General features: G+C 54.3%; 36 protein-coding genes, 1 tRNA gene, 3 rRNA genes and 15 pseudogenes (1 of these 55 running past the window's edge). 24 read left to right on the forward strand and 31 right to left on the reverse strand.

What is annotated here, in order from left to right; genetic code table 11:
* The first annotated feature begins 333 nt into the window (after window positions 1–333).
* From JNO11_RS00005 to rrf, 4 genes are all read left to right on the forward strand, one after another.
* Window positions 334–1,876 (forward strand): 16S ribosomal RNA (locus tag JNO11_RS00005).
* Window positions 1,877–1,964: 88 nt separating this feature from the next.
* Window positions 1,965–2,039: transfer RNA gene (locus JNO11_RS00010), tRNA-Glu, on the forward strand.
* Between the two features lie 230 nt (window positions 2,040–2,269).
* A 23S ribosomal RNA gene (locus tag JNO11_RS00015) occupies window positions 2,270–5,183 on the forward strand.
* A 198-nt stretch (window positions 5,184–5,381) separates the two neighbouring features.
* Window positions 5,382–5,497 (forward strand): 5S ribosomal RNA (gene rrf, locus JNO11_RS00020).
* The 16S, 23S and 5S rRNA genes sit together here with 1 tRNA gene alongside, the layout of an rRNA operon.
* Before the next feature lie 86 nt (window positions 5,498–5,583).
* Here rrf and mobB read toward each other — a convergent pair.
* Both mobB and mobA read right to left on the reverse strand, forming a co-directional pair.
* The gene (gene mobB / locus JNO11_RS00025; protein ID WP_033759293.1) at window positions 5,584–6,090 is read right to left on the reverse strand and encodes a molybdopterin-guanine dinucleotide biosynthesis protein MobB; all 507 of its coding nucleotides are present in this window, start codon (window positions 6,088–6,090) and stop codon (window positions 5,584–5,586) included.
* 1 nt (window position 6,091) lies between these two features.
* A complete protein-coding gene (gene mobA / locus JNO11_RS00030; protein ID WP_325176810.1) occupies window positions 6,092–6,658 on the reverse strand; it encodes a molybdenum cofactor guanylyltransferase MobA in 567 nt (188 codons plus the stop codon).
* A 44-nt stretch (window positions 6,659–6,702) separates the two neighbouring features.
* Here mobA and JNO11_RS00035 point away from each other — a divergent pair.
* The 4 genes and pseudogenes from JNO11_RS00035 to polA all read left to right on the forward strand — a co-directional run bounded on the left by JNO11_RS00035 (window position 6,703) and on the right by polA (window position 11,834).
* Window positions 6,703–6,979 (forward strand): annotated as a pseudogene (locus tag JNO11_RS00035) (YihD family protein).
* A gap of 45 nt (window positions 6,980–7,024) precedes the next feature.
* On the forward strand, window positions 7,025–8,011 hold the full coding sequence (locus tag JNO11_RS00040; RefSeq protein ID WP_010258460.1) for a serine/threonine protein kinase: 987 nt from the start codon (window positions 7,025–7,027) through the stop codon (window positions 8,009–8,011).
* 26 nt (window positions 8,012–8,037) lie between these two features.
* Window positions 8,038–8,667: a thiol:disulfide interchange protein DsbA gene (gene dsbA / locus JNO11_RS00045; RefSeq protein WP_010672112.1), complete on the forward strand. Its 630-nt coding sequence runs from the start codon at window positions 8,038–8,040 to the stop codon at window positions 8,665–8,667.
* A 378-nt stretch (window positions 8,668–9,045) separates the two neighbouring features.
* Window positions 9,046–11,834: pseudogene (polA, locus tag JNO11_RS00050) on the forward strand (DNA polymerase I).
* 419 nt (window positions 11,835–12,253) lie between these two features.
* On the opposite strand, the gene yihA reads toward polA, so the two are convergent.
* On the reverse strand, window positions 12,254–12,889 hold the full coding sequence (yihA, locus tag JNO11_RS00055) for a ribosome biogenesis GTP-binding protein YihA/YsxC (protein ID WP_010258448.1): 636 nt from the start codon (window positions 12,887–12,889) through the stop codon (window positions 12,254–12,256).
* Window positions 12,890–13,441: 552 nt separating this feature from the next.
* Here yihA and yihI point away from each other — a divergent pair.
* Window positions 13,442–13,967: pseudogene (gene yihI / locus JNO11_RS00060) on the forward strand (Der GTPase-activating protein YihI).
* 233 nt (window positions 13,968–14,200) lie between these two features.
* A pseudogene (gene hemN / locus JNO11_RS00065) lies at window positions 14,201–15,575 on the forward strand (oxygen-independent coproporphyrinogen III oxidase).
* Between the two features lie 41 nt (window positions 15,576–15,616).
* On the opposite strand, the gene glnG reads toward hemN, so the two are convergent.
* The 3 genes and pseudogenes from glnG to glnA form a co-directional block, all read right to left on the reverse strand.
* A complete protein-coding gene (gene glnG / locus JNO11_RS00070) occupies window positions 15,617–17,026 on the reverse strand; it encodes a nitrogen regulation protein NR(I) (protein ID WP_010258440.1) in 1,410 nt (469 codons plus the stop codon).
* A 7-nt stretch (window positions 17,027–17,033) separates the two neighbouring features.
* Window positions 17,034–18,083, reverse strand: a complete 1,050-nt coding sequence (glnL, locus tag JNO11_RS00075; RefSeq protein WP_008926971.1) for a nitrogen regulation protein NR(II) — start codon at window positions 18,081–18,083, stop codon at window positions 17,034–17,036.
* Between the two features lie 139 nt (window positions 18,084–18,222).
* Window positions 18,223–19,633, reverse strand: a pseudogene (gene glnA, locus JNO11_RS00080) (glutamate--ammonia ligase).
* A 438-nt stretch (window positions 19,634–20,071) separates the two neighbouring features.
* Here glnA and typA point away from each other — a divergent pair.
* The 5 genes and pseudogenes from typA (at window position 20,072) to fabY (ending at window position 25,019) form a co-directional block, all read left to right on the forward strand.
* Window positions 20,072–21,896: pseudogene (gene typA / locus JNO11_RS00085) on the forward strand (ribosome-dependent GTPase TypA).
* A gap of 212 nt (window positions 21,897–22,108) precedes the next feature.
* Window positions 22,109–22,705 (forward strand): glucose-1-phosphatase, encoded by a 597-nt coding sequence (yihX, locus tag JNO11_RS00090; protein ID WP_311973549.1) that lies wholly within the window; start codon window positions 22,109–22,111, stop codon window positions 22,703–22,705.
* A 3-nt stretch (window positions 22,706–22,708) separates the two neighbouring features.
* Window positions 22,709–23,579: pseudogene (locus JNO11_RS00095) on the forward strand (virulence factor BrkB family protein).
* A pseudogene (gene dtd, locus JNO11_RS00100) lies at window positions 23,576–24,014 on the forward strand (D-aminoacyl-tRNA deacylase). Before JNO11_RS00095 ends, dtd begins: the two co-directional pseudogenes overlap by 4 nt.
* A 56-nt stretch (window positions 24,015–24,070) precedes the next feature.
* Window positions 24,071–25,019: pseudogene (fabY, locus tag JNO11_RS00105) on the forward strand (fatty acid biosynthesis protein FabY).
* 34 nt (window positions 25,020–25,053) lie between these two features.
* Here the strand turns inward: fabY and JNO11_RS00110 are convergent.
* Both JNO11_RS00110 and JNO11_RS00115 read right to left on the reverse strand, forming a co-directional pair.
* The gene (locus JNO11_RS00110; RefSeq protein ID WP_284671900.1) at window positions 25,054–26,733 is read right to left on the reverse strand and encodes an AsmA family protein; all 1,680 of its coding nucleotides are present in this window, start codon (window positions 26,731–26,733) and stop codon (window positions 25,054–25,056) included.
* 118 nt (window positions 26,734–26,851) lie between these two features.
* A pseudogene (locus JNO11_RS00115) lies at window positions 26,852–28,226 on the reverse strand (uracil-xanthine permease family protein).
* Here JNO11_RS00115 and JNO11_RS00120 point away from each other — a divergent pair.
* Window positions 28,116–28,346, forward strand: coding sequence for a hypothetical protein (locus tag JNO11_RS00120; protein ID WP_325177685.1), 231 nt, complete (start codon window positions 28,116–28,118; stop codon window positions 28,344–28,346). The pseudogene JNO11_RS00115 and the gene JNO11_RS00120 overlap by 111 nt on opposite strands.
* Here the strand turns inward: JNO11_RS00120 and recG are convergent.
* From recG to gmk, 5 genes and pseudogenes are all read right to left on the reverse strand, one after another.
* Window positions 28,331–30,410 (reverse strand): annotated as a pseudogene (gene recG, locus JNO11_RS00125) (ATP-dependent DNA helicase RecG). The gene JNO11_RS00120 and the pseudogene recG overlap by 16 nt on opposite strands.
* A pseudogene (trmH, locus tag JNO11_RS00130) lies at window positions 30,407–31,106 on the reverse strand (tRNA (guanosine(18)-2'-O)-methyltransferase TrmH). The pseudogenes recG and trmH overlap by 4 nt, the downstream one beginning before the upstream one ends.
* A 2-nt stretch (window positions 31,107–31,108) precedes the next feature.
* Window positions 31,109–33,217, reverse strand: coding sequence for a bifunctional GTP diphosphokinase/guanosine-3',5'-bis pyrophosphate 3'-pyrophosphohydrolase (spoT, locus tag JNO11_RS00135; protein ID WP_089415153.1), 2,109 nt, complete (start codon window positions 33,215–33,217; stop codon window positions 31,109–31,111).
* Window positions 33,218–33,237: 20 nt separating this feature from the next.
* On the reverse strand, window positions 33,238–33,513 hold the full coding sequence (rpoZ, locus tag JNO11_RS00140; RefSeq protein ID WP_003851346.1) for a DNA-directed RNA polymerase subunit omega: 276 nt from the start codon (window positions 33,511–33,513) through the stop codon (window positions 33,238–33,240).
* A 54-nt stretch (window positions 33,514–33,567) separates the two neighbouring features.
* Window positions 33,568–34,191, reverse strand: coding sequence for a guanylate kinase (gene gmk, locus JNO11_RS00145; protein WP_031292628.1), 624 nt, complete (start codon window positions 34,189–34,191; stop codon window positions 33,568–33,570).
* A gap of 239 nt (window positions 34,192–34,430) precedes the next feature.
* On the opposite strand from gmk, the pseudogene ligB reads away from it, so the two are divergent.
* Window positions 34,431–36,183: pseudogene (gene ligB / locus JNO11_RS00150) on the forward strand (NAD-dependent DNA ligase LigB).
* On the opposite strand, the gene JNO11_RS00155 reads toward ligB, so the two are convergent.
* From JNO11_RS00155 to JNO11_RS00185, 7 genes are all read right to left on the reverse strand, one after another.
* Window positions 36,121–36,738, reverse strand: coding sequence for a trimeric intracellular cation channel family protein (locus JNO11_RS00155; protein WP_010258398.1), 618 nt, complete (start codon window positions 36,736–36,738; stop codon window positions 36,121–36,123). The pseudogene ligB and the gene JNO11_RS00155 sit on opposite strands and share 63 nt — an antisense overlap.
* A gap of 433 nt (window positions 36,739–37,171) precedes the next feature.
* Window positions 37,172–37,816, reverse strand: a complete 645-nt coding sequence (locus tag JNO11_RS00160; protein ID WP_010258395.1) for an oligosaccharide flippase family protein — start codon at window positions 37,814–37,816, stop codon at window positions 37,172–37,174.
* A 146-nt stretch (window positions 37,817–37,962) separates the two neighbouring features.
* On the reverse strand, window positions 37,963–38,163 hold the full coding sequence (locus JNO11_RS00165; RefSeq protein ID WP_033766533.1) for a hypothetical protein: 201 nt from the start codon (window positions 38,161–38,163) through the stop codon (window positions 37,963–37,965).
* Between the two features lie 435 nt (window positions 38,164–38,598).
* Window positions 38,599–38,994 (reverse strand): hypothetical protein, encoded by a 396-nt coding sequence (locus JNO11_RS00170; protein WP_010258391.1) that lies wholly within the window; start codon window positions 38,992–38,994, stop codon window positions 38,599–38,601.
* Between the two features lie 137 nt (window positions 38,995–39,131).
* Window positions 39,132–40,274, reverse strand: a complete 1,143-nt coding sequence (locus JNO11_RS00175; protein ID WP_325177629.1) for an alanine racemase — start codon at window positions 40,272–40,274, stop codon at window positions 39,132–39,134.
* 234 nt (window positions 40,275–40,508) lie between these two features.
* Complete coding sequence (gene lpxP, locus JNO11_RS00180) at window positions 40,509–41,432, reverse strand: kdo(2)-lipid IV(A) palmitoleoyltransferase (protein ID WP_033773166.1); 924 nt, start codon at window positions 41,430–41,432, stop codon at window positions 40,509–40,511.
* A gap of 424 nt (window positions 41,433–41,856) precedes the next feature.
* Complete coding sequence (locus JNO11_RS00185) at window positions 41,857–42,720, reverse strand: YicC/YloC family endoribonuclease (RefSeq protein ID WP_325176811.1); 864 nt, start codon at window positions 42,718–42,720, stop codon at window positions 41,857–41,859.
* Between the two features lie 155 nt (window positions 42,721–42,875).
* Between JNO11_RS00185 and JNO11_RS00190 the strand changes: the two genes are divergently transcribed.
* On the forward strand, window positions 42,876–43,301 hold the full coding sequence (locus JNO11_RS00190; protein WP_111535055.1) for a DUF3574 domain-containing protein: 426 nt from the start codon (window positions 42,876–42,878) through the stop codon (window positions 43,299–43,301).
* A gap of 38 nt (window positions 43,302–43,339) precedes the next feature.
* Here JNO11_RS00190 and JNO11_RS00195 read toward each other — a convergent pair whose 3' ends face one another.
* Window positions 43,340–44,524, reverse strand: a complete 1,185-nt coding sequence (locus JNO11_RS00195; RefSeq protein WP_010672098.1) for a nucleoside transporter C-terminal domain-containing protein — start codon at window positions 44,522–44,524, stop codon at window positions 43,340–43,342.
* A 151-nt stretch (window positions 44,525–44,675) separates the two neighbouring features.
* Between JNO11_RS00195 and rph the strand changes: the two genes are divergently transcribed.
* A complete protein-coding gene (rph, locus tag JNO11_RS00200) occupies window positions 44,676–45,392 on the forward strand; it encodes a ribonuclease PH (protein WP_010258378.1) in 717 nt (238 codons plus the stop codon).
* Window positions 45,393–45,441: 49 nt separating this feature from the next.
* The gene (pyrE, locus tag JNO11_RS00205) at window positions 45,442–46,083 is read left to right on the forward strand and encodes an orotate phosphoribosyltransferase (protein WP_031591887.1); all 642 of its coding nucleotides are present in this window, start codon (window positions 45,442–45,444) and stop codon (window positions 46,081–46,083) included.
* 35 nt (window positions 46,084–46,118) lie between these two features.
* Here the strand turns inward: pyrE and slmA are convergent, their stop codons facing one another.
* The 3 genes from slmA to coaBC all read right to left on the reverse strand — a co-directional run bounded on the left by slmA (window position 46,119) and on the right by coaBC (window position 48,490).
* Window positions 46,119–46,673, reverse strand: coding sequence for a nucleoid occlusion factor SlmA (gene slmA / locus JNO11_RS00210; RefSeq protein ID WP_050498596.1), 555 nt, complete (start codon window positions 46,671–46,673; stop codon window positions 46,119–46,121).
* Between the two features lie 160 nt (window positions 46,674–46,833).
* Entirely contained in the window at window positions 46,834–47,292 is a 459-nt protein-coding gene (gene dut, locus JNO11_RS00215) for a dUTP diphosphatase (protein ID WP_022624903.1), read from the reverse strand.
* The gene (gene coaBC / locus JNO11_RS00220; RefSeq protein WP_022624904.1) at window positions 47,270–48,490 is read right to left on the reverse strand and encodes a bifunctional phosphopantothenoylcysteine decarboxylase/phosphopantothenate--cysteine ligase CoaBC; all 1,221 of its coding nucleotides are present in this window, start codon (window positions 48,488–48,490) and stop codon (window positions 47,270–47,272) included. The genes dut and coaBC overlap by 23 nt, the downstream gene beginning before the upstream one ends.
* A gap of 180 nt (window positions 48,491–48,670) precedes the next feature.
* Between coaBC and radC the strand changes: the two are divergent.
* The 4 genes and pseudogenes from radC (at window position 48,671) to mutM (ending at window position 50,875) form a co-directional block, all read left to right on the forward strand.
* Window positions 48,671–49,328, forward strand: a pseudogene (gene radC, locus JNO11_RS00225) (DNA repair protein RadC).
* 242 nt (window positions 49,329–49,570) lie between these two features.
* Window positions 49,571–49,808 (forward strand): annotated as a pseudogene (gene rpmB, locus JNO11_RS00230) (50S ribosomal protein L28).
* A 19-nt stretch (window positions 49,809–49,827) separates the two neighbouring features.
* Window positions 49,828–49,995, forward strand: a complete 168-nt coding sequence (rpmG, locus tag JNO11_RS00235) for a 50S ribosomal protein L33 (protein ID WP_003024094.1) — start codon at window positions 49,828–49,830, stop codon at window positions 49,993–49,995.
* A gap of 70 nt (window positions 49,996–50,065) precedes the next feature.
* Window positions 50,066–50,875 carry a bifunctional DNA-formamidopyrimidine glycosylase/DNA-(apurinic or apyrimidinic site) lyase gene (gene mutM, locus JNO11_RS00240; protein WP_010672095.1) on the forward strand — a complete coding sequence of 270 codons (810 nt, stop codon included), beginning with the start codon at window positions 50,066–50,068 and terminating at the stop codon, window positions 50,873–50,875.
* Here mutM and coaD read toward each other — a convergent pair.
* The 7 genes from coaD to JNO11_RS00275 all read right to left on the reverse strand — a co-directional run.
* Window positions 50,872–51,351 carry a pantetheine-phosphate adenylyltransferase gene (gene coaD / locus JNO11_RS00245; protein ID WP_010258279.1) on the reverse strand — a complete coding sequence of 160 codons (480 nt, stop codon included), beginning with the start codon at window positions 51,349–51,351 and terminating at the stop codon, window positions 50,872–50,874. The two genes, mutM and coaD, sit on opposite strands and share 4 nt — an antisense overlap.
* Entirely contained in the window at window positions 51,348–52,124 is a 777-nt protein-coding gene (locus JNO11_RS00250; protein WP_045139504.1) for a glycosyltransferase family 2 protein, read from the reverse strand. Before JNO11_RS00250 ends, coaD begins: the two co-directional genes overlap by 4 nt.
* The gene (gene waaA, locus JNO11_RS00255; protein ID WP_010258275.1) at window positions 52,124–53,398 is read right to left on the reverse strand and encodes a lipid IV(A) 3-deoxy-D-manno-octulosonic acid transferase; all 1,275 of its coding nucleotides are present in this window, start codon (window positions 53,396–53,398) and stop codon (window positions 52,124–52,126) included. The genes JNO11_RS00250 and waaA overlap by 1 nt, the downstream gene beginning before the upstream one ends.
* 92 nt (window positions 53,399–53,490) lie before the next feature.
* Window positions 53,491–54,624, reverse strand: a complete 1,134-nt coding sequence (locus JNO11_RS00260) for a glycosyltransferase family 4 protein (protein ID WP_033759235.1) — start codon at window positions 54,622–54,624, stop codon at window positions 53,491–53,493.
* Window positions 54,617–55,693, reverse strand: coding sequence for a putative lipopolysaccharide heptosyltransferase III (gene rfaQ, locus JNO11_RS00265; protein ID WP_010672090.1), 1,077 nt, complete (start codon window positions 55,691–55,693; stop codon window positions 54,617–54,619). The genes JNO11_RS00260 and rfaQ overlap by 8 nt, the downstream gene beginning before the upstream one ends.
* 74 nt (window positions 55,694–55,767) lie before the next feature.
* Window positions 55,768–56,754, reverse strand: a complete 987-nt coding sequence (locus JNO11_RS00270) for a glycosyltransferase (protein WP_191914759.1) — start codon at window positions 56,752–56,754, stop codon at window positions 55,768–55,770.
* 327 nt (window positions 56,755–57,081) lie between these two features.
* Window positions 57,082–57,671 carry the 3' portion of a glycosyltransferase gene (locus JNO11_RS00275; protein ID WP_325176812.1) on the reverse strand. Its footprint extends 415 nt past the window's final position, so the window shows 590 of its 1,005 coding nt (coding positions 416–1,005); its start codon lies off the right edge, out of view — the gene reads right to left on this strand; its stop codon occupies window positions 57,082–57,084.

The following is a 57,671-nucleotide window of genomic DNA, read 5'->3' on the forward strand; positions in this document are numbered from 1 at the left end:
TCCCTATAATGCGCCTCCATCAACACGGAACACCGGCAACGGAAAACGGGTTGAGAGGCACAGGAGACTGCGCCGCCGGAGAAAAACTTCTGAGAAAGAGGTTGACTCTGCAGGAGGAAAGCGTAATATACGCCACCTCGCGACAGGACGCTAACGCACTGTTCGCACTGCTCTTTAACAATTTATCAGACAATCTGTGTGGGCACTCGCAGGATTGATATCAGCGTCTCCGGACGTAAAAAAATATCAAGCCTCACGAGTGAACACATAATGAAATTCATTATGACGTTTTACAGATGAGCACCGCTTAACTTGTTTAAGCAAATCAAACTTAAATTGAAGAGTTTGATCATGGCTCAGATTGAACGCTGGCGGCAGGCCTAACACATGCAAGTCGGACGGTAGCACAGAGGAGCTTGCTCCTTGGGTGACGAGTGGCGGACGGGTGAGTAATGTCTGGGGATCTGCCCGATAGAGGGGGATAACCACTGGAAACGGTGGCTAATACCGCATAACGTCGCAAGACCAAAGAGGGGGACCTTCGGGCCTCTCACTATCGGATGAACCCAGATGGGATTAGCTAGTAGGCGGGGTAATGGCCCACCTAGGCGACGATCCCTAGCTGGTCTGAGAGGATGACCAGCCACACTGGAACTGAGACACGGTCCAGACTCCTACGGGAGGCAGCAGTGGGGAATATTGCACAATGGGCGCAAGCCTGATGCAGCCATGCCGCGTGTATGAAGAAGGCCTTCGGGTTGTAAAGTACTTTCAGCGGGGAGGAAGGCGACGGGGTTAATAACCCTGTCGATTGACGTTACCCGCAGAAGAAGCACCGGCTAACTCCGTGCCAGCAGCCGCGGTAATACGGAGGGTGCAAGCGTTAATCGGAATTACTGGGCGTAAAGCGCACGCAGGCGGTCTGTTAAGTCAGATGTGAAATCCCCGGGCTTAACCTGGGAACTGCATTTGAAACTGGCAGGCTTGAGTCTTGTAGAGGGGGGTAGAATTCCAGGTGTAGCGGTGAAATGCGTAGAGATCTGGAGGAATACCGGTGGCGAAGGCGGCCCCCCTGGACAAAGACTGACGCTCAGGTGCGAAAGCGTGGGGAGCAAACAGGATTAGATACCCTGGTAGTCCACGCCGTAAACGATGTCGACTTGGAGGTTGTTCCCTTGAGGAGTGGCTTCCGGAGCTAACGCGTTAAGTCGACCGCCTGGGGAGTACGGCCGCAAGGTTAAAACTCAAATGAATTGACGGGGGCCCGCACAAGCGGTGGAGCATGTGGTTTAATTCGATGCAACGCGAAGAACCTTACCTACTCTTGACATCCAGCGAACTTAGCAGAGATGCTTTGGTGCCTTCGGGAACGCTGAGACAGGTGCTGCATGGCTGTCGTCAGCTCGTGTTGTGAAATGTTGGGTTAAGTCCCGCAACGAGCGCAACCCTTATCCTTTGTTGCCAGCGATTCGGTCGGGAACTCAAAGGAGACTGCCGGTGATAAACCGGAGGAAGGTGGGGATGACGTCAAGTCATCATGGCCCTTACGAGTAGGGCTACACACGTGCTACAATGGCGCATACAAAGAGAAGCGACCTCGCGAGAGCAAGCGGACCTCACAAAGTGCGTCGTAGTCCGGATCGGAGTCTGCAACTCGACTCCGTGAAGTCGGAATCGCTAGTAATCGTGGATCAGAATGCCACGGTGAATACGTTCCCGGGCCTTGTACACACCGCCCGTCACACCATGGGAGTGGGTTGCAAAAGAAGTAGGTAGCTTAACCTTCGGGAGGGCGCTTACCACTTTGTGATTCATGACTGGGGTGAAGTCGTAACAAGGTAACCGTAGGGGAACCTGCGGTTGGATCACCTCCTTACCTGAAGATACCTTCCCGCGCAGTGTCCACACAGATTGTCTGATAAAAAGTAATGAGCAGGACGGCTGCGAAGTCGTGACACTTTTGTGTCCCCTTCGTCTAGCGGTTAGGACTCCGCCCTTTCACGGCGGCAACAGGGGTTCGAATCCCCTAGGGGACGCCACCTGCTTGGTGACAGGTGAAAGGTGTCTCCATACAGTATCTCAAAACCGATTTGGTTGCGTAAGCAGCCGGGCCGCGTTTGAGATATTTGCTCTTTAACAATCCGGAACAAGCTGAAAATTGAAACGACGCAGCGCGTCATTCCTCCGTAATAAGGAATGACAATGCGATGCGTTCGAGTCTCTCAAATGCTTGCAACACGCAGCGTTGAAAAACGCCTGTGGGTTGTGAGGTTAAGCGACTAAGCGTACACGGTGGATGCCCAGGCAGTCAGAGGCGATGAAGGACGTGCTAATCTGCGTAAAGCGACGGTAAGGTGATATGAACCGCTACAGCCGTCGATGTCCGAATGGGGAAACCCGGTGCACTCTGTGCATCATTGCAGCATGAATACATAGTGCTGCAAGGCGAACCGGGGGGAACTGAAACATCTAAGTACCCCGAGGAAAAGAAATCAACCGAGATTCCCCCCAGTAGCGGCGAGCGAACGGGGAGCAGCCCAGAGCCTGAATCAGTTTGTGTGTTAGTGGAAGCGTCTGGAAAGTCGCAGGGTACAGGGTGATACTCCCGTACACAAAAACACACATGCTGTGAGCTCGATGAGTAAGGCGGGACACGTGGTATCCTGTCTGAATATGGGGGGGACCATCCTCCAAGGCTAAATACTCCTGACTGACCGATAGTGAACCAGTACCGTGAGGGAAAGGCGAAAAGAACCCCGGCGAGGGGAGTGAAACAGAACCTGAAACCGTGTACGTACAAGCAGTGGGAGCCTTCTTTATGGGGGGTGACTGCGTACCTTTTGTATAATGGGTCAGCGACTTATATTCTGTAGCAAGGTTAACCGTATAGGGGAGCCGCAGGGAAACCGAGTCTTAACTGGGCGTTAAGTTGCAGGGTATAGACCCGAAACCCGGTGATCTAGCCATGGGCAGGTTGAAGGTTGGGTAACACTAACTGGAGGACCGAACCGACTAATGTTGAAAAATTAGCGGATGACCTGTGGCTGGGGGTGAAAGGCCAATCAAACCGGGAGATAGCTGGTTCTCCCCGAAAGCTATTTAGGTAGCGCCTCGTGAACTCATCTTCGGGGGTAGAGCACTGTTTCGGCTAGGGGGGCCATCCCGGCTTACCAACCCGATGCAAACTGCGAATACCGAAGAATGTTATCACGGGAGACACACGGCGGGTGCTAACGTCCGTCGTGAAGAGGGAAACAACCCAGACCGCCAGCTAAGGTCCCAAAGTCATGGTTAAGTGGGAAACGATGTGGGAAGGCACAGACAGCCAGGATGTTGGCTTAGAAGCAGCCATCATTTAAAGAAAGCGTAATAGCTCACTGGTCGAGTCGGCCTGCGCGGAAGATGTAACGGGGCTAAACCATGCACCGAAGCTGCGGCAGCGACACTATGTGTTGTTGGGTAGGGGAGCGTTCTGTAAGCCGTCGAAGGTGTGCTGTGAGGCATGCTGGAGGTATCAGAAGTGCGAATGCTGACATAAGTAACGATAAAGCGGGTGAAAAGCCCGCTCGCCGGAAGACCAAGGGTTCCTGTTCAACGTTAATCGGAGCAGGGTGAGTCGACCCCTAAGGCGAGGCCGAAAGGCGTAGTCGATGGGAAACAGGTTAATATTCCTGTACTCGGTGTTACTGCGAAGGGGGGACGGAGAAGGCTATATCAGCCGGGCGACGGTTGTCCCGGTTTAAGCGTGTAGGCGGAGTGTCCAGGTAAATCCGGACGCTTGTTAACGCTGAGGCGTGACGACGAGGCACTACGGTGCTGAAGTGATAAATGCCCAGCTTCCAGGAAAAGCCTCTAAGCATCAGGTAACACAGAATCGTACCCCAAACCGACACAGGTGGTCAGGTAGAGAATACCAAGGCGCTTGAGAGAACTCGGGTGAAGGAACTAGGCAAAATGGTGCCGTAACTTCGGGAGAAGGCACGCTGGCGCGTAGGTGGAGGGACTTGCTCCCCGAGCCGAAGCCAGTCGAAGATACCAGCTGGCTGCAACTGTTTATTAAAAACACAGCACTGTGCAAACACGAAAGTGGACGTATACGGTGTGACGCCTGCCCGGTGCCGGAAGGTTAATTGATGGGGTTATCCGCAAGGAGAAGCTCTTGATCGAAGCCCCGGTAAACGGCGGCCGTAACTATAACGGTCCTAAGGTAGCGAAATTCCTTGTCGGGTAAGTTCCGACCTGCACGAATGGCGTAATGATGGCCAGGCTGTCTCCACCCGAGACTCAGTGAAATTGAACTCGCTGTGAAGATGCAGTGTACCCGCGGCAAGACGGAAAGACCCCGTGAACCTTTACTACAGCTTGACACTGAACATTGAGCCTTGATGTGTAGGATAGGTGGGAGGCTTTGAAGCGCGGACGCCAGTCTGCGTGGAGCCAACCTTGAAATACCACCCTTTAATGTTTGATGTTCTAACGTAGGCCCGTAATCCGGGCTGCGGACAGTGTCTGGTGGGTAGTTTGACTGGGGCGGTCTCCTCCTAAAGAGTAACGGAGGAGCACGAAGGTCAGCTAATCACGGTCGGACATCGTGAGGTTAGTGCAATGGCATAAGCTGGCTTGACTGCGAGAGTGACGGCTCGAGCAGGTGCGAAAGCAGGTCATAGTGATCCGGTGGTTCTGAATGGAAGGGCCATCGCTCAACGGATAAAAGGTACTCCGGGGATAACAGGCTGATACCGCCCAAGAGTTCATATCGACGGCGGTGTTTGGCACCTCGATGTCGGCTCATCACATCCTGGGGCTGAAGTAGGTCCCAAGGGTACGGCTGTTCGCCGTTTAAAGTGGTACGCGAGCTGGGTTTAGAACGTCGTGAGACAGTTCGGTCCCTATCTGCCGTGGGCGCTGGAGAATTGAGGGGGGGTTGCTCCTAGTACGAGAGGACCGGAGTGAACGCACCACTGGTGTTCGGGTTGTCATGCCAATGGCATTGCCCGGTAGCTAAGTGCGGAAAAGATAAGTGCTGAAAGCATCTAAGCACGAAACTTGCCCCGAGATGAGTTCTCCCTGACTCCTTGAGAGTCCTGAAGGGACGTTGAAGACTACGACGTTGATAGGCCGGGTGTGTAAGCGCAGCGATGCGTTGAGCTAACCGGTACTAATGACCCGTGAGGCTTAACCTTACAACGCCAGAGGCGTTTTTGAGAGACACAATTTTCAGCCTGTACCGGATAAAAATTAGCGGAAACGAAAGATTTTGCGGCGTGACAAGGCGCAGAGCGAGGACGTCAGCGGGAGCATACTGAAGTATGTGACCGGTGTGGCTGAGCGATGGCAACACGGTCATGGCGTAAAAGATTCGTTTCGTGCACCAAGATTTGCCTGGCGGCTTTAGCGCGGTGGTCCCACCTGACCCCATGCCGAACTCAGAAGTGAAACGCCGTAGCGCCGATGGTAGTGTGGGGTCTCCCCATGCGAGAGTAGGGAACTGCCAGGCATTAAATAAGTGAAGAAGCCCCGCACGGAAGTGCGGGGCTTTTTTTACGTCTGCAGATCGTGAAAAACTGCATCACAACATCCATTTCAGCGTTTCTCAAGCCAGTCGGCAATGAAGTCTGCAACGCTGTCCGGACGATTTATATCCAGAACTGGCACGTTCAGCGTTAATTTCTGGTCGCTGGCGACAGCGATTACCTGCTCATCAAGCAGTTCCTCGATCCCACCCTTGATCCCGGCCCGCCATAAAACAATTTTAGGTACGGGTTCATCTTTGAAGCCTTCGACCAGCACGACCTCAAGCGTAGCGTGATCCATGCGGCTGAGTAGATAAGGCAGATTAATCGACTGCTTTTCCGGCGTCTCACACATCAATGCCCATCGCTCTGAACTGGCCAATATTACCTGACTGGCACCCGCTTTTCTGAGCAGATAGCTATCTTTGCCTGGCGTATCCACATCCATCTGATGATGGGTATGTTTAATCAATCCTGCGCGGATACCTTTATCGCCGAGAATCGGTATCACCTGCTGCAATAGCGTCGTTTTCCCGGTTCCACTCCAGCCCACAATGGCAAGTATAGGTAATGACATGTCAGCCTCTGTTGTTCAGGTCATCAGGCGTATTGATATTGCGGAAGGCAGCCTCATCCTCATCCATCCGGACAGCATGGCCACCGTGGTCGCGCAGAAAATGCATAAGACGTCGTTCTCCAGCCTGAAGATAGTCATAAAGAGGTGCAGCCATTTCCCGATGAATCAGCGCCAGCGTAGGATGATCGCGCGACTGTGAACGTACCCAGACTGCCGGCGCCTCACCGCGTTGATCGACCAGTTTTTCGACGAAGTAGAGAGGTATTGCAGGCGTATCGCAGGAGCAAAAAGCGGCCCATTCACCGTCGATGGCGAGCAACCCACTGTAGATCCCGGCCAGCGGACCGGGATAATCCTCAAAGACGTCCTGCACCACGCGGCATCCGCTTAACTGATAGCGATCAATATTACGATTCGCGTTAATCATGACAATGTCGACTTGTGGCCTGAGCCGTTCAAGGACATGCTGATAAAGCGGCCTGCCATCCAGCTGTACTAACCCTTTGTCCTGACCACCCATACGGCGGCCCTGACCACCGGCCAGAATGATGCCGGTTAATATTGTCATGACTGTGCCCTCGCTGATGACGCACTGTGAAAGGAGAAATCTGAATGAAATGCCATCGTTTAAACGAGTTAATCGCGTTGCTGCAACCCGCCTGGCAAAAAAGAGCCTGATCTTAATCTGGTCACATTTTTGCAGAAACTGGCTCAGGAATCTGGTTTCCGTGGCCCGTTAAGTGAATTAACCGATGATGTATTAATTTACCATCTCAAGATGCGTGACTCAGCCAGCGATGATGAGATCCCAGGCCTGAAAAAAGACTATGAAGTTGATTTCAAAACAGCACTGCTCCGCGCACGGGGTGTCATTAAACAGGACGAGTAGTGTTATCCTTGGCTGCTATTTGCAAGGGCAACTACAGGTAACATGATGAGCGACGCTGCTTTTAACTTCCAGACATTGAATCCCGACGTGTTGCTTGATGCGCTCTGGGAAACAGGAATTCGCGTCGAATCGGGTCTGACAGCCCTGAACAGCTACGAGAACAGGGTTTATCAATTCAGCGACGACGAAAAACGCCGCTATGTTGCGAAGTTTTATCGCCCACAGCGCTGGCGTGCCGAACAGATTGCTGAAGAACATCAGTACGCACTTGATCTGCTGGCTGACGAAGTGCCCATCGCGGCGCCACTGCGGTTAAAGGGTGAGACACTGCATAGTCACGCTGGCTTCTTCTTTGCCGTATTCCCCAGCCTGGGCGGACGACAATATGAGACAGACAACGAAGATCAGATGGAGTGGGTAGGCCGCTTCCTGGGCCGCATTCATCAGACCGGGCGTAAAGCGCTGTTCAGGCATCGGCCTGCCATCGGTCTGGATGAATATCTGCATGAACCCCGGCAGGTGCTGGAGCACTCTCTGTTAGTGCCTGCATCGCTTAAAGTCGCACTGCTACAGGCTATCGATAAGCTGGGAAACACGCTGCAACAACAGTGGCACACCACGTGGCAGCCGCTACGATTACATGGCGACTGCCATCCGGGTAATATCCTGTGGCGTGACGGACCGCTGTTTGTCGATCTGGATGATGCCCGTAATGGCCCGGCCGTGCAGGATCTCTGGATGCTGATCAGCGGCGATCGTCAGGAACAGCGTATTCAATGGGATATACTGCTGGAGGCGTACAGTGAGTTCAGTGATTTTGATATTAATGAATTGTCACTGATTGAACCTTTACGCGCCATGCGCATGGTTTATTATCTGGCCTGGGTTGTCCGACGCTGGCAGGATCCCGCTTTTCCGCGCGCTTTCCCCTGGATGACAGATGAAGATTTCTGGCGCAGGCAAATTTCACTCTTTACCGAGCAGGAGAAGCTGTTGCAGGAACCTCCTCTGCAGCTGACACCGCAATATTAATGACGTAGTCAGGAGAATTTTTCACGATGAAAAAAATTTGGTTTGCACTGATGGGTTTAGTGCTGGCATTCAGCGCATCTGCTGCCCAGTTCACTGAAGGTAAACAATATGTGAGTCTGCCTAAACCTGTGGCCGGCGAACCTCAGGTGATGGAGTTCTTCTCCTTCTTCTGCCCGCACTGCTATCAGTTTGAACGTATTTACCACGTCAATGACGCGGTGAAAAAGAATCTGCCTGCTGACACTAAGATGGTGAAATACCACGTCGATTTTCTCGGTGGAGAGCTGGGGCCGGTCGTGACCCAGGCCTGGGCTGTCGCGATGGCGCTGGGCGTTGAAGATAAAGTGACAGCACCGATCTTCGATGGCATTCAGAAAACGCAGACCATCACCGATCCTGCCAGTCTGAAAGAGACCTTTGTCAAAGCGGCCGGTATCTCTGCGGCGGACTATGATGCAGCCTGGAACAGCTTCGCCGTAAAAGCGCTGGTTGCGCAGCAGCAAAAAGCCGCTGCTGATGTTGATCTGCGTGGTGTGCCTGCTATTTTCGTGAATGGCAAATACATGGTTAACAACGGCGGTCTTGATACCAGCTCTATGGATAATTTCGTCGCAGACTATGCGAACGTGGTTAAATTCCTGGTAAGCCAGAAGTAATCAGCCTCACACCCCCGTTAAACGCCAGCTCTGCTGGCGTTTTTTTTATGCCTTTGAACAACGGGCCAATTTTTGTCCATCTCCAGGGCATAAATTTAATATCCACACAAGGGATCGCGCTATTAAAAATAGCGATCGGGTCACGGAAATTAAATAAGCCAATGAAATTTATGGTTTTTATTCAAGTGTCGATTATTTATTTTCCTGAAAAACAGCGCGTTATAATTTTTACGCACAAAGTTATCCACAGAACGATCGTTGCGATCCTGTCCCCAAAAGCGTGAAAAACTCCAGACGTGGCACGCCTTAGTTCACCATTTCTGCCTGGTTGTGGCATCCTTATAGCCCAACTCATAGCAACGAAGACTACACAGACTTATGGCGCAAATAGCAGAAAATCCCCTGATTCTGGTCGATGGCTCATCCTATCTTTATCGCGCGTATCACGCGTTTCCGCCGCTGACCAACAGTGCAGGTGAACCCACTGGTGCCATGTACGGCGTGCTCAACATGCTGAAAAGCCTGCTGGCGCAATACAATCCGAGTCACGTTGCTGTGGTGTTCGATGCCAAAGGCAAAACCTTCAGGGACGAGCTGTTTGAGCATTACAAATCTCACCGTCCCCCGATGCCTGACGAGCTCCGTGCACAAATTGAGCCGCTGCATGAGATGGTGCGGGCAATGGGGCTGCCGTTGCTGGCTGTGAGCGGCGTCGAGGCTGATGATGTCATCGGTACGCTGGCGCTGGAAGCGGAGAAAAAGGGTCTCTCAGTGCTGATCAGCACTGGCGACAAAGATATGGCGCAGCTGGTCACGCCCGCCATCACGCTGATTAACACCATGAGCAACACCATTCTGGGACCAGAAGAGGTTGAGCAGAAATATGGTGTTCCACCCGCATTGATCATCGACTTCCTTGCCATGATGGGTGATAGCTCCGACAACATTCCTGGCGTGCCAGGCGTCGGTGAGAAAACGGCACAGGCGTTGCTGCAGGGGCTGGGCAGCATGCAGACGATCTATGACAATCTGGACAAAGTGGCCGATCTCGGCTTTCGTGGTGCCAAAACCATGGCGACCAAACTTGAGCAGAATCGTGATGTGGCGTTTCTCTCTTATCAGCTGGCGACCATTAAGACAGACGTTGAGCTGGCGCTGCCCTGTGAAGAGCTCACAGTCACTGAACCCGATACAGAGGCATTGCAGGCCCTGTTCAGTCGTTACGAGTTCAAACGCTGGCTGAGTGACCTGCAGGACGGTAAATGGCTGCAGGGTAAAAAAGAGCACTACGCAGGCGCAAAAAGCGCAGGCCGATGAACCGGCCCCGGTGGCTGAAACCAGCAGCGTGTTACCGACCGAGGGTTATGCCACCATTCTGGATCAGGATCTCTTTGATAGCTGGCTGGAGAAGCTGAAAAACAGCGAGGTCTTTGCGTTTGATCTGGAGACCGACGCGCTGGATACCCTGAGCGCTAACATCGTCGGCATCAGCTTCGCGGTGGCGCCCGGTGAAGCCGCCTATCTGCCGGTTGCCCATGACTATCTTGATGCGCCTGATCAACTGGATCGCGCTACCGTTCTGGCACAGCTCAAGCCCTTGCTGGAAGATGAGAGCGCATGGAAAGTTGGCCAGAACCTGAAATACGATCGCGGCGTGCTGAAAAACTACGACATTGAACTGGCCGGTATCAAATTCGACACCATGCTTGAGTCCTATATCCTCAACAGCGTGGTGGGCAAACATGACATGGATAGCCTGGCCGCTCGCTGGCTTAACCATAAAACCGTGACCTTCCAGGAGATCGCCGGTAAAGGCAAAAATCAGCTGACGTTCAATCAAATCGCATTAGAGCAGGCATCTCATTACGCTGCCGAAGATGCAGATGTGACCCTGCAGCTGCATCTGAAGATGTGGCCAGAGCTGGAGAAAGAAGCGGGCCCGAAAAAAGTCTTCGAACAGATTGAGATGCCGTTACTGACAGTGATTTCGCGCATAGAGCGCAACGGTGTGTTGATCGATCAGTCTATTCTGGCGCAGCATTCGAAAGAGCTGACGGCCCGACTGGCTGAGCTTGAGTTGAAAGCGCATGAGCTGGCGGGGGGAACCCTTCAACCTCTCATCCACCAAGCAGCTTCAGGTGATCCTGTTTGAAAAACAGGGCATCAAGCCCACAAAGAAAACACCAGGCGGCGCGCCGTCAACCAGCGAAGAGGTGTTAGCCGAGCTGGCACTTGATTATCCGTTACCCAAAGTGATTCTGGAGCATCGCGGCTTATCCAAACTTAAGTCTACTTATACGGATAAATTACCGCTGATGATCAATCCGATCAGTGGCAGGGTACATACCTCTTATCATCAGGCCGTCACCGCAACCGGACGCTTATCCTCTGCCGATCCGAATCTGCAAAACATTCCGGTGCGTAATGATGAAGGACGCCGAATCCGTCAGGCATTTGTAGCGGCCAAAGGCCATCGCATTGTGGCGGCAGACTATTCACAAATCGAACTGCGTATCATGGCGCATCTCTCTCAGGACAAAGGATTGCTGGACGCTTTTGCCCAGGGCGAAGATATCCACCGCGCGACGGCATCCGAAGTGTTTGGCGTGGCGCTGGATAAGGTCAGCGGCGAACAGCGTCGCAGCGCCAAAGCGATCAACTTTGGTCTGATTTATGGCATGAGCGCCTTTGGTCTGTCACGTCAGTTGAATATCGGTGCGGGTGAAGCGAAAAAGTATATGGATCTCTACTTTGAACGCTATCCGGGCGTCCTGCGCTATATGGAGAACACACGCCAGCTGGCGGCGAGTAAAGGCTATGTCGAAACGCTGGAAGGCCGTCGGCTGTGGCTGCCCGATATTAAATCCGGTAACGCCATTCGCCGGAAAGCCGCTGAACGTGCCGCGATCAATGCGCCGATGCAGGGAACGGCAGCGGATATCATTAAGCGGGCAATGATTGCCGTGGATAACTGGCTGGAACAGCAAAACGACAATGCCGTCAGAATGATCATGCAGGTTCACGATGAACTGGTGTTCGAAGTCAAAGCCGAGGCGGTTGAAGAGGCGAGCCAGAAAATCCGTGCGTTGATGGAAGGTAGCGTACAGCTCGACGTACCTTTACTGGTTGAAGTCGGTGTGGGTGACAACTGGGATGAAGCCCACTGATTCGATGCGTGTGGTCGGTTCTGAAGAACAGAACCGGCCCTGAATCAGGTATAAGAAAATCGTTTAGTTGACCGGTTTAGCGTGGTTAACGCTGGCACTGAGAGAAAACGCTTTTCTAACTGCTTATGGTCTAAACACTTTTTTCGTCATTAAACTACATCGCAACGCTATTTTTGTGACGTGCATGGTAAAAAAAGTCCTGTTTCATGTAAGTAAGCAACAAAAAAAGCCTTTGTCACGCACAGAAAATCAGGTAAAGTTCGTCGCGTAGGGTACAGAGGTAAGATGTTCTATCTTTCAGACCTTTTACTTCACGTAATCGGATTTGGCTGAATTTAGCCGCCCCAGTCATTCTGTGACTGGGGCGTTTTTTTATTGGGCTTTTTGTACCGTCAGCATCACCGGCACAAGGTTGCCACTCACTCTTCCGCGTCCTGATCTTCAACCGCAGGTTCAAGCGTATTAAACCAGCTGTCCAGCTTCTGACGAACCTTATCCACGCCGATTTTCTTCAGCGATGAGAAGAGCTCTACCTGCACATCACCAACAAATTCGAGTGCGGCTTCACGCACGACATTGAGCTGCGCTTTACGGGCACCTGAGGCCAGTTTGTCTGCTTTAGTGAGAAGCAACAGCACCGGAATGCCACTTTCCACTGACCACTGAATCATCTGCCGGTCGAGATCTTTCAGCGGATGACGGATATCCATCAGGATAACCAGTCCTTTCAGCGCCTGACGTTTTTGCAGGTATTCACCTAACGCGCGCTGCCACTTCAGCTTCATCTCTTCCGGGACTTCGGCATAACCGTAACCGGGCAGGTCGACCAGACGCTTACCTTCTTTCACTTCAAACAGGTTAATCAGCTGCGTACGTCCCGGCGTTTTACTGGTACGCGCCAGACCCTTCTGATTGGTTAACGTATTCAGCGCACTCGATTTTCCCGCGTTCGAGCGGCCAGCGAAAGCCACCTCAATTCCGGTATCGGCAGGCAGATGGCGGATATCCGGCGCGCTCATGACAAAGTGGGTAACGTGGTAATTCAATTCAGACAAGGTGACACTCCAGAAAACGCATTAAGGCAATGCGGGCGATTATACGCGTTATGACGCGAAAGTGCTCAATCGCATCTCGGTAACAAACTTTGTAAGAGATTTGCCATTCACGGTGCGGGTTATTTCGCTTTTTACTTTAATTACTAAAAATAAAAAAATATGTAATTCAAACCCTTATCTTAAAACGTTCTTTTTTTTGAACTAACTATTTTTGACACTGACTTGAGGCTTTTACCAGTTGGTCTACATTAGTGTGCAGTGCACGGCAGCACACATCAGGATGATGCGCTCAGGGATACCAGGAGGGTTATGAGCGATGGAATGGAACAGGGTCAGGGATGCGGCCAGACAGGGATAAGGAATAGCTCAGGAGTTGAGCAGGCGCGGGATTAACCGGGATGTTACGAGCCGAAAAGGATTTAAAACATGATTCCTTCTTATGAAGGTATGAAATAAGGCGACAGCTTGAGCTGTCGCCTTTTTTCTTTGTCTACTTTCTGCTAGATTTCGCCGCAATTCTATACTGAATAAAAAAAGCCGGGACCGAATACTATGAAGCAACCTGCACGAGCTGCTAACGGCAAACCTGCCGTCAAAGCCAAACGCAAATCGCGTGACGATATCAACCATGAAGCACGCGATCGCAAACGTGATAAAAAAGCATCGCGGACATGCATCTGGCAGCCGTGCTAATCCGGCTGCGTCCGAAAACAATGGCGGACGTCAGGCGGACAGCGTGAAAGATCCGCGCATCGGGAGTAAAAAACCGGTGGCCCTGATCGCTGAAGGAAAAACCGCCGCCGTTAAACCAAAGAAAAGCGCAGAAAAACCGGCAGCAGAGAAGAAAGTGCGTCTGACACCAGAAGAAGAGCTGGCGAAGCTGGAAAATGACGAACGTCTGGATGCGCTGCTGGATCGGCTGGAAAATGGCGAAACGCTGTCGGCTGAAGATCAGGGCTGGCTGGATGCCTCGCTGGATCGTATCGACGAACTGATGGAGCAGTTAGGCATTGTGATGGATGATGCCGAAGATGAGCAGGCTGAAGAAGATATGTACCGTCTGCTGAAAGGCAACTAAGCAAATTTGATCGGCATGCGTTACCCGCATGCCGCGCTTAACAGGTAAACGACAATGTTTTGGCCTGGATCAATTTTCGCGCTGCTGGCGACATGTTATCTGCTGTGGTTATTGTTTAAACTACGACGCCTGTCGCGTCTGAAGCAACGTTTACGTCGGGTCTCATCCCGCTCACCTTTTATCTCCTCTTCTTCGCGACCTTCTCTCAGACGACGTCACCGGAAGGAGTGAGCATGCCATCGCAGCAGATTGAGTGGGATCAGGCGTTAATTGAAAAGTACAATTATGCCGGCCCGCGTTACACCTCCTATCCCACTGCGCTGGAGTTCAGCGAGCAGTACGCGGAAAACGACTTCCAGCGTGCCGTGGCGCGTTACCCTGATCGTCCGCTGTCGCTCTATGTCCATATTCCCTTCTGCCATCGTCTCTGCTACTTCTGCGGCTGCAATAAGATAGTGACGCGTCAGCGCCACAAAGCGGACCGCTATCTGGATGTGCTTGAGCAGGAGATTATTCAGCGTGCGCCGCTGTTTCGTCAGCGTCAGGTCACGCAGCTTCACTGGGGCGGCGGCACGCCAACCTTCCTCGACAATGCGCAGATTTCCCGGCTGGTGGGTTTACTGAAGCAGCATTTCAGTGTGGCCGATGATGCCGAAATGTCGATCGAAGTAGATCCCCGGGAAATTGCGCTGGATGTGATTGATCATCTGCGATCGCTGGGATTCAACCGGCTGAGCATGGGGGGTGCAGGACTTCAACAAATCGGTGCAGGAGCGGGTTAACCGGGTACAGGATGAAGAGATGATTTTCGGGCTGATGGCGCGTGCCCGTGAACAGGGGTTCAGCTCGACCAGCATTGACCTGATCTATGGTTTACCCCTGCAGACGCCCGCCAGCTTCGCCTGGACGCTGGAGCGGGTACTGGCGCTGAGCCCGGATCGTCTTAGCGTCTTTAACTATGCGCATTTGCCGGCGATGTTCGCGGCACAGCGTAAAATCAAAGAGGGTGAACTGCCATCGGCTCAGCAAAAGCTGGATATTTTACAGCAGACCATCGCAACTCTGACTCAGCAGGGCTACCAGTTCATTGGAATGGATCACTTTGCGAAGCCGCAGGATGAACTGGCTATCGCGCAGCGCAAAGGCCAGCTGCATCGCAATTTCCAGGGATACACGACGCAGGGCGACAGCGATTTGCTGGGGCTTGGCGTCTCTGCCATCAGCATGATTGGCGACAGTTATGCGCAGAACCAGAAAGACCTTAATACCTGGTACAATTGTGTGGAACAGCAGGGAAATGGCCTGTGGCGTGGCATCGCCTTAACCGACGATGATTGCCTGCGTCGGGACGTGATAAAAACGCTGATTTGTAACTTCTCGCTGAATTTTGCCGCGACAGAAGCGCAATGGGGCATTTGCTTCAGCGACTATTTTGCTGAGGACCTGGCGCTGCTGAAGCCGTTGATAGCTGATGGGCTGGTGGAACAAACCGCTACGGGGCTGGAGGTGACGGGAATTGGCCGGTTACTGATCCGCAATATCTGCATGTGCTTTGATCGCTATCTGCGTCAGAAAGCGCGTCAGCAGCAGTTCTCCCGCGTTATCTGAAGAAACGGGCTGGCAGACTTCACCAGCCCGTACTGAACCGCTTATTCCATGCCCAGCTCTTTGAGCTTGCGCGTCAGCGTGTTTCGTCCCCAGCCCAGCAAACGTGCCGCTTCCTGTTTGTGGCCCTGCGTATGACGCAGCGCAGTAGTGAGCAGCGTGCGCTCCATCTCTGGCTGGGCTTCTGACAGCAGATTCTGATGACCGGAACGCAGAGCGCGATCGGCCCACTGTGCCAGCAGCGTTGCCCAGCTGTCAGGCAGCGACTGTACCGGATTCTCCGGCGTACTGGATTCAAACAGTTCTCCGGGCAGGTCCTGAATCAGGACTTCCTGACCCGCAGCCATCACGGTCAGCCAGCGACAGGTGTTCTCCAGCTGACGCACGTTACCTGACCAGTGCAGTCGGGTTAACGCTGTCTCGGTTTCCGGATGCAGAATCTTCGCTTCCACACCCAGCTCACGCGCCGCCACCTGCAGGAAATAACGCGCCAGACGCGGGATATCCTCACGACGCTCACGCAGTGGTGGCAGATGCACACGAATCACGTTCAGGCGGTGAAACAGATCCTCACGGAACTTGCCTTCCTGTACGCGTAATTCCAGATTCTGGTGGGTCGCCGCGATAATACGCACATCCACTTTGACCGGCGCATAGCCACCAACGCGATAGAACTGGCCATCGGCCAGCACGCGCAGCAGACGGGTCTGCACATCCAGCGGCATATCACCGATCTCATCCAGAAACAGCGTGCCGCCATCCGCCTGCTCAAAACGGCCCTGACGGATCTGGTTCGCCCCGGTAAAGGCGCCTTTTTCGTGACCAAACAGTTCTGATTCAATTAAATCTTTGGGGATCGCCGCCATGTTGAGCGCGATAAAGGGCGCTTTGGTGCGCGGGCTATGGCGATGCAGCGCATGGGCCACCAGCTCTTTACCGGTACCGGACTCGCCGTTGATCAGCACACTGATCGACGAGCGCGATAATCGTCCGATGATGCGGAACACATCCTGCATCGCGGGCGCTTCACCGATGATATCGGTGGTGGGTCCGCTGACCGGCTGATTACGTGGCTGCTGCTGCTCCTGATAGTGGCTGATAGCACGCTCGACCAGCGCAACCGCTTCATCGATATCGAACGGCTTAGGCAGGTAATCAAAGGCACCCTGCTGATAGGCGCTGACGGCAGCGTCCAGATCTGAATGCGCCGTCATTATGATGACCGGAAGCATCGGATGACGCTGTTTAATCTGTTTCAGCAGCGCCAGGCCATCCATACCGGGCATGCGAATGTCTGACAGTAAAACGTCCGGGGTCTTGGTTGAGAGGGCATCCAGCACCTCGCTTGCGCTGTCAAAAGTCGCACAGCTCAAACCGGCTCCAGTGAGCGCGCGTTCAAGCACCCAGCGGATGGAGCTATCGTCATCGACGATCCAGACTATCCCTCGTTGCATAGAAACCTCACTGGCGAATAGGCAGGTAAACCGAGAATTCGGTGTGTCCCGGCCAACTGTTAAATTCTATTTTTCCTGAATGTTGATCAATCAGGCTACGGGCGATGGAGAGGCCTAAACCGGTACCGCCTTCGCGTCCGCTGACCATCGGATAAAACAGCGTATCCTGCAGCTGGGCCGGAATGCCGGGGCCATCATCTTCAATATCAATACGTGCCACCAGCCGATAACGCGTGCCGTGCAGCGTCAGCTGGAAAGCCGTGCGGGTGCGGATAATAATGGTGCCGCCATCGTCGCCCAGCGCCTGAAGCGCATTGCGCACCACGTTAAGCAGCACCTGTTCAATCTGATCGGGATCGTGCGGCAGTTCCGGCAGGCTGGGATCATAATCCCGTACCAGCGAAACATTCTCCGGCAGCTCCATCGACACCAGATTGACCACCCGTTCGGCCACCTGATGAATGCTCTGCGTGATGTGCATGCCCGGCTGCTGCGGCCCCAGCAGACGATCAACCAGATTCCGCAACCGGTCGGCCTGTTCAATAATCACTTTGGTATATTCATTCAGCGAGGGATCGGGCAGGGCGCGGGATAAAAGCTGTGCCGCGCCGCGCAATCCTCCCAGCGGATTTTTAATCTCATGGGCCAGGCCGCGAACCAGATCGCGAGCGGCCACCTGCTGGGCGTGCTGTAACTGCTCCTGACTGAGACGACGCTGATTATCCATCGGCGCCATTTCCATCAGGATTAAGCCATCGGGTAACCGCTGGGCGGTCAGCGACATAATGTGCGCGCGACCATCTACCACCAGCGTGACCTCACTGTCAGTAAATCCCTGGCCAGCCTCAAGACTCTCGCGCATCACCTCGATATTCAGCGAAAAGTAGCCGGTTAATTCCGGTAACGGCGTGCCGAACAATTTGCGTGAGCTTTGCGCCAGTAATTGCTGCGCCGCCGGGTTGGCGTAATGAATAACCAGATCGTTATCCACCAACAAAATACTGTTGATTAACGCGTTGAGAATCTGCCCTGCATCGGGCAGAGAGCCAGTTGCCATACAACGTTCCTCTGCACTAAAGAGGTGCATTTTAGTCTTTAAGCCGAAAAGAGGGCGAATGAACGGTGAATTCGCGGAGAAAAAAGCCCATCCGAAGATGGGCTAAAAGTTTCCACGGCAACAAAAAACGTCTGACCAGTTAAACGCTGTAGTAGAGCTCGAACTCAACCGGGTGTGGCGTCATGCGAACGCGATCCATCTCTGCTTTACGCAGTTCGATGTAAGCATCGATCGATTCGTCAGTGAATACTCCGCCGCGGGTCAGGAACTCGCGGTCTTCGTTCAGTGCATTCAGCGCTTCTTCCAGAGAGCCTGCAACTTTTGGAATCTCAGCTTCTTCTTCCGGTGGCAGGTCATACAGGTTTTTGTCCATCGCATCGCCAGGATGGATTTTGTTGATGATGCCATCCAGGCCAGCCATCAGCAGTGCGGTGAACGCCAGGTATGGGTTAGCCGCTGGATCCGGGAAGCGCGCTTCGATACGACGCGCTTTCGGGCTGGCAACAACCGGAATACGGATTGAGGCTGAACGGTTACGGGCAGAGTAAGCCAGCATAACCGGTGCTTCGTAACCCGGGACCAGACGCTTGTAAGAGTTGGTGGTCGGGTTCGCCAAGGCGTTGATCGCTTTAGCGTGCTTGATGATACCGCCGATGTAGAACAGCGCCATTTCAGACAGGCCGCCGTACTTATCGCCGGCAAACAGGTTCTGGCCACCTTTGGAGAGTGACATATGGCAGTGCATGCCTGAACCGTTGTCGCCAAACATAGGCTTCGGCATAAAGGTCGCGGTTTTGCCGTAAGCGTGCGCAACGTTGTGAACCACATATTTGTAGATCTGAATTTCGTCCGCTTTTTTTGGTCATGGTATTGAAGCGGGTTGCCACTTCGTTCTGACCCGCGGTCGCCACTTCGTGGTGATGCGCTTCAACAACCAGGCCCATCTGCTCCATGGTCAGACACATGGCAGAACGAATGTCCTGTGATGAGTCAACCGGTGGAACCGGGAAGTAGCCGCCTTTCAGACCTGGACGGTGACCTTTGTTACCGCCTTCGTACTCTTTACCGGTGTTCCATGCCGCTTCGATATCGTCGATAGCAACGTGTGAACCGGACGTCGATGAGCCGAAACGGATGTCATCGAACAGGAAGAATTCTGGTTCTGGTCCAAACAGTACGGTATCAGCGATGCCGGAAGAGCGCAGGAAATCTTCAGCGCGCTTAGCGATAGAGCGTGGATCGCGGTCGTAGCCCTGCATGGTGCCTGGCTCGAGGATGTCACAACGGATGATCAGCGTAGAATCTTCGAAGAAAGGATCCATGACCGCCGTGGTGGCGTCAGGCATCAGCACCATGTCTGATTCGTTAATGCCTTTCCAGCCGCCGATAGACGAACCATCGAACATTTTGCCTTCTTCGAAGAAGTCAGCGTTAACCTGGTGAGCAGGGATCGTAACGTGCTGTTCTTTACCTTTGGTATCGGTAAAACGCAGGTCAACAAACTTAACTTCATGCTCGTTCATCATCGAGAGAACGTGTTCAGCGGACATACTCAACTCTCCTGGAAATGGTCTTTCATTATCTACATGGCGAGGAAACGTCGTTTCCGGAATACGTTGCGGGAAAACAACTCCCTGACCAACCTCTTCCGGCACGCTCTTCAACCGACATCTGTCTGGCGTTTACGCTTGATTTAGATAAAGCGAATTCTGTGCCAACTTTTTTGATGATGCTTAAATCGCCTTGTGGTGCACCTTTTTGTCATAAAGCGGCTGCACCACGATCGTTTTATTGCACCAGTGTGGTGCTTAACGGTCGTCTGATGGCACTATTTTGGTGCATCAGACCAACTTAGTGCATTTTCTGCACCGGTAACAGGGCAAATTGGCCTCCATGCAATAAACTTTCAGTGAAAAGTGTGATCGTGTTCAGTCTTCCGCTTAATCAGTGTACAATAACGCGCTATTTCTAATGCCTGAGGCAAAGCTGTGATCGAAAATTTGCGTAACATCGCCATCATCGCGCACGTTGACCATGGAAAGACCACCCTGGTTGACAAACTGCTGCAACAATCCGGTACTTTTGATGCCCGTACCGAAGCAACAGAGCGCGTGATGGACTCCAATGATTTGGAGAAAGAGCGTGGGATTACCATCCTCGCAAAAAACACCGCCATTAAGTGGAATGACTACCGTATCAACATCGTTGATACCCCGGGACACGCCGACTTCGGTGGTGAAGTTGAGCGCGTCATGTCCATGGTGGACTCGGTGCTGCTGGTTGTAGATGCGATGGATGGCCCTATGCCGCAAACCCGCTTCGTGACCAAAAAAAGCGTTCGCGCATGGTCTGAAGCCGATTGTGGTTATCAACAAAGTAGACCGCCCTGGTGCGCGTCCGGATTGGGTTGTTGATCAGGTCTTTGACCTGTTCGTTAACCTGGATGCTACTGATGAGCAGCTCGACTTCCCTATCATTTTCGCCTCTGCGCTGAATGGTATTGCTGGTCTTGAGCACACCGACATGGCTGACGATATGACCCCGCTGTATCAGGCGATCGTCGACCACGTTGCACCTCCGCAGGTTGAGGCTGACGCCCCACTGCAGATGCAAATCTCTCAGCTGGACTACAACAACTACCTGGGCGTGATCGGCATCGGCCGTATCAAGCGCGGTAAAGTTAAGCCTAACCAGCAAGTCACTATCATCGATAGCGAAGGCAAAACCCGTAACGGTAAAGTCGGTAAAGTCCTGACTCACCTGGGTCTTGAGCGTATCGACAGCGACCTGGCAGAAGCGGGCGATATCATTGCTATCACCGGTCTGGGCGAGCTGAACATCTCTGACACCATCTGTGATCCACAGAACGTGCAGGCGCTGCCAGCACTGAGTGTCGATGAGCCAACAGTTACCATGTTCTTTAACGTCAACACCTCACCGTTCTGCGGTAAAGAAGGTAAGTACGTGACGTCACGTCAGATCCTTGAGCGTCTGAACAAAGAACTGGTTCACAACGTGGCACTGCGCGTTGAAGAAACCGAAGATGCTGACGCGTTCCGCGTATCAGGTCGTGGTGAGCTTCACCTGTCAGTTCTGATCGAAAACATGCGTCGTGAAGGTTTCGAACTGGCGGTATCCCGTCCGAAAGTTATCTTCCGCGAAATCGATGGCCGTAAACAGGAGCCATTCGAGAACGTTACGCTGGATATCGAAGAGAACAACCAGGGTTCAGTCATGCAAGCCATGGGTGAGCGTAAGGGCGATCTGAAAAACATGGATCCGGATGGCAAAGGCCGCGTACGTCTCGACTACGTGATCCCAAGCCGTGGCCTGATCGGCTTCCGTAACGAATTCATGACCATGACTTCCGGTACCGGTCTGCTCTACTCTACCTTCAGCCACTACGATGACATTCGTGCGGGCGAAGTGGGCCAGCGTCAGAACGGCGTACTGATCTCCAACGGTCAGGGTAAAGCAGTTGCGTTTGCACTGTTCAGCCTGCAGGACCGCGGTAAGCTGTTCCTGGGTCACGGTGCAGAAGTCTATGAAGGCCAGATCATCGGTATTCACAGCCGTTCTAACGACCTGACAGTTAACTGCCTGACCGGTAAGAAACTGACCAACATGCGTGCTTCAGGTACTGATGAAGCCACGACGCTGGTTCCGCCAATCAAGATGACCCTTGAGCAGGCGATCGAGTTCATCGATGATGACGAACTGGTAGAAGTTACACCACAGTCAGTGCGTATCCGTAAACGTCACCTGACTGAAAATGACCGTAAACGTGCATCACGTGGTCCTAAAGACGCATAATTGCGCCTTTAACTGATAAAGAGCCCCGCCTGCGGGGGCTTTTTTTTTGCCTGAAATTCCTGCCTCTTCAGCCGGGCCAGCGATTATTTGTGGGATAGGTCGCGCTTTTTTAGCTGCCCGCTGCCGTTTACGCTTTTCTCTCCGCGAGTGCCTGTTCAGCCTGCCCTTTTGCCGCTAGAGTGAATACTCCAGGGAACAGAAGGAGACACACCATGCTGTATATCTTTGATTTGGGCAATGTGATTATCGATATCGACTTTAACCGCGTGCTGGGTGTCTGGAGTGACCTTAGTCGTGTGCCGCTGGCCTCGCTGCAAAGCCATTTCCAGATGGATGAGGCGTTTGAACAACACGAACGTGGCGAGATCAGCGATGAAGATTTCGCGCTGGCGCTGTGTGAAAAGCTGGAAATCGCGCTGAGCTATGAACAGTTTGCCGCTGGCTGGCAGGCGGTATTCGTTGACGTGCGTCCGGAAATCCTGGCGCTGATGAACCGGCTGCGGCTGGAGGGCCATCGGGTGGTGATCCTCTCTAACACCAACAAACTGCATTGCGAATTCTGGCCAACGCAGTATCCGGACGTGCAGCAGGCAGCCGACAAGCTCTATCTCTCCCAGGAGCTGGGCATGCGTAAACCGGAAGCCCGGATATACCAGCATGTGCTGAACGCAGAAGGTGTGGCTGCCGATCAGGCGGTATTTTTTGACGATAATCCACAAAACATTGAGGCGGCCCGCGCCCTGGGTATTGAAAGTGTACTGGTTACTGACAGTAAAACGGTACCCAACTGGTTTGCAGGTCAACAGTAATTCATGATGTCACGTAAATTTCGTCCCGGGCTGCATGCGTTCTGGTTGTGGCTCAAACTGTTGTGGAAACGCATTGACGAGGATGGCATGACGACCCAGGCCGGTAATCTGGCTTATGTCTCATTGCTGGCGCTGGTGCCGCTGATTGCGGTGGTGTTTGCCCTGTTTGCGGCGTTTCCGGTCTTTTCAGATATCAGCGTGCAGTTGAAGCACTTTGTCTTTACCAATCTGATGCCGGCTGCAGGTAACACGCTGCAACGCTATCTTGAGCAGTTTGTGGCTAACGTAAACCGGATGACGGCGGTCGGAGCGGTCGGCCTGATTGTTACCGCCTTACTGCTGATGCATTCCGTCGATACCGCGTTAAACACCATCTGGCGCAGCAACAAGAAGCGGCCGATGGTCTATTCCTTTGCGGTCTACTGGATGATCCTGACACTTGGCCCGTTACTGGCCGGTGCCAGTCTGGCGATAAGCTCCTATCTGTTGTCGCTGCGCTGGATTAACGCGACAGGCGTCACCAGCCTGGTCGATCAGATGCTGCGTATTTTCCCGCTCCTGCTGTCGTGGCTCGCCTTCTGGTTGCTCTACAGCATCGTTCCTACCCAGCGAGTGCCGCCGCGCGATGCGCTGATTGGCGCGCTGGTTGCCGGTGCGCTGTTTGAGCTGGGCAAAAAAGGGCTTTGCGCTCTATGTTACTATGTTCCCCTCTTATCAGCTGATCTACGGCGTACTGGCCGTGATCCCCATTCTGTTTCTCTGGGTCTACTGGACCTGGTGTATTGTGTTGTTAGGCGCTGAAATCACCGTTGCGTTAGCCGATTATCGGCAGTTAAAGCAGCAACACAAAGAGGAGCAACGCGAGGAAACATGATTGCATTGATTCAACGCGTACAGCGCGCCAGCGTCAGCGTCAATCAGGAAGTGGTCGGTGAAATCGATGCCGGTTTACTGGTTTTGCTGGGCGTGGAAAAGGGCGATGACAACGCGCGTGCGGAACGTCTCGCAGAACGCGTATTGGGCTATCGCATCTTTAGTGATGAGCAGGGCAAAATGAACCTGAGTGTTCGCCAGGCGGGCGGAAGCGTGCTGGTGGTGTCACAGTTTACGCTGGCCGCAGATACCCAAAAAAGGGATGCGTCCCTCCTTTTCGGGTGGCGCCGAGCCCGCTGAGGCCGAGCGGCTGTATGAATATTTCAGCGACTGCTGTCGCAAGCAGGGCATCACCACGGCTAATGGCCGTTTTGCTGCGGATATGCAGGTCTCGCTGGTGAATGATGGTCCTGTGACGTTCTGGTTACAGGTGTGAGAGCGTCAGCTGAGCGGCAGGGAACTGGCCACACATCCGAGCGGGAGAAACATTACATGTATCACCTTCGCGTGCCACAGACGGCGGAAGAGCTGGATATCTATTATCAGTTCCGCTGGGAGATGTTGCGTAAACCTCTGCGTCAGCCGCAGGGGTCGGAACGTGACGCCTGGGATGCGCTGGCGCATCATCAGATGGTGGTTGATGAGCAGGGAAATCCGGTCGCCATCGGCCGTCTCTATATTAATGCCGACAATGAGGCCGCTATCCGCTTCATGGCCGTTCATCCTTCGGTTCAGGGCAAGGGACTGGGTACTCTGGTGGCGATGACGCTGGAATCCGTGGCGCGTCAGGAAGGGGCTAAGCGGGTAACCTGCAGCGCCCGCGAAGATGCTGTCGCTTTCTTCGCTAAACTCGGCTACATCAATCAGGGCGAGATTACCGCGCCGCAGACGACGCCGGTGCGTCACTTTTTTGATGATCAAACCGGTCGTCACGCTTGACGATATCCTGCATCGCGCCGACTGGTGCGGTCAGCTGCAACAGGCCTGGTATGATCATATCCCGCTCAGCGAAAAGATGGGCGTCCGTATTCTGCAGTTTACCGGGCAAAAATTTATCACCACCATGCCTGAAGCGGGCAACCAGAATCCACACCAGACGCTGTTCGCTGGCAGCCTGTTTTCGCTGGCAACGCTGACCGGCTGGGGGTTGATTTGGTTGCTGCTGCGCGAGCGTCATCTGGGTGGCACCATTATTCTGGCGGATGCGCACATTCGCTACAGCCACCCTATCAGCGGTCGGCCTGGCGCGATTGCCGATCTGGGCTCATTAAGCGGCGATCTCGACCGCCTGGCGCGCGGACGTAAAGCGCGTGTGCAGCTCGAAGTTGAGCTTTTTGGCAATGATGAGTGTGGCGCGGTGTTTGAAGGGGTCTATATCGTCCTGCCCGCCGATCCTGACGGGCCGCTGGAAGAGGGGGGGTCCGGCGCGCGTATCAACTAATCATCAGGGCCGCTTCAGCGGCCCTGATCTGTTATTAACGTACCTCGCCAGCCTGCATGGTCTGCTGCAGTTGCTGACTGTCGGTTGTCACCGACAAACTGCCATTAATCGTCGGGCGAAGCGGCTGATTTGCGGTTAATGCACCGTTCAGCTGCAGCTGCATATTACTGTCACCGGTTAACGGCAACGCGGGCCATCCCCAGTTCTGCAACACATTCACCGGTACAGCACGACCTGTCAGTTGCAGCGTCAGCGGACGGGCTGGCTGCTGGCCTACGGTGGCCGTCCCTTCGAGCAGACCCTTATTACTGAACGCACTCAGCTCCGTAACCTGAATCTGCTGCTGGTCAGCGCTCAGCGCAATCGACGGATGACGCAGGTCGGTGCGATTAAAGGTTGATTCTGCCGCGTTCAGGCTGAGCTTACCCGACCAGATCCCCCACTGGTGCTGCTGCGCCAGCAGCAGGTTTTCACCGGATCCATCCAGTGAGGTCAGCTGGAAGGGAAAAGCCGGATTGATGTCGATAATCAGGTTTCGGTTAGAGGTGAAGCGCGTCACCTCTACGCTATCCAGCCACGCGGGCAGTGTCGCCTGCCAGCGATCGCGCCAGTCCTGCGGCAGAGTGTATTCCAGTCCCGCCACCGCCAGGTTTTTCAGTGTCAGGCGTTTATCGCTACGCGACCAGTCACCGTCAGCCCGAATTACCCCATTTGCCCAGCGTGAACTGAACTGCGTCAGCGCCACGCCCTGCGGTGAGAAGTCCAGGTTAACGATGGGGTCATTTAGTTCGAATCCACCGTTGATAAAATTGCTGGCATTCAGCGCCAGCGAACCATCGTTACTCTGCCAGTCATCACCCTGCCAGTTAACGTTTCTCAGCGTCAGATCCAGATCCGTTACCGCCCAGTCAGGCCCCTGCAGGCGGGCATCGGTCATGTCGAGCCGCGTAATGGCGATCGAGGGGACAACCTGCAGGCTATGCAGGAAATCTTTCAGGCTACTGGTGGTCTGCAGACGGATGTCGTTCAGTCGCAGCTGATTAATTTTCCAGTTGCCCTGGGCATCGCGCTCACCGTTGCCTGTCATAGAGCCACGCGCCAGGTCGGCACCAATATTGTCAAAGCGCATCCGACCCTGGGCAACACTGCCCTGGATCAGTACGTTTTCACCCGGCACATTATTCAGTGTCATGCTGCCTGCGCTCATCTGGAAGCGGGCATCGCGACCCAGCATATCAAGGGCAGTGGGTTTCCACGGCAAAATGCCGCCATTAACCTGCTGAGCAAACAGCGGTAACGCGCTGTTGGGGCTGTCGATACGCATATTGTTGAGTTGCAGGCGATCGGCCTGAATCGGTAGCGCGCTGCCTGGCGCCAGATTGGCCAGATTCACTTCTCCGTCGCGCAGCTCAAGGCTGCTGAAATGCAGCGGATCGCTGAACTGAATCAGTGCCAGACCGAGATCGACACGTTTCGCCACCAGAACTGCAGGCTGTCCATCGTGACCAAAGCTGAAGTCATCCAGAATGATGTGAGAGGGAGAGGAGAAATTGTGTTCAATTTTACTCAGGGAGAGATGCCATTCGGTTTTGTCACTCACCCAACGGCTAAACCAGCCTGCACCCCACTGTGTCTGCAACAGAACATAGATCACGACCAGGGTGAAAAGCAGCAGCAAAAGTAAGGTGAGGAAAAACTTTCCAATAAATTTCATAGCATCCTTCCCGAGTTAAATCCGGTGAGAGGTTGTTATGCCTGAATTACCGTTACAGCTCAACAGCCTGGATGTAAATCCGAATAATTAGCAGGCAGGCCGAAGCCTGCCTCTGGCCTTACTTCTCTGGCGGAAAAATCAGGTTGAGTACGATAGCGGTAATGCCGCCCGCCGCAATACCGGAAGAGAGAAGGGTTTTCAGCCAGTCAGGCGCAAACTGCAGGATCAGCGGCTGCTGGGAAACGCCCAGGCCCACCGCCAGCGACAGCGCAATAATCATGATGGCGCGGCGGTTAAGCGGCTCGCGTGACACAATGCGGACACCCGAGGCGGCGATGGTGCCGAACATCACAATGGTGGCGCCGCCGAGTACCGGTTCAGGGATCATCTGCACCAGTCCGCTGACCGCCGGGAACAGCCCCAGCACAATCAGCATCAGCGCGACAACAAAGCCGACGTAGCGGCTGGCAACACCGGTCAACTGGATCACGCCATTGTTCTGACCGAAGCAGGAGTTCGGGAAAGTATTAAACAGCGCGGAGACAAAGGAGTTGAGGCCATTCGCCAGCACGCCGCCTTTCAGGCGTTTCATATAGAGGGGTCCGCTGACCGGCTGCTCTGACACATCCGAGGTGGCGGTGATATCGCCGATGGTCTCCAGAGAGGTCACCATAAACACCAGCATCAGCGGGATGAGCAGATTCCAGTCGAAGCCCAGCCCGTAATAGAGCGGGGTCGGCACCACGATTAGCGGCTGATCGGTGGGGATGCCGGCGGCAGGCAGCATGCCCATCGCCCAGGCCAGCAGATAGCCTACCGCCATGGCAATGACCAGGGAGGCAACGCGCAGGTAGGGGTTCTTCTGCCGGTTAAGTAGCACGATCACCAGCAGCACAGCCCCTGCCAGCATCAGATTTTTCGGCGCACCAAAAGTATGATCGTTAATCGCGCTGAAACCGCCGCCAATGGAGGTCAGCCCTACCTGAATCAGCGACAGGCCGATAATCATCACCACGATACCGGAAACCAGCGGCGTAATGATCCGGCGCGCCAGGTGCAATACGCGTGACAGCACCATTTCGGTACAGGAGGCGATCATCAGCGTACCAAACAGCGCCGCCATCATGGTGGGCACGTCAGCGCCGCCATTTTTTAGCGCCATGCCGCCCATAATCAAGGGCGTAACGAAGTTGAAGCTGGTGCCCTGAATCGACAGCAGGCCCGAACCCACCGGCCCCCATGTTTTGATTTGCAGCAGTGATGCCACACCCGATGCAAACAGCGACATGCTGATCACGTGCCGGGTATCCTCTGCGGGCAGCCCTAACGCCTGACAAATCAGAATCGCGGGGGGTAATGACCGCGACAAACATCGCCAGCAGATGCTGACCGGCGGCAAACAGCGTTTGCGGCAGAGGAGGACGATCTTCAAGACGATAAATCAGTTCGCTTTGCGTGGCGGAAGGCTGTTCTGGCTGCGGATTAGTGGACATCTTCTGTTCTTCCCAAAAAATAATGTGGCGATTGTAATCATCCGCAGGCTAAAAGCAATCGTTTGCCCGGCAGGGATAAAAAAGCCGAATCAGATGGGGATCATTCAGACGTTGGTATAACGGGTGTTCTCTGGCAGCCAGCGTTCAATTAATGCGCTGGCCTGCTCGGGATAGTGCTGGTGGATGTGGCGCGCCACACGCTGAACTTCGGGCACCATCGCCGCATCGCGCAGCAGGTCGGCCACTTTAAATTCGGCATTGCCGGTCTGACGCGTGCCCAGCAGTTCACCCGGCCCGCGAATCTCCAGATCGAACTGGGCAATGACGAAGCCGTCATTGCTGTCGCGTAGCACCTGTAAACGCTTCTGCGCCGTCTTGCTCAGCGGCGCTTTGTAGAGCAGTACACAGTGTGATGCCACGGCACCACGGCCCACACGGCCCCGCAGCTGATGCAGCTGCGCCAGCCCTAACCGCTCCGGGTTTTCGATGATCATCAGGCTGGCATTCGGCACGTCCACGCCAACCTCAATCACGGTCGTCGCCACCAGCAGCTGCAGTTCATTCGCTTTAAACGCCTGCATCACCGCCTGTTTTTCCGCAGGCTTCATCCGGCCATGCACCAGCCCGATGTTTAAGTCGGGCAGCGCCGTTTTCAGGGATTCCCAGCTGGCTTCTGCCGCCTGTGCTTCCAGCAATTCTGACTCTTCAATCAGGGTGCAGACCCAGTAGGCCTGACGCCCTTCGCGGCAGGCATGCTCAACCCGCGCCACAATCTCATCACGTCGGGTATCGGGGATAGCCACCGTGGTTACCGGTGTACGTCCCGGCGGCAGCTCATCGATGGTTGAGGTATCGAGATCGGCATAAGCGGTCATCGCCAGGGTGCGCGGAATTGGTGTGGCGGTCATGATCAGCTGATGCGGATGGAAGCCCTGCTCCTCACCTTTCTCCCACAGCGCCAGTCGCTGGTGGACGCCGAACCGATGCTGCTCATCAATAATGACCAGTGCCAGACCGTTGAACTGCACCTGCTCCTGAAACAGGGCATGTGTGCCCACCACCATCGCCACCTGACCGCTGGCTATCGCTTCCTGCTGTGCCTGGCGGGCTTTGCCTTTCTGTTTTCCGGCCAGCCAGCCCACTTCAATGCCCAGCGGCGCAAACCACTGGCGGAAGTTACTGGCGTGCTGTTCAGCCAGCAGTTCGGTCGGCGCCATCAGGGCAACCTGCTTACCATGTGCGATCACGTTCAGCGCAGAGAGGGCGGCGACCAGTGTCTTACCCGAGCCGACGTCACCCTGCACCAGCCGCATCATCGGAAAGTCATTTGCCAGATCTTTCTCTATCTCCGCCACCACGCGTTTCTGCGCATTGGTCGGTGAAAAGGGCAGCGCAGCCAGCAGCTGGTCACTAAGGTTGTGCCGGGGAAGCATCGGTAAAGCGTAATAGCGCTGAGCACCGGCGCGTACCGCCAGCATGCTGAGGTTGTGTGCCAGCAGCTCTTCCAGAATCAATCTGCGTTGTGCCGGATGACGACCACTCTCCAGCTCGCTGAGTTTTAGATCGGGTGGGGGGGCGATGCAGCGTGCGGAGCGCATCTGGCAGGCTGATTAAACCGCCGCTCAGTTCCTGCGGCAGCAGTTCGGCAATCGGGCAGCTCTCCAGCAGCGTCAGTGCCTGATCGGTGAGATTACGCAGCGTGGCCTGCCGGATACCTTCGGTGGTGGGATAAACCGGCGTTAAGGTCTCTTCCAGCGTCACATTGCTCTGTTCGCCCTGGATCCGGTATTCGGGATGGATAATCTCAGCGCCACGCTGACCGCGTTTAATTTCACCATACGCGGTGACGCGCCGGCCCGGCGACAGGTTGTTCTTCATTCCGGCATTGAAATTAAAGAAGCGCATCGTCAGTACACCGCTGCCATCGCTAATCTGGCACACCATCATCCGGCGGCGACCAAAGGTGATATCTGTGTGCAGCACTTCGCCTTCTACTGTGGCCCAGATACCAGGCTGCAGATCATCAATGGCATAGAGTTGGGTACGATCTTCGTAGCGTAGCGGGAGATGAAGCAGGAGATCCTGAATGGTATGCAGGTCAATTTTGGCCAGCTTTGCCGCCTGGCTGGCACCGACGCCGGTCAGGGTACTGAGCGGTATGGCATCCAGCAGACGGCCTTTCATCTTCTTTTACCGGTCGATTGCATGGTTGCCCACCAGCTGGGATCGGCGTCGACTTCGCCCTGCGCATTGATGCGCGGATAGGGTAAACCTTTCTGTTTTGCGACCCGCGCCAGCACCGGGAATCCGCCTTCGAACAACAGACGTTGCTGCTCATCTTCGTCCAGCAGGCTGTAGTCGCGCAGGTACAGACCCGCGTTCTGCCGCTGCCGCTGTGCTTCATACAGGATCAGCGCGCAGGCGACCGAGACATTCAGCGACTGCACCATACCCACCATCGGAATCACAATCTGCCGATCGGCCAGCGCCAGCGCTTCTTCGGTGATGCCGGTTTTTTCCTGGCCCATCAGGATGCAGGTCGGAAGGGTATAATCGATCTCACGGAAATCCACGGCATCGGCAGAGAGATGGGTCGCTAAAACCTGCATCTTCTGTTGTTTGAGCTTTTTTTACAGCATCGCCGATGGTGGGATGGGTGACCACTTTCACCCAACTGTTGCTTCCGGCAGATGCGGAAGCCTGAGTGCGCATCCGCTGGCTCGGCCAGACGGCGTGCACTTCGTGGATGCCGACGGCGTCCGCCGTGCGGATCACTGCGGAAACATTGTGCGGCTTATGCACCTGCTCCATACAGACCGTGAGATCGTGCTGGCGTAGTGCCAGCATCGCCTGAATCCGGGCAAATCGTTGATCGTTCATGCCTAATTACGGTTACGATGGACTTTGATCACATCCGGCATCACGCGAATTTTACGCATGATATTCGCCAGATGTACGCGATCACGTGCGGTCAGGCGGATAAAGGCGCTGTAAACGCGGCCATCACGCTCTTCGGTATTCAGGCTCTGAATATTGGAACCGGCCGTGTTGATTGCCGCCGTCAGGTTAGCCAGTGCGCCCTGATGGTTAAACATGTCGACTTTGATTTCCGCCACGAACTCCTGCTCGGTGACTTTATCCCACTCGACCGGCATGAATTTTTCGGGCTCTTTCTGGTAGCCGCGAATATTCCGACAGGATTCATGATGCACCACCAGCCCTTTGCCGGGACTGACATGGGCAACAATCGGGTCACCGGGAATCGGACGGCAGCATTTGGCGAAGGTAATCAACACGCCATCTGCACCTTTGATCGGCAGTTTACCGCGCTTGCTGTTGCTGCTGATGGCGTTGCTGTCAGCCTGCAACAGGTTCTTTGCCACCACCACGCTCATCGCATTGCCCAGACCGATTTCTGCCAGCAGATCGTCAAGCGAGGTCAGCTTCATACGATCCAGCTCCTGCCTGATATTCTCAGGCGGAATCTCAGCCAGTTTACGGCTGCCGCCCAGCGCATGGCTGAGCAGGCGGCGACCCAGATTGACGGAGTCTTCGCGCTTGAGGTTTTTCAGCAGCTGACGAATTTTTGCGCGGGCTTTGGAGCTGACGACAAAGTTGAGCCAGGCGGCGTTAGGACGGGCGCCAGGCGCGGTGATGATCTCAATCGTCTGACCGCTGGTCAGGGTTTGCGACAGCGGATAAGGCTGGCGGTCAACGCGTGCGCCAACGCAGGCATGGCCGATATCTGTGTGGACCGCATAAGCGAAGTCCACCGGCGTCGCACCGGTTGGCAGTTCAACAATACGGCCTTCAGGTGTAAAGACGTAGATCTCATCGGGAAAGAGATCGGACTTCACGCTTTCAATAAATTCAAACGAACTGCCCGCACTCTGTTGCAGTTCCAGCAGGCTTTGCAGCCAGCGCTGAGCGCGAATCTGTGCGGTGGTGCCACTTTCGCCCGCCTGTTTATAAGCCCAGTGCGCAGCGACCCCCATTTCCGCCATCTGATCCATATCCTCGGTGCGAATCTGTACTTCGACCGGCACGCCGTGCGGACCAATCATTGAGGTATGGAGCGATTGATAGCCGTTCGCTTTGGGGATGGCGATGTAATCTTTGACGCGGCCCGGACGCGGTTTATACAAACTGTGCATCTGGCCCAGAACGCGATAGCAGGTATCCAGATCTTTCACGATGACGCGAAAGGCATAGATATCCATGATCGAGTGAAAACGCTGCTCTTTCAGCGTCATTTTGCGGTAAATCGAGTAAAGATGCTTTTCACGCCCGCTGACGCGGCAGGGAATGCCCGCTTCCTGCAAACGGCCGTCGATCTCAGAAAGAATCTTCTGGATCATCTCTTTACGATTACCGCGCGCGGCTTTCACCACCTCTTTAATGACCCGATAACGGTTCGGATAGAGGGCCTCAAAACCGAGCTCTTCCAGCTCTGTTTTAAGATGATGAATACCCAGGCGGTGCGCCAGCGGACTGTAAATCTCTAACGTTTCCAGCGCGATGCGGCGACGTTTGTCCGGGCGTAATGAGCCGAGAGTGCGCATATTGTGGGTGCGGTCAGCCAGCTTGATGAGAATGACGCGGATATCCTGCACCATCGCCATAATCATCTTGCGGAAGTTCTCTGCCTGCGCTTCTTTCTTGTCGCGGAATTTCAGCTTATCCAGCTTGGAAACGCCTTCGACCAGTTCCGCCACGCTTTTACCGAACAGTTGTTCCATGTCCTGGTAAGTGGCAGGCGTATCTTCGATCACGTCATGCAGCAGCGCGGCCATGAGAGTTTCATGGTCGAGCTTCATTTCCGCCAGAATACAGGCCACGGCAACCGGGTGGGTGATATAAGGCTCACCGCTGGAGCGTGTCTGTCCCTCGTGGGCATCACGTGCGACAAGGTAGGCTTGCTGGAGGCGCTTGATCTGCTCCTCTGGCAAGTATTTTTCAATCAGTTGATTGAGACTTTCAAACAGATACAAGGGCGACCTGCAGGTGGCTGTTAACGACGACCTTCAGCGATAGCGGTAACGGCCTGTAACTCAGCGGCTTCCTGCTCTTGCTGTTCCTGACGATCACGCACATCTAAAATCTGATTGGTGACCAAACCTTCTTCGATTTCGCGCAGGGCGATAACGGTAGGTTTATCGTTCTCTTCCGGAACCAGTGGATCTTTGCCGCCTACCTGCATCTGACGTGCACGACGTGCAGCGACCAACACCAGGTCAAAACGATTACCAACTTTTTCTACTGCGTCCTGAACGGTTACGCGTGCCATAGGTGTGCTACTCCACAGATGAAGAAATGACTGCGCATCATACTGAAACTGTATTCAGACTGCCAACAGTTTGCTGATTAAAGCATCGTGACGCGCCTTCTGACGCGCCATACGCAGACGTTCTGCGCGAATAATGGTTTTCAGATCGGACAGCGCCAGATCGAAATCATCATTCACAATTAAATAGTCATACTCGGCGTAGTGGCTCATTTCCGCTACCGCCTGAGCCATGCGACGCGTGATCACCTCTTCGCTGTCCTGGCCACGACCGCGCAGACGGCGATCGAGCTCTTCTTTCGAAGGCGGCAAAACAAAGATGCTGCGTGCGCCAGGCATTTTGGTGCGAATTTGCTGCGCACCCTGCCAGTCGATGTCGAGAAACACGTCAACGCCGGTTGCCAGCACCTGCTCAATAGCATGGCGCGAAGTACCGTAATAGTTGTCGAAAACTTTGGCATGTTCGAGGAAAGCCTCTTCCGCGATCATCTGCTCAAATTCATGTTTCTCAATAAAAAAGTAATGTTCGCCATGGGTTTCACCCGGACGCATACCGCGCGTCGTGTGCGAAACAGAGACCTGCGTATCATACAACGGCTGGGTCTTTAACAGCGCCTGAATCAGGCTGGATTTACCTGCGCCGCTGGGAGCAGAAACAATATAGAGCGTGCCTTGAGCCATGGTTTTCTTGAATTGATTAAAAGCGGAGTCGATTTCCTGCACAGTATACACAGCTTCCTGCTGCCACGCAGCGTTTGCGCAGCGGCAACCCCCAATTTTTGCGCATCTTCGCGCAAATCTCTGTCGGACGACTGTAATTATTCCCTGATTGCGACGGCATCCCTTCCATAACTGAACATCACCTCTGGCTGACGCTGAAGCACCGGTATTGAATGCTGCAAAACGTCAGGAGAGAGATCATGAAAGGATTCGGCTGGCCGCTGTTTGCGGCTGCTCTGTGGATCGTCCTATGGCCTGCACATAGCGCCCTTTGTCCCGTCTGGACACCCACCCGGGCGACAGAAGAGATCCGTCGTCTGCAACAGCAACTGCAGCACTGGGATGATGCTTACTATCGTCAGGGACAGAGTCCGGTGGCTGATGCAGATTATGACAGTCTGCAGCAGCGACTGAATCACTGGCAGCACTGCTTTAACCCTCTGCAGCCCGCTTACGCATCGCAACTGCCGGGTGAGGGTGAGCACCTGCATCCGGTCGCCCACACGGGTGTAAAAAAAGATGCGCGACAAGCTGGCCCTGGCTTACTGGATGCAGGGGCGGCACGATCTCTGGGTGCAGCCGAAAGTGGATGGCATTGCCGTTTCCCTGGTTTATCGCCACGGCAGACTGGTTTCACTGTTGAGTCGTGGTGATGGATTACGCGGTGAAGAGTGGCTGGCTAAAGCCGCCTGGATCCCTGCGATTCCACTGCAGATCGAGACCGGACTTGAAGAGGTTGTGCTGCAGGGTGAGCTGTTTCTGTCGATGACCGGTCATCAGCAGGCGGTTGATGGCGGCAGGAATGCGCGCTCACAGGTCGCTGGCGCCATGATGAGCAAGCAGCGGGTTCCTCTGCTGGATTCGCTCGATATTTTTATCTGGGCCTGGCCAGATGGCCCCGCCACGATGACGGAACGCCTTCAGCAACTCAGCCGCTGGGGACTGGGCGTTGCCGCAAAATGGAGCCACAGCGTTAAAGACGAAGAGGAGGTTGCAGCGTGGCGGGAGCGCTGGTTTCATGCTGCGCTGCCCTTTGTCACTGACGGTGTCGTCGTTCATCAGAGCCTGCGACCTGCGGGCAAAAACTGGCTGCCTGGAGAGGGAACATGGGCCGTTGCCTGGAAATATCAGCCTCCGGAAGTCAGCACTGAAGTGCTCTCCGTCGATTTTCCAGTCGGCCGAACCGGGAAGATAGCCGCGGTACTTAATCTGCAGCCGGTACAGCTGGATGATAAGACGGTCAGGCGGGTCAATGTTGGATCGCTGCGTCGCTGGCAGGAGAGCGATATCGTGGCGGGAGATGTCATCACGCTGAGTCTGGCGGGTCAGGGCATTCCCCGGCTGGAGCGGGTGATCTGGCGCGTGGCAGAGCGGCACTATCCTCAACCTCCCGATGCGTCGCGCTACACGCCGCTGAGTTGTTACACCTTCAGCGCTGAATGCCAGAAGCAGCTACTGGCAAAATTACGCTGGCTCAGTCAGAAAACGGTACTGAATATTCCTGGCGTTGAGCGCAGCACCTGGCTGCACTTACTGGAAACCGGCAGTATGACGCACCTGTTCGGCTGGCTGACGTTAACACCGGAACAGATCGCCGCCGCAACGGGCCTCTCTCGGGAGCGAGCGGGTCAGCTCTGGCACCGTTTTAATCTCACCCGTCAGCAGCCGCTTCGTCGCTGGGTGGATGCCTTAGGTGTTTCATTGCCGCGGAAGGCCCTCAATGCGCTGCCCGATCAGCAGTGGGAGAGCTTAACGCAGCGGGATGTCAGGGACTGGCAAGCTTTACCGGGTGTCGGGGCGGCGCTGGCAAAGCGCCTGGTTACGCAGTTCCATGATGCCCGCCTGCAGACGCTGATCGCTTTTCTGAGACAGCAGGGAATTCCCGCATCCTCAATGCTCGGGATGGGGATAGTTGAAAATCGGCAAACCAAGACGGAAGCGCAGCGCCAGTAAACGGGCGAAGAATCCGAACAACAGGGTAATGATAATCACCGCTTCATGCGCCAGTGTGGTTTTCAGCAGCAGGATATACATCCAGCCAGAGGCGAAAGCGATACCGGCGTAGAGTTCCTTCTGAAACACCAGCGGAATGCGATTACAGAACATGTCACGCAGTACGCCGCCAAAGACGCCGGTAATGACCGCACTTATCGCGGCAATAATCATGGCGTGTCCTGAATCGAGCGCAACCTGCGCGCCGATAATAGAAAAGACCACCAGTCCTAACGCATCGAGCACCAGAAACACTTTGCGCAGATGCGTCATCAGGGGTGCCAGGAAAGTGGTCACTACCGCCGCCGCTGCAACAATCATGATGTATTCGGGATGTTTCACCCAGCCCAGCGGATAGTGACCCAGCAGGATGTCGCGCACCGAACCGCCACCAATGGCGGTCACGGACGCGATAATGATGACACCGAACAGATCCATTTTGCGACGCCCCGCCGCCAGCGCACCCGTCATGGCTTCAGCAGTAATACCAATAATGTAGAGAACGGTCAGTAACATAGCAGACTCCAGTAAGACGGCGGCAAGACTACGGCATTGCTTGAGAGACGGCGCCGAAGATTTTCTGGCGATCGGCGTCCGGGATGAGCGCAGTTTATACCAGCCAGCGCTGGCGTCATCATAGAAAGACTTTTTTGCGAAGGGACTGCGGCAGGTGATTGAAAAAGTTGAGAGGAAACAACGTACAGAGGGTTTGCGCGTTCCGGCGCGGGGTTTTCCGACCCAGGGCGGGCGGTAAACTGACGACGATCGCCAGATAGCCGCTGGTCGAAAACCAGTTTATACAGGAGATAAAAAAGGGCTGGATGCTGCGGGAAAAGAATCGATCAGGTAAATATTGTGACAGACTAAATAAAAAGAAAAGGCGTGCTGGTTAACAGCACGCCAACGCATCGTTTCGGATGCTCAGAGCCCACCATACAGACTTATTTTATTATTTGTTTCTTGCACGAATTTTAGAAAATGCATTCAGGCTAAAACGGTATTCCGGCTGGAACCATGAACGACCGTAGTAGCAGTAAATCAGCATACGAATGGATGCCATCGCCAGGTAACCCCAGATCGCACACAATACTGAAGGGGTCAGCCAGACGGTAAATAAGGTGACGGCAAGTCCGGCTAATACCGAGGAGGTTTCAGCAAAAGCGATACGGGTATATTGTTTTTCGCGCTGTAATATCGCACGGTAATGCTGACCCTGTGGGATGATAATAAACACCACTGAGACCATCTGCAGCATTAATGCCAGTTCAGGCTGATCAAAAAGGCTGGTCAGCAGATGGCTGCCAGTAAATAACAGACCAAACACCGCGACCCCCATCAACATATTACCCCAGTAGATCGTGGAGAGGTCATTGATAGAGAGAATCGAGCGGCGGATCAGCGTATTTGAGAAGCCCCGATCGGCCAGAGTATCGATAGCCAGTAAAGCTATCACGGCGATCGCCAGCAGATTGAGCTCATTCGCCTGCAGAATCTGCGCCAGCAACGAGAGTTGTAATACGCCGATGCCAATAATTTTGATTGAAGAGAGCAGAGACCATTTTGCGCCATTCAGACTGCTTTCACGTATTGCCATAATATACTCGTTAGAGTCCATCGACTCTGTGAGAATTAAATAGTTGTGTAACGGCAAGGAGAAGTTGCTGTAACACCGTTAGTTAGTGCAATTTTTCCGGCCGAAGTCCTGAAAACGCTTTACAGGCTTGCCATGTTATTATGGGTTCAATCAAATGATGCCTGGATAAAAAAGATATCCCTGGTAAAATCGCTGTTTCGTGTCATGGCGGAATTCCCTGCAGCGAATAAGAATTCCGCCAGATCACGAATAAATCCTGTTGTAGTTTTATATTCTCCTGCCAGCATCCTTGCGGCAATCTCAACGCATTCTTTTTCTGATAACAAAGGATACGTTGAGCGGTCCATGACTTTTTTCCTGCTTTATCATTATGGGTATTGCTGTGTGTGGAATGATTTATACATTGTTTTATTTAATTTAACACCATAAGAAAAGTCTGATTACGCGACCGCAGAAATAAATGGTTTCACTTTATGCATGATAAATATTAAATCCCCAGCAGATTGCTAATAAACGATTGTTAATGATTAATGTATGGGTCAGTCAGAAATTGTTTGTGCGGCAAACCAGGAGGCCCGAAATCAGAGGGGGGTCGCCTGCCTTTCAGAGGATTTTGCCAGGATTTTTCCTGGCAGCGATGCTTAAGCAGGGTTGGTGATAAATGCGTAAGGATGATGAGTAATCAGATAAGCGCTTTATGCTTTATCGTCGAAAGTTTTTCTATTTTTTTTCATTAACGGCCAGTGATAAATGCAGAGAAAAAGGCGCGCTAAGTCATTGATTTATTGTGTAAGAAGCTGGTTGAGTTTCTCAAGATCGTTGCTAACCCATTCAATATCCTGCTTAAATTTCTCATCTGAAGTAAATGGCTGGCGATAAACCGTTACCATCACCTCGGCGCCCTGTTCGTTTGCTATCACGCGCATCGGTACGTAGATCTCCTTTCCTGAGCCGCTATCAATCCAGTGATCCATTACCCCAAACGGATTATGTGGCGAGAACCGGATCTTCACATTGCCCTGGGGGCCTTTAGCACGCCAGCGATTGCCATCGGGTTCTAACGCGCTGTGCGTCAGCCCGGAAGCCCACTTTGGGAAAAACTCTGGCTTCCAGATGGTTTCATAAAGATCTAACCAGTGACGTGGAATCGTCAGGCTCAGAGTGCGAGAGGAGAGCATGTAACCTCCAGTGAATAAGCTAAAAAAAGCATTAAAGCATGAGGCCAGGCTTGTTAAAACGTTGTAACAGCAGAAGTGTGGTGTTGAAAGGGTTTCGTACAAATGGCAGACAACGGATGATGCTGCCTGCCACTGACTCAGATGAAATTGCCGCGCGCAGAAACCACATGATCTTCGCTATGGCCGTTAGCGTGCCGCAGAACAAAGCCGTCCGACTGCGCCATCACGGCACAACTGTGATTAGGGAAGATACGCAGCAGCGTGCCGACTTCAGGGCGGCGATCCTGATAAAGCAGAAAACCGTGCTCCTCAGATAATTTTGTCACTTCATAAGTCTGACCCGCTTCGTCGGCTGCCACACCAAAGCCGCTGGCATTGGTGCCGTGTGGCCCTTTATCCGAACTCAGCATTTTTGACCCGGCATCCACAATCGCGAAATGATCGTTCACCGCCACGACACGGGTAATGACGCTCATTGCCAGCTGATCGACGTGAGTTAATCCGAGACGGCAGGCGGTTAGGTCCAGTAGTGCATAGTTTCCGGGCCGGATTTCATTCATGCAGGGTGCAATCTCTGCTGCCAGCGCCGTAGGCGTTGAACCCACAGAGAGAGGGCAGTCGGTAAAACCAGCCGCCTGCAGTTTTGCCTGTACTCGCTGCATCAATACCGTTTCCTGCCGGGCGACATCCGCAATGGCCGCGGCATTCCCGGCACCATAAGCGTGGCCAGCATGTGACACTAATCCGGCAAAGCGTAACCCTTTGTCCTGCAGCGCCTGAGCAATCAGCACCGCTTCATCTGTATCAGGATTGACACCTATCCGATGTAATCCAACATCCACCTTAATCGCTACCGCCAGGTCGCATTCCGGTTGCTGCTGGCAGGCATCAGCAATAGCCGCCACGCCCTGCAGTCTGTCCGCAATCAGGGTGAGCTTTGCCTGATGAAGCACGGCGTGGCGCAGCAATTCAGCTACGCTTTGCGGTTGCACAATCGGATAGGCTAATAGCAGATCACGAACACCGCCCTGAATAAAGCTGATGCCTTCGCTGGGCTTAGAGACGGTAACACCCTGTGCACCGGACGCGATCTGACGCTGCGCAATCCAGACGCTTTTATGCGTTTTGATATGCGGTCGCAACGCGACGCCTGCCGCACTGGCTTTGCGCTGCATATGCTGCAGGTTCTGCTCCAGGCGCTCTGCATCCACTTCAATATAGGGCGTAAGGCGATCATCAATCAGCGGACGCTGCCACTGCTGTGTATCGTTGATATCCATAAGATTGTCCGGCATTGACGAGGTAAGGGGATTCATCATTCCTTAATTATCTCTTTGATACTAGCCTGCCGGACGCAGACAGGTGTGCTGAACAGCAGAAACTGTAGAGGTAGCTATAACGGCAGAGGCAGTATGAGAGCACAGCAAACGAGGATGAGAGAGTGGACGTAAAGCAGATGTCGTTCAGAAGATTAAAACAACAAAGCAGGCACGAGGCCTGCTTTATCAGTTAACTCAGACGTAGAGCGACTTTTCACCCGGTGGCCGGGTTTTGAAGCGACGATGCAGCCAAAGGTACTGTTCGGGTGCGCGAAGGATCTGATTTTCGATCACTTTGTTCATATAAGCTGCAGCAGCAGCCTCGTCCGTATGAGGATAATTTTCCAGCATCGGTTCGATGATCAAATGGTAGCCATCATTTCCTGGATTACGAATCAGCATAATCGGCACCATCGCTGGCTTCGCCAGACGCGACAAAACAAAAGTCCCGTTAGTCGTGGCGGCTTTTTCCACCGCAAACAGCGGCGCAAAGGTGCTGCCATTAGGGCCGTAATCCTGGTCAGGCGCAAACCAGACCGATTCACCCTGTTTCAGGGCATTAACCATACCGCGTAGATCACGACGGTCGATCATCGCTTTATTTGAGCGCATCCGCCCTTTGGTCTGCACATACTCCATCGCCTGGTTATTGTGTGGGCGATACATCGCCATCATTGGCTGACAGAGTCCGCTGATGCGGCCGCCCAGCTCCAGTGACATGAAATGCACACCAATCAGCATCACGCCTCGCTTTTCTTTCTGCGCGGCATGCAGGTTTTCCATTCCCGACACTTTAAACAGACGTCTTACCGCACGGTCAGACCAGAACCAGGCAATACCGGTTTCAGCCAGCGCCATCCCGAGCGACGCAAAATTGCCGGCAATCATATGTTCTGTTTTTTCTTCGCTGATGCCCGGAAAGCAGAGTTCGATGTTACGACGGGTAATACGCTCGCGGCGCTGCAGGAAATGGCGAGAGATTTTGCCGGCACCGGCACCGAGACGCATAAGAACAGGATAGGGGAGCTGGACCAGCAGCCAGAGTACGCCAAGGCCAAACCAGGTAAACCAATAACGCGGATGCAGCAGCGAACTGCTAAATTTTCCGGTGTTTTTCATTAACAACCTTCATGGGATAGAGGGATGCATCGCACAAAGAGCACTTCCATGAGTCTTAAGGCGGTACAGCTGTACTGATTTCGACCAACATTTTATCAAAAAAGTGCCTTCAAAGAAAGGGAAACTCCGGCATCTACAGGATTGACCTGTTTCATGGAGAGGAGTTAATACCGGCTATAAAAGTACATTAATCATATAAAATCATTATTTTTCAACTGCTTAATCTAAGCCTGAAAGCAGCTTTAATTGTAAGTGAGGCCGTTTCAGGAACAGTCTGGAAATGATTATTTATTTATCTTTACCTGATTCTGATGCTGGCCGCGCTGAAAAAGCGATCAATTGACGGAAGGAGCTAACTCTTTAAGTGCTGACAGCGCCTGACAGGGGAACAAAGCGCTACTGCGAGCGCTTTGTTGAGTGGAAATTACTCGATATTCTGAATCTGCTCGCGCATCTGCTCAATCAGCACCTTCAGTTCAATAGCTGAAGTCGTGATTTCGGCGTTGATCGACTTCGAAGCCAGCGTGTTCGACTCACGATTGAACTCCTGCATCATAAAGTCGAGACGGCGGCCAACTGCTTCTTTCTTTTTCAGGATGTTGTAAGTCTCTTTAACGTGCGCATCCAGACGATCCAGCTCTTCAGAAACGTCAACACGCTGCGCCATCATCACCAGTTCCTGCTCAAGGCGATTGTTTTCCAGCTGGACTTCAGCATCTTCCAGTTTGGCGACCAGCCGCTCACGCTGCCATTTGATCACCTCAGGCATCTGCGCGCGCACTTTGCTGACTTCCTGCGAGACGCCTTCCAGACGCTGCTCAATCATCGCTTTCAGGGCGGTACCTTCGCTTTCGCGTGCCGCAATAAAGTCATCAAGCGCACCATCCAGTGCCTGCAACAACTGGGTGTTGATGGCATCCAGATCCTGTTCCTGCGCAGACATCACACCCGGCCAGCGCAGAATATCCAGCGGATTAATCGCGCCTTCGTCGCTCTGCATTTTTACCCAGTTGGCAGCCTGCACCAGCTGTTTCGCCAGCGTTTCGTTGAGCATCAGTTCGCCCTGTGCGCTGGGATCGGCATCATAACGGAGGTTGCACTCAATTTTACCGCGCGTCAGACGCTGGCGAATGCGCTCGCGGATAACCGGCTCCAGCCCACGAAACTGTTCCGGCAGGCGGATGTAGGTTTCCAGATAACGCTGGTTCACGGAACGCAGCTCCCGGGCGGCGCTGCCCCATTCGCCTTTGGCTTCGCTGCGGGCATAAGCGGTCATACTGCGGATCATAAGCGGTACTCATTTGCGGAAAGATGGGTGAAGTATAGCGAGGCGAGCCACGGCATAACAGGCATAAGCGTCGCACAGGAAAATAACGAACCATTTCCGCTTTCAGCGACAGCCACTTATGATGACCATTGACCCTTTGTGAGGATGACAGATCTATGTCTCGCGTTATTGCCCTTCCTGTTGTGATGGCTCTGCTGCTGGCAGGTTGCCAGGCACGCCACTCGCCGCCCACTAAACCGCAACCCATCTGTGCGGGTGGCGACATGATGATGCAGACCACGTTGTGGTTTGGACTGAGCAAGCCTGGTGGCGGCAGGGTGAGTTCACTCGACTGGATGAACTTCGTGGATAATGAGGTCACGCCACGGTTTAAAGCGGGCCTGTCGGTCTATGATGCCAAAGGGCAATGGCTGGGCGAGAACGGTCAGCTGGCACGGGAGAACAGTAAGGCGTTGATGCTGATCCACGGGATCGACCCCGCCACCAACGTTGATATTGAGGCGTTACGCAGCCTCTATAAAAAACGGTTTGGTCAGGAGTCGGTTATGCGGGTGGATGCACCCGTCTGCGTCGGATTCTAAGGCGAAAGCGGGCGGCAGAATTGCCGCCCGTTGAATAATCAGATAAACAGACCGGCAAAGGCTGCGGAGAGCAGACTGACCAGCGTGGAGCCATAGACCAGCTTCCAGCCAAAACGGGAAACCACATTTCCCTGTTTCTCATTCAGGCCTTTTATTGCGCCTGCCACAATGCCGATAGAGGCAAAGTTAGCGAACGAGACCAGGAACACCGACAGAATACCCAGTCCACGCGCACTCATGCCTGCCGCGACTTTCTGCAGTTCAATCATCGCCACAAACTCATTCGCCACCAGTTTGGTTGCCATGATGCTGGCCGCCTGCAGGGCATCGGCTTTGGGAATGCCAATCAGCCAGGCCAGAGGATAGAACAGGTAGCCGAGCAGTTGCTGGAAGCTGTAGCCGAACACCGCCGCAAACAGCGCGTTGACGGCAGCAATCAGGGCAATAAAGCCAATCAGCATGGCCAGAATAATCATCGCGACTTTGAAGCCTGCCAGGATGTACTCACCCAGCATCTCAAAGAAGCTCTGCTCTTCATGCAGTTTATCCAGCGCGATAGGCTGCTCATCCTGGCTTTTCATCGGGTTGATGATCGACAGGATAATAAAGGTGCTGAACATGTTAAGCAGCAGTGCCGCAACCACATATTTCGGTTCGATCATCGACATATAAGCACCGACAATCGACAGCGAAACGGTAGACATCGCGGTCGCTGCCATGGTGTAGAGCCGGCGCGGCGGGATATCACCCAGAATCCCTTTATAAGCGATGAAGTTTTCCGACTGCCCAAGAATCAGCGTGCTGACGGCGTTGAACGACTCCAGCTTGCCCATGCCGTTAATCTTCGACAGCAGCGTCCCGAAAATACGGATCAGCAGCGGCAGGATGCGCCAGTGCTGCAATATGCCGATCAGTGCCGAAATAAAGACAATCGGGCAGAGCACGCCAAGGAAGATAAATGCCAGCCCCTGTTTGCTCATTCCGCCAAACACGAACTCCGTGCCCTGTGCGGCAAAACCCAGCAGCGTCTCAAAGAAACCGGCGAACGAGCCGACCAGCGCCAGACCCCCGGCAGAGTGAAGGAAGAACCAACCCAGCGCGGCTTCCACCACAATCAGTTGAACAATAAAGCGCAGACGAATCTGTTTACGGTCATGACTGACCAGCAGCGCAAGGGCAAAAATCACCACCAGCGCCAGCAGGAAATGAAGAATGGCGGCCATATGTCTTTTTTTATCAGAGAGAAAGGAACGCGCATTTAGCCACAGCTGGCGGGGAATTTCATCTGATGCCTGCGTCAGACCAGCGTAAGAGACAGCGGACAAGGAAGTCCGTATAATGCGCAGCCAATCATTAGCAAGCCGGAGAATACCCATGCGTCCAGCAGGCCGTAGCGCACAACAGGTGCGTCCAGTCACATTGACCCGCAATTACACCAAACACGCAGAGGGTTCCGTTCTGGTGGAATTCGGCGAAACGAAAGTGCTTTGCACTGCCTCGGTAGACGAAGGGGTTCCGCGTTTCCTCAAAGGCCAGGGCCAGGGTTGGGTAACGGCCGAATATGGCATGCTGCCGCGTTCGACCCACAGCCGTATGGCGCGTGAAGCCGCAAAAGGCAAGCAGGGCGGACGTACGCTGGAGATTCAGCGTCTGATCGCCCGTTCACTGCGCGCCGCGGTTGATCTTAAAGCGCTGGGTGAATTTACTATTACGCTCGACTGTGACGTGATCCAGGCCGATGGCGGCACTCGCACCGCATCAATCACCGGAGCCTGCGTGGCGCTGGCTGATGCGCTGAACAAGCTGGTGGCCAGCGGCAAACTGAAAGCGAACCCGATGAAGGGCATGGTCGCGGCGATTTCAGTGGGCATCGTCAAAGGCGAAGCGCTGTGCGATCTGGAGTATGTTGAAGACTCAGCCGCAGAAACCGACATGAACGTCGTGATGCTGGAAGATGGCCGCATGATCGAGGTGCAGGGCACTGCCGAAGGCGAACCGTTCAGCCATGAAGAGTTGCTGACGCTACTGGCGCTGGCTCGGGGCGGAATTGAGGAATTAATTCAGGCGCAGAAAGCAGCGCTGGAAAATTGATGTAACAGGCGACCTCAGAGTCGCCTTTTCTTTATTTGAGGAGTGAGAAATGAAAGCCTGGCAGCGTCAGTTTATTGAATTTGCCCTGAACAAGCAGGTGCTGAAGTTCGGTGAGTTCACTTTGAAGTCCGGGCGTAAAAGCCCCTATTTCTTTAATGCTGGTCTGTTTAACAGCGGACGGGATTTAGCGCTGCTGGGACGCTTCTACGCGCAGGCGCTGGTGGATGGCGCTGTTGATTTTGATCTGCTGTTCGGCCCGGCCTATAAAGGCATTCCGATTGCCACCACCACGGCGGTGGCGCTGGCGGATCATCATGACCGCGATGTGCCTTACTGCTTTAACCGTAAAGAAGCGAAAGATCACGGCGAAGGTGGCCTGCTGGTTGGCAGTCCGCTGCAGGGCAAAGTGATGCTGGTGGACGATGTGATCACCGCAGGCACCGCGATTCGTGAGTCGATGGATATTATCGGTGCGCACAACGCCACTCTGGCAGGCGTGCTGGTCTCGCTTGATCGTCAGGAGCGTGGACGCGGAGAAATGTCGGCGATTCAGGAAGTGGAACGTGATTACGGCTGCAAAGTGACCGCAATTATTACGCTGGCAGACCTGATTGCCTGGCTGGAAGAGAAGCCTGAGATGGCCGATCATCTGGCTCAGGTACGTGCCTATCAGAAAGCGTACGGGATTTAACAGAGGCGGGCGCAATGCCCGCCTTCTTTTACGCTTTACGCCAGCTGCGCGGCAATCAGCGGCCAGCGAGCCTCAAAGTCTGCGGTAGGACTGAAACGAAACTCAGAACGGACATACCGTGACAGTAAACCCTCACAGAATGCCAGCAACTGACTTGCCAGCAGCGCCTCATCAGCCTGAAAGGCTTCGCCCTCGCGCATTTTCCGTTCCCGCATCACCTGTCGCAGCTGCACTTCAATCCGCTCAAACAGCTGATTGATGCGTCCCTGCAGTCGGTCCTGCTCAAACATCAATGCATGGCCGGTCAGAATGCGCGTCAGTCCCGGATTACGCTCACCAAATCCCAGAATCAGTTGCACGATCAGACGCAGACGCGTCATGGTCTCTTTTTCATCCTTGAGGATCAGATTGATGCGGGTAATCAGACTGTCTTCGATAAACTCAATCAGGCTATCGAACATTCGTGTTTTACTCGGGAAGTGACGATACAGCGCCGCTTCGGAAACGCCCACCGTGGCTGCCAGTTTGGCTGTGGTAATGCGCTGACTGCCATCACCCGACTCCAGCATCTGCGCCAGCGCCTGCAAAATCTCTTCGCGACGATTCCGCTTCGCGACTTTTTTTCTGCCATGACCTTAAAGACCCCTGAAATTCACCTAAAAACAGGCAACACCTACGCATCTGCCACAGGAACGCGTCCTGTGGCGATGAGGAAAAATAACGGGCGTAAGTGAAAGTCGGTAATGCGGGTTACTGGCGACCGGAGTGGCCGAAGCCGCCTTCGCCGCGCAGGCTGGCGTCGAAATCTTCGACCAGGTTAAATTCCGCCTGCACCACCGGTACAAAGACCAGTTGTGCCATGCGATCGCCGGGTTGCAGCGAGAAGCTTTCCTGGCCGCGATTCCAGACCGAGACCATCAGCTGTCCCTGATAGTCGGAGTCAATCAGACCCACCAGGTTGCCCAGCACGATGCCATGTTTATGGCCAAGGCCTGAGCGCGGCAGGATCACAGCGGCCAGATCGGGGTCGGCAATATGAATTGCCAGGCCGGTCGGAACCAGCGTTGTGGTGCCTGGTGCGATGTCGAGAACATCATCAATGCAGGCGCGTAAATCTAACCCAGCGGAACCTGAAGTCGCGTAGGTCGGCAGTGGAAACTCTTTGCCGACGCGCGGATCCAGGATTTTAACGTCTATTTTTTTCATCATAACGGCTGACAATCTCGTCTATTAATTGTTGGCCAAGGAGAGACTTATCGCTGAGCGGTAAGCGTTTTTCTCCATCCTGCCAAAAAAGGTGAAGAGCATTGGTGTCGCTATTAAACCCCTGTCCGGCTTTAGCGACGTCGTTAGCGCAGATCAGATCCAGATTCTTGCGCACCCGTTTTTGCCGGGCGTATTCTTCCACATTCTGTGTTTCAGCAGCAAATCCAACGACGAATGGCCGGTTTTCCTGAAGTGCAGCGACGCCGGCAACAATATCGGGATTCTTTACCAGGTTCAGCGTGACGTTATCATCGCCGCCCTGTTTCTTGATTTTATCGGCCGCAATATCGGCTGCCCGGTAGTCTGCCACGGCTGCGCTTGCAATGAAAATATGTTGTTTATCTATCTCACTCATGACGGCGGCCTGCATCTCCAGCGCGCTGGTCACATCAATTCGCCGCACACCCGCTGGCGCAGACAGGGTGACCGGGCCGCTGACCAGCGTGACCTGTGCACCGCGTCTGGCGGCGGCGTCGGCAATAGCAAAGCCCATTTTGCCGGAGCTGTGGTTAGTGATGTAGCGCACCGGGTCCAGCGCCTCACGGGTAGGGCCGGCGGTAATCATAATGTTGAGATGTTGCAGATCGTTGACGGGCGTAGCCCACTGCACCGCATGGTCAACAATCACCAGCGGGTCGAGCATCCGGCCCGGCCCGACATCGCCGCAGGCCTGGCTGCCGCTGTCCGGTCCCCAAATCAGCACGCCACGCGCCTGCAGGCTCTGCAGATTATGCTGGGTCACCGCCGCACGATACATCTGCTGATTCATAGCGGGCACCACTGCCACGGGTGAGGCCGTCGCTAACACGGCGGTCGTCACCAGATCGTTTGCCATACCGGCAGTAATACGGGCAATCAGGTCAGCAGTGGCCGGTGCCAGCACAATAAGGTCGGCCCATTTTGCCAGTTCAATATGACCCATCGCTGCCTCCGCGGCCGGATCAAGCAGATCGTCAAATACCGGATAGCCGGAGACAGCCTGCAGGCTGAGCGGAGTAATAAATGCTTTCGCACCCTCTGTCATCATCACGCGGACATCAGCACCGCGATCGCGCAGGCGGCGCACCAGCTCAGGTGCTTTATAAGCAGCAATACCGCCGCTCACGCCAAGAAGAATTTTTTTGCCGGCTAATCCCATCATGATGTTGGCCTCACTAAGCTCTCTGCCGCTCGCGGCGGCGAATGCACGGACTTTATCACAAAAGCGCGGATGCGCCTTTTCACTGACTGCGTTTGCGAGCCGTCTCGTAGATTGCAGCTTCACTGATAGCTGCACTCTTCATGATGGGCCATGCTGAGGCTCATCTCAGGGAGAGCGGACATGAAAATAAAGGGACCACGGGAAAAACTCCGGAAGCTGGGTGCGCATGCCCTCAGCGATACCGAACTACTGGCCATTTTTCTCCGTACCGGATCGCCTGGACAGAACGTCCTGGAGCTGGCCGGACAGATGCTGGACGGTTTTGGCTCGCTTTATCAGCTCATGACGTCAGACAAAGCGGCATTCGGTGAAATCAAAGGGGTCGGCGATGCCAAGCTGGCACAGCTTCATGCGATTGCCGAACTGGCGAAGCGTTTTTTCGCCAGTAAGCTGGCCCGCGAAAGCGCAATGGAAAATCCACAAATCACGCGCCAGTATCTGCAAAGTCTGTTAGCCCATCAGGAGCGTGAGATCTTCATGGCACTGTTTCTGGATAATCAGCATCGGGTGCTGCGGGCACAAAATATGTTCTCTGGTTCCATTAACAGCGTGGAAGTTCACCCCCCGCGAGATCGTCCGGGAAGCGCTGAAGCTCAATGCTGCCGCTCTGATACTGGCGCATAATCACCCGTCGGGCATGGCGGAGCCGAGCCGTGCAGACCGTGAAGTGACCCATAAAGTCAGCGAAGCCTGCCAGCTACTCGACATCCGTCTGCTCGATCATCTGGTGATTGGTCATGGCGAATATGTCTCCTTTGCCGAGCGGGGATGGCTCTGACAGGGGGAAATTTCACGCCAGGTGGCGGCTTTTTTGCCCGATCATTCGGGATCTTTATCTGTTCGGGACTTGAGCACTTGGGCTGAGCGGCGTATACTACGCCACCTTTGAGAATCTCGGGTTTGGCGGTTAGGCCAGCTTAGCGGGTTCCATGGAATTCGCCTGGCGGGCTGCAAGCCTGACGAGGCGGCCCAAACCTAATTTTTAAAGCTCGAGCTGATTTGATTTTTGGAGATATTGACATGTCACGAGTCTGCCAGGTAACTGGAAAGCGTCCGGTGACGGGTAACAACCGTTCCCACGCAATGAACGCGACGAAACGCCGTTTCCTTCCGAACCTGCACTCACACCGTTTTTGGGTTGAGAGCGAGAAGCGCTTCGTTACTCTGCGTGTATCTGTTAAAGGTATGCGTATTATTGATAAAAAAGGGCATTGATACGGTGTTAGCCGATATGCGTGCCCGTGGTGAGAAGTACTAAGGTACTAAGGAACTGAATCATGGCTAAAGGTATTCGTGAGAAGATCAAGCTGGTTTCCTCTGCTGGTACAGGTCACTTCTATACCACCACGAAGAACAAACGTACTAAACCAGAGAAGCTGGAACTGAAAAAGTTCGATCCGGTTGTACGTCAGCATGTGCTCTACAAAGAAGCTAAAATTAAGTAATTTTAGTGTTCTGCTAAAAACCCGGCTCCGGCCGGGGTTTTTTGTTTGTGTAAAACGCTGAGGAGAGGGTATGCCAGAGTTGCCAGAGGTTGAAACCAGCCGTCGCGGTATCGAACCGCATTTGGTCGGTGAAACCATCCTTCACGCCGTGGTGCGTAATTCACGTTTGCGCTGGCCTGTTTCGCAGGAGATCCTGGCGCTGAGCGATCAGCCGGTGCTCAGTGTGCAGCGCCGGGCTAAATATCTGCTGCTGGAGCTGCCGCATGGCTGGATCATTATCCACCTTGGCATGTCCGGTAGCCTGCGCGTGCTGTCAGAAGAGCTGCCAGCGGCGAAGCATGACCATGTTGATCTGGTCATGAGCAACGGCAAAGTGCTGCGCTACACCGACCCGCGCCGCTTTGGTGCATGGCTCTGGAGCAGCGATCTGGCGGGCAGCAGCGTGCTGGCACATCTCGGGCCGGAGCCGCTTAGCGAGGAGTTTGACGGCGCTTACCTGTTTGAGAAGTCACGCGGCAAGCGGACGCTCATCAAGCAGTGGCTGATGGATAACAAAGTGGTGGTGGGCGTGGGCAACATTTACGCCAGCGAGTCACTGTTTACCGCCGGGATCATTCCCGATCGTGCTGCCGGCAGTCTGTCGCAGGCCGAAGCGGAACTGCTGGTCAATACCATCAAAGCGGTGCTGTTACGCTCCATTGAGCAGGGCGGAACCACACTGCGTGACTTCTTACAGACCGACGGTAAACCCGGCTATTTTGCACAGCAGTTACAGGTTTATGGGCGGGCAGGCGAACCCTGCCGGGCATGCGGTACGCCGATTGTCAGCGGCAGACACGGGCAGCGCAGCACCTACTGGTGCCCGAACTGCCAGCATTAAGCCAGTTTAGCCAGCAATGCCTGATGCACCGGCGCGGGCAGGAAGGCGGTCACATCGCCACCGTGACGCGCCACCTCTTTGACCAGCGAAGATGAGATAAACGAGAAGCCTTCAGACGGCATCAGGAAAACACTCTCCAGCGTTGGCAGCAGGTGACGATTCATCTGCGCCAGCTGCATTTCATATTCAAAGTCTGACACCGCACGCAAGCCACGAACCAGCACATTCGCCTGCTGGTCACGGGCGAAATTCGCCATCAGGTCGCTGAATCCGACCACCTCAACGTTGGGCAGATGGGCTATCACTTCACCGGCCAGCGCCACGCGCTCATCCAGGCTGAACATTGGTTTTTTGCTGGGGCTGGCGGCAACGGCCAGAATGACCTGATCAAACATCTGCGCTGCCCGCGTCACGATGTCGAGATGGCCGAGCGTCACAGGATCGAACGTTCCGGGATAGATGGCTTTCGTGATCATACTCGCCCTTTTGCCGAAGCATGATTCAGCGCCCAGAGGGCTGAATATTTATTGAAGGTATATTGCGCATTGACCACCGCCAGAATCCAGCCCTGCTTTCCGTCGAGAAAACCGGCACGCAGCAGCAGGGTTTTCATAAACGCGCCCAGCGTATGGCTGAACAGAGAAAACAGGCTGCAACGCTTACCGCGCCGATGGCGTTCCGTAGCCCAGGCTTCGGCATAAGCCAGCTGCTTGCGCTGAAAGGCGATTAAATCGCGGCAGGTCAGATGCTGCAGATCGCCGGGTAATGCCACCACCGGCGCGCCGTCACTTTGCAGTGATTCATGCACCAGATTGTCATTGTAGCGGAAGGTGCGTGGGTAGAGTCGCATGACGCGGTCCGGATACCAGCCGCTATGGCGCATAAAGCGGCCGAGAAACAGATTACTGCGGCCCAGGCTATAAACCGTACGGCTGGGTGGCGCGACCAGCACCTGCTCAATCGCGGCGCGCAGTTCAGGTGTCACGCGTTCATCCGCATCGATCATCAGAATCATGTCGCCGGTGGCATAGTGCTGCGCGCGCTGGCGCTGGATACCATAGCCCTGCCAGTCATCATTGAGGTAGACCTTCGCCCCAGCCTGTGTGGCGATGTCGACACTGTTGTCATGGCTGCCTGAGTCCAGCACGATAATTTCATCGGCCCAGCTGACCGAGGCCAGGCAGTCAGGCAGCAGTTCCGCTTCGTTTTTGGCGATCATCACCACGGAAAGACGTTGGCGTGCTGACATTAGTGGGCCCGTGGTGGCAGATGCGGTTCGAGTAACTGTAGCAGACGCTGTAGCGCACCCTGATTCTGGTGCAGCACGTCTACCGCATGACGTCCGTAATAACGGCGGTAATCATCATCCTGTAACAGGTTGGTGACCTCTTTTTCCAGCGAAATCACGTCGGTGACGGTGATCAGCCCCTGGCCTTCCTGCAACTTGCTGCAGATATCTTTGAAGTTCCAGATATGGGGTCCCATCAGAACCGGAAGCGCATGGGCAGCAGGCTCCAGCGGGTTGTGTCCACCCCGTTCAACCAGGCTGCCGCCGACAAAGGCCAGATCGGCAATGCCGTATAGCAGCATCAGTTCGCCCATTGAGTCTCCGATGACCACCTGCGTTGAACCAGACGGGATCTCGCCGCTGCTGCGCAGGATAAAACTGAAGCCGCGTTCCTGCGTCAGTTCACGGGCATCGTTAAAACGCTCGGGATGGCGGGGCACCAGAATCAGCAGCAGATCCGGGAAGGTCTGCAGCAGGCGGCGATGGGCATCCAGCACAATGGCCTCTTCACCTTCGTGCGTGCTGGTGGCGATCCACACCGGACGGCGCGGCGCCCACTGACGACGCAGCGTCACCGCTCTGGCGGCCAGTTCTGGCGTCACGGAAATATCAAACTTCAGGCTGCCGGTAATCGTTAGTTGAGAACGTTTCAGGCCCAGGCTCAGGAAACGGTCGCCATCTTCCGCATTCTGCGCCGCGATAAGCGTGATGCTCTGCAACAGCCGGCGCATGAATTTACCCAGCTTGCGGTAGCCTTTGGCCGATCGGGCCGAGAGGCGGGCATTGGCGATCACCAGCGGAATATTACGCTGGTGCAGAATGCGGATAATATTCGGCCACAGCTCGGTTTCCATGATGATCACCAGGCGTGGGTTGACCGTATCCAGAAAACGATTAATCGAACCCGGCAGATCATAAGGCAGATAGACGTGATGCACATCTTTGCCAAATGCAGATTGCGCGCGTTCAGAGCCGGTAGGCGTCATGGTGGTGACGGTAATCGGCAGGGTCGGGTAACGATGACGCAGAGCGCGCACCAGCGGGATCGCGGCCAGGGTTTCACCCACAGAGACCGAGTGCAGCACAATGCCGTCGGGCTTAACTTTGCCGACACAATAGCCATAGCGTTCTGCCCAGCGTTTGCGATAGGCAGGCGCTTTACGACCGCGCAGCCACAGGCGCAGCCAAATCAGTGGCTGAATTAAGTAGAGCAATGCGGTGTAAAAGGTCGTCATAGTTACCGTTACAGCAAATTCGCGTCTAAAAGCAGATTAAAATCAGATGGCGGCATGTTATCAGAAACCCCGCATGCACTCATCCCACATTGTCAGTTGCTGCTCAGGACCTGCTGATAAAGCGAAGTCAGCGCCTGCGCCAGCCGTTGTGGACCATAAGGTTCAATTTTGCGCCGCGCCGCGTCACCCATTCGTGAATCGACGGAAAGCGCCGGTATTGCATTAACAGCCTGATTTAACCCGTTGATATCCAACGCATCACAGACGAAGCCTTCCTGACCAGCGGTAATAAATTCTGCGCCACCGCAGCCAGTGCTGGTAATCACCGGTAAGCCGCAGGCCATCGCCTCCAGTACCACATTAGGAAAAGGATCGTAGAGGGTGGGCAGCAGCAGGCCATCAGCCGCGTGATAGAACGGCTGCACATCCTGCTGTACGCCGACAAAGCGCAGGCGGTCCAGACAGTTAAGCTGATTTGCCAGCTGCTGATACCGTTGCAGTTGCTTATCCTGACCCACCACAATCAGATAACGGTCGCTGGCAGCCAGCGCCTGTATCGCCGCTTTCAACCCCTTGCGTTCAAAGCCGGAGCCGACATAAATCAGTACGGTGGCCGCATCGGGCAGCGCCAGCTGCTGACGGGTGGCGCGACGTGCAGCTTCCGTGGCGGGCTGGAAACGGCTGGCGTCGATAGCATTATGAATAACGTGGATTTTTCCGGCATCGAGCGAGAAACAGCGCAGGATATCGCGCTTTACCATCTCAGAATTACAGATCACCGCTTTCAGCGTCGGAGAGTTAAACATCTCCGCTTCCGCCTGCAGGACATAGCGATGATAAGGGCTGAGCACAGCACTCAGTCGTTGCCACGATGAGACGATGCGGGCGCGCTGTTCCAGCCAGACGCGATGAACACCATCACCCGCGCGAAAAATATCACAGCCCGCGATGCGCTCGTGGCTTTGCACAATATCGAACTTTTCGCGCTCCCAGCAGGCGCGTGCTGCACGGGCAAAACCGCGCTCACGGGATACCCGGCCCAGCTTTGCAGGATTACAGATATGCAGATGCCAGTCAGGATTGGGTGTGCCCTGCCAGCTGCGGGTAATGATGTTGAGATCGAGCTGCTCGCTGCCCAGCGCTTCCAGCGCGCGCGAGATAAAACGCTCGGCACCGCCATCCGGACGATATTTCTGCCGGACAATCGCCAGCCGTAACTTACTCATTCAGATAGCTCCTCGCTGCCGCGACCACATCCTTCACCGGAATGGCCGACAGATAACGCTGGTCTGTTTTGGTGTCGATGGAATCGGGTGAGGGCAGCGGGCCATAATCCCCCGCCCAGATGACATGATTATTGTCGCCCCATGGCCGCCAGTGCTGCAGCTTGGTCGGGCCAAACAGCGCAATACAGGGCGTTTCAAGTGCGGCGGCCATGTGCATTGGTGCAGAGTCGACACCAATAAACAGTCGGGCATGATCGATAAGCGCCGCCAGCTGCGGCAGAGTAAACTGACCGGCCAGCGAAACCACATCCGGCGATGCACACAGTGCCCGAATGCGGTTGATCATTGCCAGCTCCTGTTTGTCCGGCCCGGCGGTCAGCACCACTTTGCGGCCCGGCTGCGCCAGCTGATCGAGCGTGGCGGCAACACTCTCCTCTTCCCAGCATTTAAAGCCCCAGCGTGAGGTCGGCTGCACCACAATATAGGGCGCGGTGACCTGGTGTTCTGCCAGTCGGGTCAGCACAATTTGCTGGTCAGCGTCGCTGTAGTGCATTGAGACCCGTGCGCCGTCGCTGCTGATGCCGAGGGGTGCCAGCGCCGACATATTCTGCTCAACGGTATGCAGCTTGCTGTGATTGTGTGTGGAGACCAGCTGGTTGTGACACCATCGCCACAGGACGTTATCGCGTTTTTTATAGGCAAAACCGATGCGAACGGGTGCCGCAGAGAGCCGCGTAATCAGGGCAGCCCGCCACTGATCGGCCAGATTAATCACCAGATCATAATGTGCGTCACGTATGGCGCGAATTAATGCACGCTCATGGCCCAGCTTGCGCCAGGTGCCCTCCTGCTTCCATTTACGATCGATGACGTGCAAATGGCGGATAGCCGGATGCGCTTCCAGCATCGGACGCGTCTCCTGATAGAGCAACACGTCGATGCTGGCCTGCGGATAACGCTCATGAAGCGCATTGATGGCGGGCGTTGTGAGCAGCATGTCACCATGATGGCGCAGCTTAATCAGTAATATATTTTTTGGAGAGATGTTTGCTGGAGTCAGGCTGGCCATAAACAAGAGTTCTCAGAATTCAGTGAACCGATTGTAGGGCAAACCCTTTTTTAGGATAAAGCCAGCCTCAAAGGTTATTTATCACGCCAGCGATAGAGCCGGGCCAGCCACAACAGCAACTGATACCACTGCTTAATTCCCCGGGCGTTGCGTAACATGCGCAGGTGTGTCCGGGTGGCGAACAGCTCGGCAATGATTGCCTGGCGTGCGCGGGCGTCAGGCTCACGTCTTACACTGTGGCAAACGCTGAGCGCTTCATGGGTCACCTGATAGTGAAACGACGGGTAGATCTTCACGCGGTCACGATAGCGGTCATTGAGCTCTTCCAGCAGTCGCGCAATCTTCATGTAGTGACGCTGATACTCTACGTTGCGCTCGCCGGTACGTTTGCGATTGCTGATTGAGGCGTCGTGCATATAGTAGCGATAGAGTACCGCTTCGGTATAACGCACGCGTTTTGCCAGCAGCATAAACTCGGTGGTCCAGGGAATATCCTGATGATGCAGGCCGGGTTCAAACTGCAACTGATGCTGCTCAATCAGTTCCCGGCGATAGATGCCCAGCCAGACCACATGCATATAACGATGGGTTTTTAGCGCGGTATTCAGCCAGTCGGCACCGCTCAGCACCGGCGTGCTGCGCAGGCGATCCAGCGGAATCAGCGGCTTTACCCGCTGGCTGTGTTTGAAAAACCACTCGGCGTTGCACTGTGCCGCATCCAGATTATCTGCCTCCGCCAGCGTCACCAGCGTCTGATACATATCGGGTTGCATGGTGTCATCCGCATCAGGGAAGGTGACATATTTCCCGCGGGCAATCGCCAGTCCGGCGTTGCGGGCGCGCGAGACGCCGCCATTTTCCTGATGTATCACACGAATGTGAGAATGCTGCTGTGCATACTGATCGGCGCGCTCGCCTGAGCCATCGGTTGAACCGTCATCGACGATAATGATCTCAAGCAGAGTCAGCGTCTGCGCCAGCAGTGACTGCATGAACTCATCAAACATGCTGCCCGCATTGTACATCGGGGTAATGATACTCAGCAGAGGAGAAGTACTCATGACAATATCTGCACCAGCATTGTATTCACTGCGAAAAGGCGTTGCCTCGTCATAAATCATTTCCAAATCAGCAGAGTGAAATCAGGGAGTTCACAATTATAAAACGATGTTGCATCCCTGCTTTACTAAAAACCACGCCCGACAATAATAATGCGCTATATGCGCTTTTTTTACGCAATGTGGTCGTGCAGGTAAACAGATTATTATGCTGGCTTGCTGTCAGCGTCGTTATTACAGAGGTCGTGGCAAACAGCCGGCGGGATAAGTGACGGGAAAGTCAGGCGCTGAAATAACAGCGCCCGCATCAATCTGATAAACCTGAGTGTGCTATTGCTCACTCTGCTTAAAAAACTTGAGACTGACATACTTCATCATCCAGCTCAGGCTTTCAGCATACTGTTTCTGATGCCATTTTACGCGGGCGAATCGCTTCATTTCTTTATAATGCTTTGGCGTATCAAGCGGTTGTGAAGCCCAGGGTGAGCGCTGGTAATAGCTATAGTAGCGCTGGGAAAGATCGCTGCCAGCCCATGCATGCCAGGGTTTGCATTTACCGGTGTAGTGAATCATTACCGTCTCTTCAGGCACGCCCGAGTGATCCCAGACTTTATTGGCGATGATGTCGTAAATGTGGTTATAGCGGTCTGGCATGATCAGGACCTCATCCTCCAGCACGATATTCAGCGCATCCTGATCGGGAAAACCAAACTCTGCGCCCCGCGTTACCAGCACGTCGGTAATGCGCGCGGTGGTCTGCCTTTCGAGCCAGCGTGGAATATTAATCAGCATAAAGCCGGAGTTGAAATAGTGGTGGTGCTTCAGCCCCAGCCTTGCGCACTGGTTATGTCGCGCCCGCGGTGTGTCATTACAGGCCGCCAGCGTGTAATCAGTGATATCCAGCGTGAACAGGGGAGAGT

This window comes from Pantoea sp. 1B4 (assembly GCF_016925765.1).
GTDB classification, from domain to species: domain Bacteria; phylum Pseudomonadota; class Gammaproteobacteria; order Enterobacterales; family Enterobacteriaceae; genus Pantoea; species Pantoea agglomerans.

What these genes read in the sequence shown, in the direction of transcription:
- JNO11_RS00040 (WP_010258460.1), top strand. Translation starts at nt 7,025, where the DNA reads ATGAGCGACGCTGCTTTTAACTTCCAGACATTGAATCCCGACGTGTTG.
- JNO11_RS00170 (WP_010258391.1), bottom strand. Translation starts at nt 38,994, where the DNA reads ATGCTCTCCTCTCGCACTCTGAGCCTGACGATTCCACGTCACTGGTTA.
- rpmG (WP_003024094.1), top strand. Translation starts at nt 49,828, where the DNA reads ATGGCTAAAGGTATTCGTGAGAAGATCAAGCTGGTTTCCTCTGCTGGT.
- mobB (WP_033759293.1), bottom strand. Translation starts at nt 6,090, where the DNA reads ATGTCATTACCTATACTTGCCATTGTGGGCTGGAGTGGAACCGGGAAA.
- mobA (WP_325176810.1), bottom strand. Translation starts at nt 6,658, where the DNA reads ATGACAATATTAACCGGCATCATTCTGGCCGGTGGTCAGGGCCGCCGT.
- pyrE (WP_031591887.1), top strand. Translation starts at nt 45,442, where the DNA reads ATGAAAGCCTGGCAGCGTCAGTTTATTGAATTTGCCCTGAACAAGCAG.
- coaD (WP_010258279.1), bottom strand. Translation starts at nt 51,351, where the DNA reads ATGATCACGAAAGCCATCTATCCCGGAACGTTCGATCCTGTGACGCTC.
- glnL (WP_008926971.1), bottom strand. Translation starts at nt 18,083, where the DNA reads ATGGCAACTGGCTCTCTGCCCGATGCAGGGCAGATTCTCAACGCGTTA.
- JNO11_RS00260 (WP_033759235.1), bottom strand. Translation starts at nt 54,624, where the DNA reads ATGAGTAAGTTACGGCTGGCGATTGTCCGGCAGAAATATCGTCCGGAT.
- rfaQ (WP_010672090.1), bottom strand. Translation starts at nt 55,693, where the DNA reads ATGGCCAGCCTGACTCCAGCAAACATCTCTCCAAAAAATATATTACTG.
- JNO11_RS00250 (WP_045139504.1), bottom strand. Translation starts at nt 52,124, where the DNA reads ATGTCAGCACGCCAACGTCTTTCCGTGGTGATGATCGCCAAAAACGAA.
- JNO11_RS00110 (WP_284671900.1), bottom strand. Translation starts at nt 26,733, where the DNA reads ATGAAATTTATTGGAAAGTTTTTCCTCACCTTACTTTTGCTGCTGCTT.
- dut (WP_022624903.1), bottom strand. Translation starts at nt 47,292, where the DNA reads ATGATGAAAAAAATAGACGTTAAAATCCTGGATCCGCGCGTCGGCAAA.
- waaA (WP_010258275.1), bottom strand. Translation starts at nt 53,398, where the DNA reads ATGACGACCTTTTACACCGCATTGCTCTACTTAATTCAGCCACTGATT.
- mutM (WP_010672095.1), top strand. Translation starts at nt 50,066, where the DNA reads ATGCCAGAGTTGCCAGAGGTTGAAACCAGCCGTCGCGGTATCGAACCG.
- JNO11_RS00175 (WP_325177629.1), bottom strand. Translation starts at nt 40,274, where the DNA reads ATGGATATCAACGATACACAGCAGTGGCAGCGTCCGCTGATTGATGAT.
- rpoZ (WP_003851346.1), bottom strand. Translation starts at nt 33,513, where the DNA reads ATGGCACGCGTAACCGTTCAGGACGCAGTAGAAAAAGTTGGTAATCGT.
- JNO11_RS00165 (WP_033766533.1), bottom strand. Translation starts at nt 38,163, where the DNA reads ATGGACCGCTCAACGTATCCTTTGTTATCAGAAAAAGAATGCGTTGAG.
- JNO11_RS00120 (WP_325177685.1), top strand. Translation starts at nt 28,116, where the DNA reads ATGCTGACCGGCGGCAAACAGCGTTTGCGGCAGAGGAGGACGATCTTC.
- coaBC (WP_022624904.1), bottom strand. Translation starts at nt 48,490, where the DNA reads ATGATGGGATTAGCCGGCAAAAAAATTCTTCTTGGCGTGAGCGGCGGT.
- gmk (WP_031292628.1), bottom strand. Translation starts at nt 34,191, where the DNA reads ATGGCTCAAGGCACGCTCTATATTGTTTCTGCTCCCAGCGGCGCAGGT.
- JNO11_RS00185 (WP_325176811.1), bottom strand. Translation starts at nt 42,720, where the DNA reads ATGATCCGCAGTATGACCGCTTATGCCCGCAGCGAAGCCAAAGGCGAA.
- rph (WP_010258378.1), top strand. Translation starts at nt 44,676, where the DNA reads ATGCGTCCAGCAGGCCGTAGCGCACAACAGGTGCGTCCAGTCACATTG.
- glnG (WP_010258440.1), bottom strand. Translation starts at nt 17,026, where the DNA reads ATGCAACGAGGGATAGTCTGGATCGTCGATGACGATAGCTCCATCCGC.
- JNO11_RS00190 (WP_111535055.1), top strand. Translation starts at nt 42,876, where the DNA reads ATGTCTCGCGTTATTGCCCTTCCTGTTGTGATGGCTCTGCTGCTGGCA.
- JNO11_RS00155 (WP_010258398.1), bottom strand. Translation starts at nt 36,738, where the DNA reads ATGTTACTGACCGTTCTCTACATTATTGGTATTACTGCTGAAGCCATG.
- JNO11_RS00195 (WP_010672098.1), bottom strand. Translation starts at nt 44,524, where the DNA reads ATGGCCGCCATTCTTCATTTCCTGCTGGCGCTGGTGGTGATTTTTGCC.
- yihX (WP_311973549.1), top strand. Translation starts at nt 22,109, where the DNA reads ATGCTGTATATCTTTGATTTGGGCAATGTGATTATCGATATCGACTTT.
- JNO11_RS00160 (WP_010258395.1), bottom strand. Translation starts at nt 37,816, where the DNA reads ATGGCAATACGTGAAAGCAGTCTGAATGGCGCAAAATGGTCTCTGCTC.
- JNO11_RS00270 (WP_191914759.1), bottom strand. Translation starts at nt 56,754, where the DNA reads ATGAGTACTTCTCCTCTGCTGAGTATCATTACCCCGATGTACAATGCG.
- dsbA (WP_010672112.1), top strand. Translation starts at nt 8,038, where the DNA reads ATGAAAAAAATTTGGTTTGCACTGATGGGTTTAGTGCTGGCATTCAGC.
- lpxP (WP_033773166.1), bottom strand. Translation starts at nt 41,432, where the DNA reads ATGAAAAACACCGGAAAATTTAGCAGTTCGCTGCTGCATCCGCGTTAT.